This window comes from Streptomyces sp. SAS_270 (assembly GCF_052543295.1).
On the sequence record NZ_JBMNDS010000056.1, the window covers coordinates 11,994 to 63,849 of the forward strand.

General features: G+C 68.1%; 47 protein-coding genes and 4 tRNA genes. 40 read left to right on the forward strand and 11 right to left on the reverse strand.

Translation table 11 applies throughout. The annotated features are described in order from the left end of the window. The first annotated feature begins 125 nt into the window (after positions 1-125). From ACN6LB_RS30405 to ACN6LB_RS30425, 5 genes are all read left to right on the forward strand, one after another. A complete protein-coding gene (locus tag ACN6LB_RS30405; RefSeq protein ID WP_445028673.1) occupies positions 126-1,703 on the forward strand; it encodes an NADH-quinone oxidoreductase subunit M in 1,578 nt (525 codons plus the stop codon). Then, the gene (locus ACN6LB_RS30410; RefSeq protein ID WP_445028674.1) at positions 1,700-3,199 is read left to right on the forward strand and encodes an NADH-quinone oxidoreductase subunit N; all 1,500 of its coding nucleotides are present in this window, start codon (positions 1,700-1,702) and stop codon (positions 3,197-3,199) included. Before ACN6LB_RS30405 ends, ACN6LB_RS30410 begins: the two co-directional genes overlap by 4 nt. A 201-nt stretch (positions 3,200-3,400) precedes the next feature. Further along, positions 3,401-4,264 (forward strand): zinc metalloprotease HtpX, encoded by an 864-nt coding sequence (gene htpX / locus ACN6LB_RS30415; RefSeq protein ID WP_356145318.1) that lies wholly within the window; start codon positions 3,401-3,403, stop codon positions 4,262-4,264. Beyond that, positions 4,261-4,653, forward strand: a complete 393-nt coding sequence (locus ACN6LB_RS30420) for a YccF domain-containing protein (RefSeq protein ID WP_356145316.1) — start codon at positions 4,261-4,263, stop codon at positions 4,651-4,653. The genes htpX and ACN6LB_RS30420 overlap by 4 nt, the downstream gene beginning before the upstream one ends. A 96-nt stretch (positions 4,654-4,749) precedes the next feature. Then, on the forward strand, positions 4,750-5,316 hold the full coding sequence (locus tag ACN6LB_RS30425) for an SMI1/KNR4 family protein (RefSeq protein WP_445028675.1): 567 nt from the start codon (positions 4,750-4,752) through the stop codon (positions 5,314-5,316). A gap of 118 nt (positions 5,317-5,434) precedes the next feature. Here the strand turns inward: ACN6LB_RS30425 and ACN6LB_RS30430 are convergent, their stop codons facing one another. Beyond that, on the reverse strand, positions 5,435-6,679 hold the full coding sequence (locus tag ACN6LB_RS30430) for an APC family permease (protein ID WP_445028676.1): 1,245 nt from the start codon (positions 6,677-6,679) through the stop codon (positions 5,435-5,437). A 163-nt stretch (positions 6,680-6,842) separates the two neighbouring features. Between ACN6LB_RS30430 and ACN6LB_RS30435 the strand changes: the two genes are divergently transcribed. Further along, on the forward strand, positions 6,843-7,109 hold the full coding sequence (locus ACN6LB_RS30435; protein WP_356145310.1) for a GlsB/YeaQ/YmgE family stress response membrane protein: 267 nt from the start codon (positions 6,843-6,845) through the stop codon (positions 7,107-7,109). Positions 7,110-7,267: 158 nt separating this feature from the next. Here ACN6LB_RS30435 and ACN6LB_RS30440 read toward each other — a convergent pair whose 3' ends face one another. Further along, positions 7,268-7,756: a YajQ family cyclic di-GMP-binding protein gene (locus ACN6LB_RS30440; RefSeq protein WP_445028677.1), complete on the reverse strand. Its 489-nt coding sequence runs from the start codon at positions 7,754-7,756 to the stop codon at positions 7,268-7,270. 202 nt (positions 7,757-7,958) lie between these two features. Between ACN6LB_RS30440 and ACN6LB_RS30445 the strand changes: the two genes are divergently transcribed. Next, a tRNA-Tyr gene (locus tag ACN6LB_RS30445) sits at positions 7,959-8,040 on the forward strand. Between the two features lie 390 nt (positions 8,041-8,430). Here ACN6LB_RS30445 and ACN6LB_RS30450 read toward each other — a convergent pair. Then, complete coding sequence (locus ACN6LB_RS30450; RefSeq protein ID WP_445028678.1) at positions 8,431-8,655, reverse strand: hypothetical protein; 225 nt, start codon at positions 8,653-8,655, stop codon at positions 8,431-8,433. A 433-nt stretch (positions 8,656-9,088) separates the two neighbouring features. On the opposite strand from ACN6LB_RS30450, the gene ACN6LB_RS30455 reads away from it, so the two are divergent. Together ACN6LB_RS30455 and ACN6LB_RS30460 are read left to right on the forward strand one after the other, a co-directional pair. Beyond that, a complete protein-coding gene (locus ACN6LB_RS30455; RefSeq protein ID WP_445028679.1) occupies positions 9,089-10,363 on the forward strand; it encodes a hypothetical protein in 1,275 nt (424 codons plus the stop codon). 119 nt (positions 10,364-10,482) lie between these two features. Next, the gene (locus ACN6LB_RS30460) at positions 10,483-10,695 is read left to right on the forward strand and encodes a hypothetical protein (protein WP_445028680.1); all 213 of its coding nucleotides are present in this window, start codon (positions 10,483-10,485) and stop codon (positions 10,693-10,695) included. Between the two features lie 121 nt (positions 10,696-10,816). Here the strand turns inward: ACN6LB_RS30460 and ACN6LB_RS30465 are convergent, their stop codons facing one another. Beyond that, positions 10,817-11,146 (reverse strand): nuclear transport factor 2 family protein, encoded by a 330-nt coding sequence (locus ACN6LB_RS30465; protein WP_445028681.1) that lies wholly within the window; start codon positions 11,144-11,146, stop codon positions 10,817-10,819. A 53-nt stretch (positions 11,147-11,199) separates the two neighbouring features. Next, on the reverse strand, positions 11,200-11,856 hold the full coding sequence (locus ACN6LB_RS30470) for an SDR family oxidoreductase (RefSeq protein WP_445028682.1): 657 nt from the start codon (positions 11,854-11,856) through the stop codon (positions 11,200-11,202). Between the two features lie 69 nt (positions 11,857-11,925). Here ACN6LB_RS30470 and ACN6LB_RS30475 point away from each other — a divergent pair, with 69 nt between their 5' ends. After that, a complete protein-coding gene (locus ACN6LB_RS30475) occupies positions 11,926-13,125 on the forward strand; it encodes a hypothetical protein (RefSeq protein WP_445028683.1) in 1,200 nt (399 codons plus the stop codon). Positions 13,126-13,392: 267 nt separating this feature from the next. Here the strand turns inward: ACN6LB_RS30475 and ACN6LB_RS30480 are convergent, their stop codons facing one another. Continuing rightward, a complete protein-coding gene (locus ACN6LB_RS30480) occupies positions 13,393-14,649 on the reverse strand; it encodes an amidohydrolase family protein (RefSeq protein WP_445028684.1) in 1,257 nt (418 codons plus the stop codon). Positions 14,650-15,367: 718 nt separating this feature from the next. Between ACN6LB_RS30480 and ACN6LB_RS30485 the strand changes: the two genes are divergently transcribed. From ACN6LB_RS30485 to ACN6LB_RS30530, 10 genes are all read left to right on the forward strand, one after another. Then, positions 15,368-15,440 (forward strand) — tRNA-Thr (locus ACN6LB_RS30485). Between the two features lie 46 nt (positions 15,441-15,486). Next, positions 15,487-15,559 (forward strand) — tRNA-Met (locus tag ACN6LB_RS30490). Positions 15,560-15,649: 90 nt separating this feature from the next. Next, positions 15,650-15,814 carry a 50S ribosomal protein L33 gene (gene rpmG / locus ACN6LB_RS30495; protein WP_004571794.1) on the forward strand — a complete coding sequence of 55 codons (165 nt, stop codon included), beginning with the start codon at positions 15,650-15,652 and terminating at the stop codon, positions 15,812-15,814. A 157-nt stretch (positions 15,815-15,971) separates the two neighbouring features. Further along, positions 15,972-16,424: a MaoC family dehydratase N-terminal domain-containing protein gene (locus tag ACN6LB_RS30500; RefSeq protein ID WP_356141704.1), complete on the forward strand. Its 453-nt coding sequence runs from the start codon at positions 15,972-15,974 to the stop codon at positions 16,422-16,424. A 1-nt stretch (position 16,425) separates the two neighbouring features. Continuing rightward, positions 16,426-16,854, forward strand: coding sequence for a MaoC family dehydratase (locus tag ACN6LB_RS30505; protein WP_356141706.1), 429 nt, complete (start codon positions 16,426-16,428; stop codon positions 16,852-16,854). 244 nt (positions 16,855-17,098) lie between these two features. Beyond that, positions 17,099-17,668: a TetR/AcrR family transcriptional regulator gene (locus ACN6LB_RS30510; RefSeq protein ID WP_356149600.1), complete on the forward strand. Its 570-nt coding sequence runs from the start codon at positions 17,099-17,101 to the stop codon at positions 17,666-17,668. A gap of 101 nt (positions 17,669-17,769) precedes the next feature. Continuing rightward, a complete protein-coding gene (locus ACN6LB_RS30515; RefSeq protein WP_445028685.1) occupies positions 17,770-19,275 on the forward strand; it encodes a DHA2 family efflux MFS transporter permease subunit in 1,506 nt (501 codons plus the stop codon). A 94-nt stretch (positions 19,276-19,369) separates the two neighbouring features. Next, positions 19,370-19,750 (forward strand): DUF3291 domain-containing protein, encoded by a 381-nt coding sequence (locus tag ACN6LB_RS30520; RefSeq protein ID WP_445028686.1) that lies wholly within the window; start codon positions 19,370-19,372, stop codon positions 19,748-19,750. An 80-nt stretch (positions 19,751-19,830) separates the two neighbouring features. Further along, positions 19,831-20,943: a UDP-N-acetylmuramate dehydrogenase gene (locus ACN6LB_RS30525; protein WP_445028687.1), complete on the forward strand. Its 1,113-nt coding sequence runs from the start codon at positions 19,831-19,833 to the stop codon at positions 20,941-20,943. A gap of 159 nt (positions 20,944-21,102) precedes the next feature. Continuing rightward, the gene (locus ACN6LB_RS30530; protein ID WP_445028688.1) at positions 21,103-21,768 is read left to right on the forward strand and encodes a hypothetical protein; all 666 of its coding nucleotides are present in this window, start codon (positions 21,103-21,105) and stop codon (positions 21,766-21,768) included. Here ACN6LB_RS30530 and ACN6LB_RS30535 read toward each other — a convergent pair. Both ACN6LB_RS30535 and ACN6LB_RS30540 read right to left on the reverse strand, forming a co-directional pair. Then, positions 21,749-22,777, reverse strand: a complete 1,029-nt coding sequence (locus ACN6LB_RS30535; protein ID WP_356142823.1) for an adenosine deaminase — start codon at positions 22,775-22,777, stop codon at positions 21,749-21,751. The two genes, ACN6LB_RS30530 and ACN6LB_RS30535, sit on opposite strands and share 20 nt — an antisense overlap. A gap of 128 nt (positions 22,778-22,905) precedes the next feature. Further along, positions 22,906-24,132 carry a pyridoxal phosphate-dependent aminotransferase gene (locus ACN6LB_RS30540; RefSeq protein WP_356142821.1) on the reverse strand — a complete coding sequence of 409 codons (1,227 nt, stop codon included), beginning with the start codon at positions 24,130-24,132 and terminating at the stop codon, positions 22,906-22,908. Between the two features lie 246 nt (positions 24,133-24,378). On the opposite strand from ACN6LB_RS30540, the gene ACN6LB_RS30545 reads away from it, so the two are divergent. The 17 genes from ACN6LB_RS30545 to ACN6LB_RS30625 all read left to right on the forward strand — a co-directional run bounded on the left by ACN6LB_RS30545 (position 24,379) and on the right by ACN6LB_RS30625 (position 48,060). Beyond that, positions 24,379-24,451, forward strand: a tRNA-Trp gene (locus ACN6LB_RS30545). A 107-nt stretch (positions 24,452-24,558) separates the two neighbouring features. Next, on the forward strand, positions 24,559-24,840 hold the full coding sequence (gene secE, locus ACN6LB_RS30550; RefSeq protein WP_356142819.1) for a preprotein translocase subunit SecE: 282 nt from the start codon (positions 24,559-24,561) through the stop codon (positions 24,838-24,840). 77 nt (positions 24,841-24,917) lie between these two features. After that, the gene (gene nusG, locus ACN6LB_RS30555) at positions 24,918-25,814 is read left to right on the forward strand and encodes a transcription termination/antitermination protein NusG (protein ID WP_356142818.1); all 897 of its coding nucleotides are present in this window, start codon (positions 24,918-24,920) and stop codon (positions 25,812-25,814) included. A gap of 177 nt (positions 25,815-25,991) precedes the next feature. Next, complete coding sequence (gene rplK / locus ACN6LB_RS30560; protein ID WP_030359033.1) at positions 25,992-26,426, forward strand: 50S ribosomal protein L11; 435 nt, start codon at positions 25,992-25,994, stop codon at positions 26,424-26,426. Between the two features lie 79 nt (positions 26,427-26,505). After that, positions 26,506-27,231 (forward strand): 50S ribosomal protein L1, encoded by a 726-nt coding sequence (gene rplA, locus ACN6LB_RS30565; protein ID WP_356142816.1) that lies wholly within the window; start codon positions 26,506-26,508, stop codon positions 27,229-27,231. A gap of 206 nt (positions 27,232-27,437) precedes the next feature. After that, positions 27,438-28,367, forward strand: coding sequence for a hypothetical protein (locus ACN6LB_RS30570; protein ID WP_445028689.1), 930 nt, complete (start codon positions 27,438-27,440; stop codon positions 28,365-28,367). Positions 28,368-28,494: 127 nt separating this feature from the next. Further along, positions 28,495-29,391 carry a LolA-like protein gene (locus ACN6LB_RS30575; RefSeq protein WP_356142812.1) on the forward strand — a complete coding sequence of 299 codons (897 nt, stop codon included), beginning with the start codon at positions 28,495-28,497 and terminating at the stop codon, positions 29,389-29,391. 307 nt (positions 29,392-29,698) lie between these two features. Continuing rightward, complete coding sequence (gene rplJ / locus ACN6LB_RS30580) at positions 29,699-30,229, forward strand: 50S ribosomal protein L10 (protein WP_356142810.1); 531 nt, start codon at positions 29,699-29,701, stop codon at positions 30,227-30,229. Positions 30,230-30,339: 110 nt separating this feature from the next. Beyond that, positions 30,340-30,723 (forward strand): 50S ribosomal protein L7/L12, encoded by a 384-nt coding sequence (rplL, locus tag ACN6LB_RS30585; RefSeq protein ID WP_356142808.1) that lies wholly within the window; start codon positions 30,340-30,342, stop codon positions 30,721-30,723. A gap of 627 nt (positions 30,724-31,350) precedes the next feature. Further along, entirely contained in the window at positions 31,351-34,836 is a 3,486-nt protein-coding gene (rpoB, locus tag ACN6LB_RS30590) for a DNA-directed RNA polymerase subunit beta (RefSeq protein ID WP_445028690.1), read from the forward strand. A gap of 98 nt (positions 34,837-34,934) precedes the next feature. Next, positions 34,935-38,834 (forward strand): DNA-directed RNA polymerase subunit beta', encoded by a 3,900-nt coding sequence (locus ACN6LB_RS30595; RefSeq protein WP_445028691.1) that lies wholly within the window; start codon positions 34,935-34,937, stop codon positions 38,832-38,834. Between the two features lie 478 nt (positions 38,835-39,312). Next, a complete protein-coding gene (gene rpsL / locus ACN6LB_RS30600) occupies positions 39,313-39,684 on the forward strand; it encodes a 30S ribosomal protein S12 (RefSeq protein ID WP_003948652.1) in 372 nt (123 codons plus the stop codon). Between the two features lie 2 nt (positions 39,685-39,686). After that, on the forward strand, positions 39,687-40,157 hold the full coding sequence (gene rpsG / locus ACN6LB_RS30605; protein ID WP_081218873.1) for a 30S ribosomal protein S7: 471 nt from the start codon (positions 39,687-39,689) through the stop codon (positions 40,155-40,157). Between the two features lie 39 nt (positions 40,158-40,196). Further along, on the forward strand, positions 40,197-42,326 hold the full coding sequence (fusA, locus tag ACN6LB_RS30610; protein WP_356142801.1) for an elongation factor G: 2,130 nt from the start codon (positions 40,197-40,199) through the stop codon (positions 42,324-42,326). Positions 42,327-42,488: 162 nt separating this feature from the next. After that, on the forward strand, positions 42,489-43,682 hold the full coding sequence (gene tuf / locus ACN6LB_RS30615) for an elongation factor Tu (protein WP_356142799.1): 1,194 nt from the start codon (positions 42,489-42,491) through the stop codon (positions 43,680-43,682). 213 nt (positions 43,683-43,895) lie between these two features. Then, positions 43,896-46,952 carry a glycosyl hydrolase 115 family protein gene (locus ACN6LB_RS30620; protein WP_445028692.1) on the forward strand — a complete coding sequence of 1,019 codons (3,057 nt, stop codon included), beginning with the start codon at positions 43,896-43,898 and terminating at the stop codon, positions 46,950-46,952. 46 nt (positions 46,953-46,998) lie between these two features. Further along, positions 46,999-48,060, forward strand: coding sequence for an endo-1,4-beta-xylanase (locus tag ACN6LB_RS30625; RefSeq protein WP_445028693.1), 1,062 nt, complete (start codon positions 46,999-47,001; stop codon positions 48,058-48,060). A 10-nt stretch (positions 48,061-48,070) separates the two neighbouring features. Here the strand turns inward: ACN6LB_RS30625 and ACN6LB_RS30630 are convergent, their stop codons facing one another. The 3 genes from ACN6LB_RS30630 to ACN6LB_RS30640 form a co-directional block, all read right to left on the reverse strand. Next, positions 48,071-48,685 carry a Uma2 family endonuclease gene (locus ACN6LB_RS30630; RefSeq protein WP_445028694.1) on the reverse strand — a complete coding sequence of 205 codons (615 nt, stop codon included), beginning with the start codon at positions 48,683-48,685 and terminating at the stop codon, positions 48,071-48,073. 59 nt (positions 48,686-48,744) lie between these two features. Then, complete coding sequence (locus ACN6LB_RS30635) at positions 48,745-49,602, reverse strand: helix-turn-helix domain-containing protein (protein ID WP_445028695.1); 858 nt, start codon at positions 49,600-49,602, stop codon at positions 48,745-48,747. A gap of 238 nt (positions 49,603-49,840) precedes the next feature. After that, entirely contained in the window at positions 49,841-50,338 is a 498-nt protein-coding gene (locus tag ACN6LB_RS30640; RefSeq protein WP_445028696.1) for an ATP-binding protein, read from the reverse strand. 136 nt (positions 50,339-50,474) lie between these two features. Here ACN6LB_RS30640 and ACN6LB_RS30645 point away from each other — a divergent pair, with 136 nt between their 5' ends. The 3 genes from ACN6LB_RS30645 to ACN6LB_RS30655 form a co-directional block, all read left to right on the forward strand. Continuing rightward, positions 50,475-51,323 carry a helix-turn-helix domain-containing protein gene (locus ACN6LB_RS30645; RefSeq protein ID WP_445028697.1) on the forward strand — a complete coding sequence of 283 codons (849 nt, stop codon included), beginning with the start codon at positions 50,475-50,477 and terminating at the stop codon, positions 51,321-51,323. Continuing rightward, positions 51,320-51,571, forward strand: a complete 252-nt coding sequence (locus tag ACN6LB_RS30650) for a DUF397 domain-containing protein (protein ID WP_445028698.1) — start codon at positions 51,320-51,322, stop codon at positions 51,569-51,571. Before ACN6LB_RS30645 ends, ACN6LB_RS30650 begins: the two co-directional genes overlap by 4 nt. A gap of 84 nt (positions 51,572-51,655) precedes the next feature. Next, positions 51,656-51,856 (forward strand): WXG100 family type VII secretion target (locus ACN6LB_RS30655; protein ID WP_458576041.1); only part of this gene is annotated, 201 nt, incomplete at its 3' end.

The window sequence follows — 51,856 nt, forward strand, 5'->3', positions numbered from 1 at the left end:
GGCTGGGCGCGGCTGTACGCCGCGCCCAGACCGGCAACGTGCAGACCTATGTGAGCGCGCTGCTCGCCGGCACCGTCGTCCTGGTGGTCGCCGCCCTCCTCGTCGCCACGGGAGCGTGAGCAGGCGTGATCGATATCAACGAGTCCGTGATGCAGATTCTTCTGGCATTCATCGTCGTCGGCCCGCTCATCGGGGCCGCCGCCGCTCTTCTGCCGGCCCCGCCCGGGCTGAAGGGGAAGTCGCCCGAGCAGGCCGTGCTGCGGCACGGCGTGACCGTGACCGGCGCGGTGCTCATCGCCGCGATGGTCCTCGCGCTCGGCTTCGACCACGACCACCCGTCGAAGATGCAGGCCACGACGGACATCAGCTGGATCCCCGCACTCGACGTGCGGATCCACCTCGGCATCGACGGCATTTCCCTCCCCCTTCTGGTCCTGACCGCGCTGCTGACCTTCCTCTGCGCGCTCTACAGCTACTTCAAAATGCCCGCGGGTCCGACCCCGAAGGCCTTCGTCGCCCTGCTGCTCGTCCTTGAGTCCGGCACCCTCGCGACCTTCGCCGTCCTCGACCTGCTGCTGTTCTTCCTCGCGTTCGAGATGGTGCTCATCCCGATGTACTTCCTCATCGCCCGATGGGGCGGTGCGGAACGCCAGGCCGCTGCCTGGAAGTTCATCCTGTACACGCTGCTCGGTTCGGTCGTCATGCTGCTGGGCCTGCTCCTGATCGGAATCAAGTCCGGCACATTTGACATGGTGGCACTCGCCACTGACAACGGTCACGGGCTGACCACATCCGTGCAGGTCATCGCCGTTTTGGCGATCGGAATCGGGCTCGCGGTCAAGACGCCGATGTGGCCGTTGCACAGCTGGCTGCCGGACGCGCACACGGCCGCGCCGACCGTTGGCTCGGTCCTGCTGGCCGGAGTGCTGCTGAAGATGGGTACGTACGGTTTCGTCCGGATTCTGCTGCCGGTCGCGCCCGACGGTCTGCACACCTTCGCGCCCTACCTCGCCGCCTTCGCCGTCGTCGGGATCATCTACGGATCCCTGGCCTGCCTGGCCCTCGCCAAACAGGGTGCGAAGGGTGATCTCAAGCGCCTCATCGCGTACTCCTCCGTCGGCCACATGGGCTTCGTGCTGCTCGGCATCTCGACGATGACCCCGACCGGCGTGAACGGCGCGCTCTTCGCCAACATCGCGCACGGCCTCATCACCGGCCTCCTCTTCTTCCTGGTCGGCGCGCTGAAGGACCGGACCGGCACCACCGACCTCGACACCCTCGCCGAGGAGACCGGCGCCGCCCTCTACGGCAAGGCCCCGCGCCTCGGCGGCCTCATCGCCTTCGGCGCCGTCGCCTCGCTCGGCCTGCCGGGCCTCGCCGGATTCTGGGGCGAGATGCTGGCGCTGTTCGGCGCGTTCAAGCCCGCCGAAGACCTCAGCCGCCCCGCGTTCCTCACGTTCATGGCGATCGCCGCCTTCGGCACGCTGCTCACCGCCGCGTACATGCTCCTCGTCGTCCGCCGTGTCTGTATGGGCGCGACTCCGAAGCCGGACGGCCCGCAGCTCGCCGACGTCCAGAACTACGAGTTCGCCGCCTGGACTCCGCTCGTCGTCCTCACCGTCGTCGCCGGACTCTGGCCGAAGGCCCTCCTCGGCCTCTCCGACCCGGCCGTGCAGCAGCTCCTCGCAGGAGGCACCCGATGAGCTCCCTCGTCCAGTCCGTCGACTGGCTCGCGATCGCGCCGCCCACTCTCACCGCGCTCGTCGGACTCGTCGTGCTCGTCGTCGACCTCTTCCTCGGCGACGACAAGAAGGCGGTACTCGGCTGGGTGTCGGTCGTGGGCCTCGCCGCGTCCGCGCTCCTCCTGCTGCCCCTCCTGGACGGCGACCGCGCCACCTTCTGTCTGACGGGCGACGCAGGCGCGTGCAGTTACACGGCGGACCGCTTCACCCTCGTCATCCAGTTCCTGGTCCTCGGCGGCGCACTTCTTGCGGCCCTGTTGTCGGTGACCGCCCTCAAGGACGCCAACAAGGAACTCCCCGAAGGGGAGTTCTGGTTCCTGCTGCTCTCCTCGGCCGCGGGCGCCGCCCTGCTGCCGGCCTCACGCGACCTCGCGACCCTCATCGTCGCCCTGGAGGTCGCCTCCCTGCCCGCCTTCGCCCTTGTCGGCATCAAGCACGGCGACAAGAAGTCCTCCGAGGCGGCCCTGAAGTTCTTCCTGTCCTCCGTCACCGCGACCGCCGTGAGCCTCATGGGCGTCAGCTTCGTCTACGCGACGACCGGCACCCTCTACCTCACCGAGATCGCGGACAAGATCCAGCACGTCGACGGACAGTTCCACACCCTCGCCCAGGCCGGCGTCGTCCTCACGCTCGTCGGCTTCGCCTTCAAGACGGCCGCCGTGCCCTTCCACTTCTGGGTGCCCGACACCTACGTAGGGGCGCCTCTGCCGATCGCCGCCTACCTGTCGGTCGTCGGCAAGGCGGTCGGCTTCTCCGGGCTGATCCTCGTCACCGTCGTCGCCTTCCCGTCGTACGCGGACGTCTGGGGACCGGCGCTCGCGGCGCTGGCCGCCCTCACCATGACCGTCGGCAACGTCGGCGCCCTGCGGCAGCAGACCACGCGCGCGTACAGCGCGGTACGGCTGCTCGCCTGGTCCTCCGTCGGCCAGGCCGGCTACCTGCTGGTGCCGATCGCCTCCGCCGCCTACTCCAAGGACGGCGAGAAGGCCATCGGCTCCACCGTCGCGTACGCCCTGATGTACGCGGCCGTGAACCTCGGCGCCTTCGCGGTCGCCGCCCTCGTGGGCCGTACGAGGGCGCTGAACCGCATCAGCGACTACCGCGGCCTGTACGCGTCGAACCCCCTGGCCGCCCTGCTCCTCGGCTTCTTCCTGCTCTGTCTCGCCGGGCTGCCGCCGGGCATCATCGGTCTCTTCGCCAAGGTCACCGTCTTCGCGTCCGCTGTCGACGCGGGGCTCGGCTGGCTGGCCGTGGTCATGGCCGTCAACGTCGTGATCGCCCTCTTCTACTACCTCCAGTGGACGACCCTGCTGTTCCGCGCGCCCGAGGGCGAGCCCGAGAAGCACCGGGTGCCGGCCCCACTGACGGCCGCCATCGCGCTGACCGCGGTCCTGGGCGTCGCCCTGTCCGGGGCGCCCCAGCTGATCCTGCGATTCTCGGACACCGGCCTGTTCTGACCCGGCCCGCCCAAAACACCCTCCACGCGCGCGTGGCCCGTCCTGCCCCGTCACCCGGACGGCCCACGCGCGCAGGTGCCCGCACAAGGGAACTAGCGCTCCTCGCCTGGCGTTGACCAGTACGGGAGGGTCCACTGAAGAGTGGAAGCAGAGCATCACCAGGCAAAGGGTTCCCCTGCCGCACCACTTGGAGGGCGTACCGTGCACCGCCGGCACAACGGGCTCAGGACCGCCGTACTCCTCGGGGGACTGTCCGCACTCATCATCGTCATCGGCAGCTTCTTCGGGCGTACCGGACTCGTCGTCGCACTCTTCGTAGCGATCGGCACCAACGCGTACGCGTACTGGAACAGCGACAAAGTGGCTCTACGCGCGATGCGCGCGCGTCCTGTGAGCGAGTTCGAGGCCCCGGCCCTCTACCGGATGGTCCGTGAGCTCTCCACACAGGCCCGCCAACCGATGCCGCGCCTGTACATCTCACCGACGGAGGCGCCGAACGCGTTCGCGACCGGCCGCAACCCTCGCAACGCGGCGGTGTGCTGCACCGAAGGCATCCTGCGCATCCTGGACGAGCGCGAGCTGCGCGGCGTGATCGGCCACGAACTCAGCCACGTCTACAACCGCGACATCCTGATCTCGTCGGTCGCCGGCGCGCTCGCCTCCGTGATCATGTTCCTGGTCAACTTCGCCTGGCTGATCCCGATCGGCCGCTCGAACGACGACGACGGCCCCGGCATCCTGGGCATGCTCATGATCATGATTCTGGGACCGCTCGCCGCATCCCTGATCCAACTCGCCATCAGCCGTTCCAGGGAGTACGAGGCGGATGCGTCCGGCGCGCAACTCACCGGCGACCCCCTCGCCCTGGCGAGCGCGCTGCGCAAACTCGACGCGGGCACCAAGCAATTGCCGCTGCCCCCCGAGCCCCGCATCGAGACCGCGAGCCACATGATGATCGCGAACCCCTTCCGCCCGGGACAGGGAGTGTCGAAGATGTTCTCCACGCACCCGCCGATGGCGGAGCGCATCGCCCGGCTCGAGAAAATGGCAGGTCGCCCTCAGTGAAAACCATCCTGAACGTCATTTGGCTCGTCCTGAGCGGCTTCTGGCTGTTCCTCGGATACCTGGCCGCGGGTGTACTGCTGTGCATCACGATCATCGGCATCCCGTTCGGCATCGCCGCGTTCCGCATCGGGGTCTACGCCCTGTGGCCCTTCGGCTATACGACGGTCGAGCGCCGTGACGCCGGCGCCCCTTCCTGCATCGGCAACGTGCTGTGGCTGATCCTCGCGGGCTGGTGGCTGGCCATCGCCCACATCGTCACCGGATTCCTCCTGTGCATCACGATCATCGGCATCCCGTTCGGCATCGCCAACTTCAAGCTGATCCCGGTCTCGCTGCTGCCCCTCGGCCGCGAAATCGTCCGCACGGACCAGCCGTTCGCCGGCCGCTAGCGCGGCGACCGGGGCGCGGCACACGACGTACGCCATGGCGGCACAGGGTTATCCACAGGCTGCCCGATTGTCAGTGCCGCGCTGCATCATGAATCCATGACCGAGATCGAGCAGTTGCTGGACAGGGTGACAGTCGAGGCCCGCAACACCCGCCCGTGGGGCTGGCCTTCACTGCCCGAGCCCGTGGAGGCCACCGCGCTCGCCCGCGCCGAGGCCGTGCTCGGGTTCGCCCTGCCGCCGCTGCTCGCCTCGCTGTACCTGCGTATAGGGGACGGCGGATTCGGCCCGGAGTACGGCCTGCTGCCCTTGCTCGACAGCCACCCGTCGGGCGAGCCCGCCGCGGTCCCGCAGTACCTCGCCAACCGCAAGAGCGGCCGCAAGGACCCCGACTGGCCCTGGCCGGAGGGCGTCCTGCCGATATCCCACTGGGGCTGCGGCATGTACGCGTGCGTGGACTGCCGCAGCCCGGAGGCCACAGTCCTGCTCTTCGAGCCGAACGCCGCCGAGGCCGACAACGCCTGGTATGTGGACGCCCCGGCCCTCGCGGACTGGCTGCACACCTGGCTCGACGGCACGGGCTGGTACGAGGAGTCCAACGACGAGACGGACATGGCCCCTTGGCCCGACTTCCGGATACGCACGGCAGCGGCACCGACGCTCTAGCTGCCGCTGCCGCTGCCGCTGCCGCTGCCGCTGCCGCTGCCGCTGCCGCTGCCGCTGGCCGCTGGCCGCTGGCGGATGTCCGGGCCTCTGGCCCCGACATCCGTCCCGCCCCTGACGCCTACCGCCCGGACGCCCACTTCCGTACGCCGTACGCCGCCGCCCCCACCGTCAGCGCAGCCGCGCCCACGGCCACCGACACGCCGGGCAGCGCGAATGCCAGGACCACGCAACCGATGAGCCCCACGACCGGCACGACCCGCGACACCCACGTCGAACTTAGCGTCCATGCGGACGCGTTGGCCACTGCGTAGTACGCCAGCACACCGAAGGAGGAGAAGCCGATCGCACCCCGCACATCCACCGTCGCGGCCAGCACGGCGACCACCGCACCCACGGCCAGCTCTGCCCGGTGCGGCACTTTGAACCGCGGATGCACGGCGGCCAGGGCGCCCGGCAGATGACGGTCCCGGGCCATGGCCAGCGTCGTGCGCGAGACACCCAGGATCAGGGCGAGGAGCGAGCCGAGCGCGGCCACGGCAGCACCCACCCGAACCACCGGCACGAGCCCAGGCGCATCTGCTGCCCGCACCGCGTCGGCCAGCGGAGCGGCCGCGTGCCCGAGCCCACCCGACCCCAGCACGGAAAGGACGGCCACCGCCACACCCGCGTACACCACAAGCGCGATGCCCAAGGCCAAGGGGATCGCGCGGGGAATGGTGCGCGCCGGATCCCGTACCTCCTCACCGAGGGTCGCGATCCGCGCGTACCCGGCGAACGCGAAGAACAGCAGACCGGCTGCCTGAAGCACCCCGCTCGCGCCGCCTGAGAGCCCGACGTCCAACCTGCTCGCATCGGCGGCGCCGGAGCCGAGACACACGATCACCACGGAAGCGAGGACCGCGAAGACCGACGCCACGATCGCCCGCGTCAGCCAAGCCGACTTCTGGACGCCGCCGTAGTTCACCGCGGTCAGTGCCACCACGGCCCCGACCGCCACCGCGTGCGCCTGCCCCGGCCAGACGTACGCCCCCACGGTGAGCGCCATGGCCGCACAGGAAGCGGTCTTCCCGACGACGAACGACCAGCCTGCCAGGTAGCCCCAGAAGTCGCCGAGCCGCTCGCGCCCGTAGACGTAGGTGCCACCCGAGGCGGGGTACATCGCGGCCAGCCGCGCCGAGGACATGGCATTGCAGTAGGCGACCACGGCGGCGACGGCGAGGCTCAGGAACAGCCCCGACCCGGCTGCCCGCGCCGCGGGTCCCAGGGCTGCGAAGATTCCGGCACCCACCATCGACCCGAGACCGATGACAACCGCGTCCCTGACCCCGAGCGTCCGCCGCAACTCCGCACCGGCCTGTGTCATGAACCGCACCCTACTGATCAGTGCAACCGGACGCCGTCGCAGAGGCGTCCTCCCCGGCGACGAGACAACAACACCGGCACAACCAGCGGTAAGAGCGCATGAACACAGCCGGGCCGGAGCATGAGCACAGCACGGGCACAGCGCGGAGAGGCAGGTTCACGGCATGGGCATCATCAGCTGGATCATTCTGGGGCTGTTGGCCGGAGCCATCGCCAAGTTCCTGCTGCCGGGGCGCGACCCGGGTGGCTTCATAGGGACGACCCTCATCGGGGTCGCGGGCGCCTTCATCGGGGGCTGGATATCCGCCCGCTGGCTGGACCACCCGGTCAGCAAGCACTTCTACGACGGCGCCACCTGGGCATCCGCGATCGGCGGCTCGCTCGTGCTGCTGATCGCCTACCGCATCCTGTTCGGCGACTCGCGCCGTTGAGCGCATACCTCTGAGACCGCAGCCAGCAGGCGAGAAGGGTGGGCACCCAGGTGCCCACCCTTCTCGGTACGCGGTCCACTGTTGTGCGCCCCATGGCGGCGCGCACAACGAACGGAAGAACCGATGGCTGCCGGTACCGGTACCGGCAGCCATCGGTCCTACCGGTAGTTCACGTACTGCAGAGCGAAGTCGAAGTCCTTGCCCTTGAGGAGTGCCTGCACGGCCTGAAGGTCGTCGCGGCTCTTCGAGCTGACGCGCAGCTCTTCGCCCTGCACCTGAGCCTTCACGCCCTTCGGGCCCTCATCGCGGATGATCTTCGCCACCTTCTTCGCGTTGTCCTGGGAGATGCCCTCCTCGATCGTCGCGAAGATCTTGTACTCCTTGCCGGAGAGCTGCGGCTCCCCGGCGTCCAGCGCCTTCAGCGAGATACCGCGCTTGACGAGCTTGGTCTCGAACACATCGAGGATGGCCTTGACCCTTTCCTCGGAGTTCGCCTCCATGAGGATCTTCTCGCCGGACCAGGAGATGGAAGCGCCGACGTTCTTGAAGTCGTAGCGCTGGGAGATCTCCTTGGCGGCCTGGTTGAGGGCGTTGTCGACCTCCTGCCGCTCGACCTTCGAGACGATGTCGAAACTGGAGTCGGCCATGTCCTGTGGCTCCTTGTATCGGGGTGCGTAGGGGCGGCCCTCGGGCCGGACGTCGGTCCCGGGCCGCATCCGCATAAGCCTAGCCACCCCCTCCACTCCGAGCGCAGATCAATCGGGTGGCGAAGCACCCCCAGGCATCGGGTATCGTTTACGTCGTTGCCACAGAGCGCCGCCGCAAAGCGGTTCGAAGGGCAGCAACCCCGGCGGTGTGCCCGAGCGGCCAAAGGGAGCAGACTGTAAATCTGCCGGCTCAGCCTACCCAGGTTCGAACCCTGGCGCCGCCACATGTAGGTAGACCCTCTCCGAACTGCGGAAACGCGGAACGGAGGGGGTCTCTTTGTGTTCCGGGACGATCTTTCGGGTGGAATCGAAAGAGGATGACGTGCCTCATTTTGTTACGCGTGGGTCCCGGGGACGGTCAGGGTTTTCGGGCCATACGCGTGCCAACGCTGGACGCTGGCCGTCCGAGCAGACACCGTCTTCGGCCGCGAGCCTGTGACCTCCGTGCTCGTGTGGATGAGATGCGGACACCGTTGGGCGGGCGCACGCTGAGGGCATGAAGGCCGGTGATCCAGCAGGGCCTCCGGAAGGTCCCCTGCGGCGAGAGCAGCGGTGGGGCGGGCGTTCTCTTGGTCGCGCCGTTGGGGGCTGGGTAGAGGCGCCCTGGCTCTCCGTTACTTGTCCGCTCGGTAGAGCTTGATTTCCTTGTTGACGAAGAGGTGGACGTAGCCGCATCGCCAGCAGATCAAGCCGGTGGCGTTCTCGTCGGCCCATGCCAGCTTCATGAACTCCATGCCGGTGCTGTTGAGCAGGACGTTCCGCTCTCGGAACAGGTCTCCTCGGCAGACCTGGCAGTTGAGCCAGATTTCGCCCAGTGCTGCACGTACCGGCTTCGCCATCGAGTCAACGCCCCCGCCCTCGCCGTTCGTAGTCGAAGTGAACCTATGTCTCCGGCATGCGCATGGCTGATGGCTTTGAGCAAGATCAGAGGTTGGGTCTGATACGGGGTTGGGCGTCTCGAATTCGATGGGGGTCAGTCGGCCGAGGGATGCTTGTGTAAGCGTAGATCGGAGGAGTTTCTGCTTGTTTGGGGTGTTTTTGTGGGTGGGTCCCCAGCTTCGGGGAATCGCCTGCCGGGTGGGGCGGACGGTGGCGGGGCTGACCGCGGGGTGGGTGCTGTTGTGAACGCGGGGCGGGGTTTTTGTTGGGATGGCGTGGATCCTGTGGCCATTGGCGAACGCCGTGCAACCTTTCGCCGAACGCGGGGGTCTTGCCCCCGCAAGACCCGCAGGACTCCGTCCGTTTCCCCGGTGTTCACAGAGGATCTCCTCCATGTCTTTCTCACTGTCCGGCCTTCGCGCCTCCCGCACCGCTGTCGGCGCGCTGAGCGCCGCCGCCCTGCTCGCGCTCGGCGCGGCGCCCGCTGCGGTGGCCGACGACACCGTGCCCGATCTGTTTCTCGGGGACATCGCCCCGATCGACGGGGTGAAGCCGGGCAGCAGTTTCGACGTGCCGGTCACGGTCACGAACAAGGGACTGAAGGCCGTGGACAAGGCCTGGGTCTTCTATTCCGTCACTCGGGGGCTCGACTTCGCGGCCCTTCCGTCCAACTGCGCTGCTCACCATGTCGTTTCGTACGACGAGATGACCGAGAAGTCGAACGTCGTGTGCGAGTTCGACCAGACGCTTGAGCCCGAGGTCGGCTACGTCCTGGAGAAGCCGCTCGCGGTCAAGGCCCTGGACCGCGCGCTCAGCGACAACCTGCGCGTGAGCGTGTGGAGCTACGACCCTCCGCTGGACGACGCCGCCACGAAGCCCGTGCAGGGGACTGCGCCCGCGGTGAAGCTGGTCGAGCGGTCCGGCGAGAGCGACGTCGTCGACGGCCCCGTCGAGGTGCCGGTCACCTCCGACAACACGGCCGACTTCAAGGTCGCGGGCGCCCATCTGAAGGGGAGCGTCGGTGACACGGTCACCATGGACGTGAACTTCACCAACGCCGGGCCCGCCTGGGTGCTGCGTCCGGAGGCGAAGCCGCCCCTGCGTGTCGCCGTCAAGATTCCCGCCGGAATGTCGGTCGTGAAGACGGACGGTTTCTGCAGCGCCAAGGCCGGCTCCGGGCCCGGGGTCTACAGCTGTGGCACCGCTCAGCGCTGGGTGGACGAGGGCCTGGTCACCGGGTACACCTTCAAGTTGAAGATCAACAAGAAGGTCGCGGGCGCCAAGGGCTCGATCGCGCTCCCCGACGAGTCACGGCCGTTCGACGTGAACAAGGCGAACGACAAGGCCGACATCACCCTCGACGTGACAGGCAGCGGCTCGACCGGCGGGTCCACCACGGGCGGTTCCGGTACCGGAGGCTCCTCGTCCAGCGGCGGTTCCACCGGCGGTTCCACGGGCGGCTCGTCGTCCACCGGCGGCTCGGGTTCCGCCTCGACCGGTGGCTCCGCGTCGACCGGCGGTACGGGCTCGACGACCACCGGGGGCGACCTGGCCTCAACCGGCTCCGGCCCGGCCCTCCCGCTCGCGGGCGCGGCAGCCGCCGCCGTCGCGGCAGGCGCGGCCACCGTCCTCGTCGTACGCCGTCGCCGTGCCCAGAGCCGCGTCTGACCCACAGGTGCTCCGCGCACGCCCGTCCAGAGGGGCTCTGCACGCGACCGTCCACACCTGCTCCACGCCCGCCCGAGTGTGCCCGGTACGGCTCCCGCCTTACCGGGCACACTGATCCCATGTCATCCCGCCGCCGCAACTGCCCCGAGTGCCGCCGTGAGATCGCCGTCGTCGCGGGACGGTTCGCCCGGCACGACCCACCGGGTCTGCGGGGGAGCGGCGAGCTGGTCTCCTGCCCAGGGTCGCGCCGACAGGCACAGCTCGGCGCGGCCCAGTCGGCCCTGGACGGGTACGTCGTGCCCGAATGCCCCGGGCAGCTCCCGCTGTTCTGACCCTGGCAAGCAGAAGCAGAAGCAGAAGCAGAAGCAGAAGCAGAAGCAGAAGCAGAAGCAGAAGCAGAAGCAGAAGCAGAAGGCTTGGGGGCAACCGCAATCGCACCCCCAACCGGGCCCGTCAGAGCTGCCGTACGTCCATACGGCTCACCAGGCCGTCCCCGCCGAACGAGTACACGTGCTCCACCGTCCCGTCCGCCCACTCCTCGCCCGTCGCGGTCCGCTGCCCCGGCCGGACGGTGGCGACGACTCGCGTGCCGTCCGTGTCGAGGCTCAGCCCCTCCAGCCGTACCAGCGGATGTCCGGCCGCGAACTGCCGGGCCCAGTAGGCGCGGACCTCCTCGTGGCCGTGCAGACGGATGCTGTCGAGGACGTTCGGCCAGTCCACTTCCGGGGACAGGCAGTGCGGGACGAAGGTGTCACGTCGGTCGGTGGAGAAGACCTCGTACATCCTCCGCAGCAGAGCTTCCTGGGCGGCCGGAACCTCGTCGGCCGCGGCCCCGCTCAGTTCCCCGCCACCGATTTGACCGCCACCGAGACCGGCGCCGATCCGCTGACCAGCTCCAGCGTCAGCCCGGCCGTCGCCGGAGTGTCCAGCAGTTCCGCCAGGACCGCCGCGACATCGTCCCGGGGGATCGTGCCGCGCCCGGTGGACGCCTCCAGGCGTACGAGACCGGTGCCGGCGTCGTCGAGCAGGCCGCCGGGGCGCAGGATCGTCCAGTCCAGTGCCGTACGACCGCGTACGTACGCGTCGGCCTCGCCCTTGGCGCGCAGATAGATGTCGAAGACGCCGTCGCCCGGGTGCGCAGGGTCCGCACCCATCGAGGACACCACCACATACCGTCGTACGCCCGCACGCTCGGCCGCCTCCGTGAAGAGGACGGCCGCGCCGCGGTCCACGGTGTCCTTGCGGGCCGTGCCGCTGCCCGGGCCCGCGCCCGCCGCGAAGACGGCCGCGTCCGCGCCCTGCAGATGGGCGGCGACCTCCTCCACCGACGCCGACTCCAGATCGCACAGGACCGGCTCGGCGCCGGCCGCCCGCAGATCGTCGCCCTGCTCGGAACGGCGGATGATCCCCGCGACCTCGTCACCGCGCGCGGAGAGCAGCCGCTCCAGCCGCAGCGCGATCTGACCATGACCTCCAGCGATGACAATGCGCATGTTTCCGACCGTACGCCCGACCGGACCCAATCGCCGCACAACCCTGTGGACAACTCATGGGTCACATGAATGATCACACGATCGCATGAGTGCGGGGAGCGCTGCAGTGCGCCGACATGCACCATCTGCACGGCGCCCCCTGGCGTCCTGAGCGGCGTCCTGAGAGACACCCTTGAGGAGACCGTCATCACTGCCATACGCAAGACCGTCATCGCGACCGGCTGTGCCGTCGTCCTGCTCACCACGGCGGCCGCCTGCGGCACGGTCGAGAACCTCACGGCGGGACAGAAGGTGGACCACGCCGTGGATCGGCTCGGTGAACAGAAGTCGCTCGCCTTCGCCCTGAGCCTGGACGCCGACCCTGATGCCCTCACGTCGCTCATGGGCGAGGCGGGCTCCGACGAGGAACTGCCCCCGGAGTTCGCGAAGGTGCTCACCGGGCTGAGCATCGATGTGTCCGTCAAGTCGAAGAAGGCGTTGGCGGATTCCGGCGAGAAGGACCTCGTCGGGACGAGCGTCAGGATCGCGGGATCCGAGGGCCTCATGGCCGAGTACCGGGTCGTCGGCGGCTCCACGTACTACCGCGCCGACATGAAGGCCTTCGGCAAGGTGATGGGCGTCCCCATGCCGTCGGCCGACGAACTTCCGGAGAGTGAGAAGGAGTTCAGGGCTGTCCTCGAAGGGGACTGGGTCAAGGTCGACAACGGCGACCTGAAGAAGGCCGCGGAAAAGTCCGCCGCGGGAGCGGCGGACTCCGACAACGCCCAGGCGTCCGGAGGTTCCGGCGGGTCCAGCGGCTCCGGGGAGGACGCGATCGACGCCAAGACCCAGCAGAAGATCCTCAAGGCCGTGCGCGGTGTCGTCGCCCACAAGGTCACCTTTAGCAACAAGGGAGGCAAGGACGGCACCGAACGGATCGTCGCCAAGGCCAACTTCCGCGACCTGCTCACCGGCCTCTTCGACAAGCTCAGGCCGCTGGAGAGCGACCTGCCGCCGGGCGCCGAACTCCCCACGGCCAAGGACCTGAAGGACGCCCCGAACAAGAAGGTCGCGGTCGACTTCACGCTGAAGAACGGCGACCTGACCCGGGTCAAGGTGGACCTCGCCGTCCTCGCGGACGACCCGAAGGCGGCCGAGCTGCCCCTGGTCCTGAGGTTCGACAAGGCGGGCGATGTCAGCGCCCCGTCCGGCGCCACCGAGATTCCCGCGGACAAGGTCACGGGGCCGAACAGCCCGCTCGGCAGCGTTCTTGGAGGCGGCGTCCTCTGAGCTGCCCAGGTGCCGTGAACGGCGGGTACGCGCGAGCGGCCTGGAGCCTTCCCGCTGCACTCGCCGCTCGGTGCGTAGGACGGTGGCTACGCGCGCGTGGACCGCAAAAGCGCTCCACGCGCGCGTAGCCACCCACAGTTGCGCCACCACCCACGGTTACGCCCGCCACTCGCGGTTGCGCCTCGCCACCCACCACCCCGGGCGCTCGCTGATCGGTACGCCCCAGGCACCACGCCCCAGGCACGCCGCAGATACGCCGCGTGCCGCCTACGACGACTCCACCCGCCCCTGCCGCGGCAGATCCAGCGCCGACCCCGCGGCCGAGCTGCAGTACTCGCGCACCGCACTCGTGCGTGCCACAACCCGCCCCCGGTGGACGACGATCCGGCTGTACGCGAGCGACAGCGCACCCGCGAGCCGGTCCCCGCGCACGGCGAGCAACTCGGCGGGAAACCCGGCTTCCACCCGCACCTCGGGCAGCCCGAGAGCGGCCCGCGCGGCGGAACTCACCATGTCGTACGCGTCGTCGGGGCGCAGCCCGTAGCGCGAGGCCAGCAGGTACGCCGCCTCCAGCGGATCCCCGCGTCCCACTGGGTTCGCCACGTCGCGCACGGCACCGCTGCCCGCGGCGACCAGGACCCCGGCCGCTCGCAGCAGCCGTACCGGAGCCGTTCCGCGCCCGTCGACGCCCCCGCACCCGCCCTGGGGCAGGCAGACGACGCTCACCCCGGCCGCGGCGAGCCGGTCCGCGACCCGCGACGCCGCCTCGGCGGGCAGGCGGCCGAGCCCACCGCACGGGCCGAGCGTCACTCCGGGGCGCAGCCCGCCCGCCATCGCCGCGAGCCGCCCGAGACGGGCGGGGTCGTGACCGTCCGTGTGCAGGTCGACGGCGCAACCGTGTTCGGAGGCCAGTTCGAGGACGGCCTCCGTGTAGCCCGTCGGGTCGGGGTCTACGTCCGGACAGCCGCCCACCACGGAGGCACCCATTTTCACCGCGTCCCGGAGCATCGCGAGTCCGTCCGCCCCTGCGACTCCCGTCAGGACCCGGGGCATGGCCACCGTCGTCAGCTCGGCGAGACCGCGCAGCGATCGCCGGACCTGGAGCACCGCCGCGAGCGCGTCGAGTCCCTGTACGTCACCGACGTGCACGTGCGAGCGCAACGCGGTTGCCCCGTGGCCGAGTTGCAGCAGTGCGGCCTCGGTGGCCCGGCGCTGGACCTCCTGGGCGTCGTACGAGAGGGGACCGTCGCCGTCGGCCGAGAGGGCCGTGTCGCTGTGGGCGTGCGGCTCGACAGGGGCCGGCAGGAGCAGATAGCCGCTGAGGTCCACACGCGTGCCGGGTTCTTCCGGGACGCCGGCCCCGGAGGACGCCAGGCTTCCGGCGGTGCCGACCGCCTCGATGCGTCCGCCGCCCAGCCGCACATCCACGGTCCGGCCGTCGGTGAGCCGCGCTCCACAGAGCAGAAGGGCGGCCGTGTCGGTCTGTCCCGAGGAGGGGGACGGCTGCGGCTGACTGTCGGGCATCGCGCTCCTGGGGCTCGGGGGCGGCTGCTGGCAGGGCGTCTGCGGGGCGTGCGGAGAGCGGGACGGAGGGATGGCGGCACGGCAGGACCTGAGAGGAACGTGGCACAAGATCACGCAGCGTGGGTCGAGCCTAGGACGGCGATCCGTCTGCGGCGGGGAGGAGCGAAATAGTCGTACCGGCGAGGTCAGGCGGCGTCAGACTGCTGTACGGAGGCGTGAGACGCGCGGCCGTACGGGGGCGTGAAACACGCGCTGTACGGAGGCACGAAACGCGCGGCTGTGCGGAGGCACGAAACGCGCGGCTGTGCGGAGGCACGAAACGCGCGGCTGTGCGGAGGACCGACCGCCCGCCCGTACGCAGTCACGGAACGCGAGGCCCGCACAGGCAACACCCCAGCGCAGCCACGGACACAGGCACCCCACCGCGGCCGTCCCCAAGGCACCCCGCCTCGGCCGGACACAAGCACCCCACCGCGGCCCTGCCCAGGCGCCCAACCTCGACCGGACACAGGCACCCCACCTCGACCATGCCCAGACACCCGCGCGCACAGCGCGGCGACCCCCGCCACCCGGTCGCGCACGGCCATGATTCCTGTGTGATTCCTGGTGCGTGAGGGGCTGTTGGAGCGCCCGGAGAACGGCGGGGAACAGGTCGGGGCGGGTGGCACGAAACGGATTTGGGCGATCGGCGGCCGAGCGTGTAATGTCTTCATCGCTCGCCCCAATAGCTCAGTCGGTAGAGCGTCTCCATGGTAAGGAGAAGGTCTACGGTTCGATTCCGTATTGGGGCTCTGGTGTGGGAGGTTCCCGTCGCAAGGCGGGGGCCGATCGCATCAAAGCGGTGTAGCTCAGTCGGTAGAGCAAGCGGCTCATAATCGCTGTGTCACCGGTTCAAGTCCGGTCACCGCTACTGACAGTAGCCGATTGTGGGGTCGGTCCTTCGATCGGCTACTCTTTTATGCGTTAAACCTGTCCCATCCGTTCGTCAAGGAGCACTCCTGTGGCTGCCACCGACGTCCGCCCGAAGATCACGCTGGCCTGCGTGGAGTGCAAGGAGCGGAACTACATCACCAAGAAGAACCGGCGTAACGACCCGGACCGACTGGAGATGAAGAAGCACTGCCCGCGTTGCAACGCGCACACCGCGCACCGCGAAACGCGATAAATCAGGCTCGTACGCGAGGCCGTCCCCTTAGCGGGGGGCGGCCTCGCGTCGTTGGAGCCCCTGCTCTGTTCTGTGTCACGTTCTGTGCTGTCCGGCGTCCGTTGGGCCGGCTGCGCGAGTCGGGACATCAGCGAAGACAACCAGGAGGTGCCGAGCCATGGCGCTCGACCAGTCCTTCGTCGGGCGGTCCTACCCGCCCACCGACCCCTACGAGGTCGGCCGGGAGAAGATCCGCGAGTTCGCCGAGGCCGTGGGGGACACCAACCCCGCGTACACCGACCCGGAGGCCGCCAAGGCGCTCGGGTACGCCGATGTGATCGCCCCGCCCACCTTTGTGTTCGCGATCACGTTCAAGGCGGCCGGCCAGGTCGTCCAGGATCCTCAGCTGGGCCTGGACTACAACCGGGTGGTGCACGGCGACCAGAAGTTCGCCTACTCCCGGCCGGTGCGCGCGGGCGACCGCCTCACGGTCACCTCGACCATCGAGGCGATCAAGTCCATGGCGGGCAACGACATCCTGGACGTCCGCGGCGAGGTCCACGACGAGGCCGGCGAGCATGTCGTGACTGCCGTCACCAAGCTCGTGGCGCGCGGGGCGGAGGAGGCCTGACATGGCGGCGAAGATCTCTTACACGGACGTCGAGGTCGGCACCGAACTGCCCGCCCAGACCTTCCCCGTGACCCGGGCCACGCTCGTCCAGTACGCGGGCGCCTCCGGGGACTTCAACCCGATCCACTGGAACGAGAAGTTCGCGGTCGAGGTCGGCCTTCCCGACGTCATCGCGCACGGCATGTTCACCATGGCCGAGGCGATCCGGGTCGTCACCGACTGGGTCGGCGACCCCGGCGCGGTCATCGAGTACGGCGTCCGCTTCACCAAGCCCGTCGTGGTCCCGAACGACGACCAGGGCGCGACCGTCGAGGTCAGCGCCAAGGTCGCCGCCAAGCTCGACGACAACACCGTGCGCGTCGACCTCGTCGCGATGAGCGCGGGCCAGAAGGTCCTGGGCATGTCACGAGCGGTCGTACGACTCGCCTGAGAACCGTGACCTGCAGTCTGCGAACAGCCTGCGACCTTCAGTCGGCCAGCAGTCCCTGCTCTCCGATCTCTGAATCTGTGCAGGTAAGGGGCGCTCGCCATAGCGAGCGCCCCTTACCCATACCGCCTTCGTACCGCCGCCGTACGTCCTCGTACCGCCTTCGCGCCGCCGTCGTACGCCCTCGTACCGCCGCTCCGAGACGCCCCCCTTGACGTAGTTAGTGATTGAGTACTAACTTACTCGCATGGTCAGGATGAGCGCAGAAGAGAGGCGTGAAAGCGTCATTCGTGCGGCGATGAGCGAGTTCGCCCTCGGTGGCTTCTACGGGACGTCCACCGAGGCGATCGCCAAGCGCGTCGGTGTCTCGCAGCCGTACCTCTTCAGGCTCTTCCCTGGCAAGAAGGCGATCTTCCTCGCGGCGTCCGAGCGCTGCGTGGAGGAGACCATCCGCACGTTCGTGGATGCCGCCGAGGGGCTGGAGGGCGAAGAGGCCCTGCATGCCATGGCGAACGCGTACACCAAGGTCATCGCGGAACGGCCCGAGCAGCTGATGATGCAGATGCAGATGTACGTGGCGGTGGGCGCCGCCGAGCAGATGGGCGAACACGAGTTCGGCGAGGCGGTGCGGGCGGGCTGGATGCGGCTGTGGGACGCCGTTCATCTGCCGCTCGGTGCCGACATCGACGGAACGACGACCTTCATGGCGTACGGGATGCTCATCAACTGCCTGGTGGCCATGGGTTTCCCGCCCGAGCACCGGGTGTGGGAAGGCCTCTACCCGTCGGCGCGGATCAAGGGCCGGCTGGAGAAGTAGGGGAAGCGGAAGAGGTAAGGGCGTTTTCAGCGCCTTTTCATGATCATCAAAGTTAGTCAGCAATAACTAACCAATCCTGATGGCCACTCTCTGGGGGAGCGATGTCACAGCAGTCCGAACAGGGCATATCGAGCGATCGGACCGAAAGGCCCGACGGGACCGAACAGACCGCACGCCGCGGAGGCGTCGTCTGGGCCCTCGTCATCACCAGCGTCGCCGGCTTCATGGCGGCCCTCGACAACCTCGTCGTCACCACCGCGCTGCCCTCCATCCGCAAGGACCTCGGGGGAGCGCTGGACGACCTGGAGTGGACGGTGAGTGCCTACACGCTCACCTTCGCCGTACTGCTGATGTTCGGCGCTGCGCTCGGCGACCGGTTCGGCCGCCGTCGGCTGTTCCTCGCCGGACTCACTGTCTTCACCGGCGCTTCCGCCGCCGCGGCCATGGCGCCCGGCATCGACTCGCTGATCGCCGCCCGCGCGGTGCAGGGTGTCGGTGCGGCGATCATGATGCCGTTGACGCTCACCCTGCTGACGGCCGCGGTTCCCGCCGCCAAGCGCGGGATGGCGTACGGGATATGGGGAGCCGTGAACGGCCTCGCGGTCGCCTCCGGGCCCCTGATCGGCGGCAGTCTCACCGAACACGTGTCCTGGCACTGGATCTTCTGGCTGAACGTTCCGCTCGGCCTGGCCCTGCTGCCCCTGGCCCGCCTGCGCCTCGCCGAGTCGCACGGCACCGGCGCCCCGCTCGACATCCCCGGCACCCTGCTCGCCAGCGGCGGCCTCTTCGGGATCGTCTACGGCCTGGTCCGCGGGCCCGCCGACGGCTGGACCAGCTCCCTCGTCCTGACCGGCCTCGTCGCGGGCGCCGCGCTGCTCGCAGGCTTCGTCATCCACGGCATCCGCGCCAAGAACCCCATGCTCCCGATGCGGCTGTTCCGCTCCCGCGCCTTCGCCGGCATCAACGCGGCGAGCCTGCTGATGTTCCTCGGGATGTTCGGGTCGATCTTCCTGCTCAGCCAGTACATGCAGGGCGTCCTCGGCTACTCGCCCACCGAGGCGGGGCTGCGGATGCTGCCCTGGACCGGTATGCCGATGCTCGTCGCGCCGATCGCCGGCATCCTCTCCGACCGGATCGGGGGCCGTCCGGTCGTCGCCGCCGGTCTGTTCTTCCAGGCGGCAGGTCTCGGTTACATGGCCTCCGTGGTCACGGTCGACGCCTCGTACGCCGTGCAGCTGCCCGGCCTGATCCTCAGCGGCATCGGCATGGCGCTGTTCTTCGCCCCCGCAGCCAACCTGGTCATGTCCAGCGTCCTGCCGCAGGAGCAGGGCATCGCCTCCGGCGCGAACAACGCTCTCCGCGAGGTCGGCGGCGCGCTCGGCATCGCGGTGATGTCCTCGATCTTCTCCGCGCAGGGCGGCTACGACTCCGCGCAGAACTTCGTGGACGGCCTGCAGCCGGCGCTCGTGGTGGGCGCCGCGGTGGTGGCCCTGGCAGGGATCGCGGCCCTGGTCATCCCGGCGAGGCGGCGCGCGGCAGAGACAGCTGCGGACGCGGAGCCCGGCGCCTCCACCCCGGCGCCCGCCCTCGAAACCGTCTCGCACTGAACGCCGCGATTACGGTCTCGCGCCGAACGTCGCCGCGAAGCCGTCTCGCACCGAACGCCCTCGAAGTCGCCCAGGCCCCGGAAGGAGCCAGATCATGCCCACCCTCCCTTGGACCGTGCCGAACACGCCGCCGCAGGGTGCCGAGATCCACGTCTTCGCCTCCCGTTTCGAGACCCGCACCCTCTGGGGAGCGCTGAAGTTCTTCGCCAGGACGCCCGGCGTGTGGCGGCAGGTGAGCCGAGCGCCCGGCGCGTACGGGGCCTCCCTGAAAGCGCAGCCGCTTCGGCGCACCTTCTGGACGCTGTCCGCCTGGGAGTCGCCCGCGGCGCTCAAGGACTTCGCCCGCTCCGGCACCCACGCACCGACGTCCCGGGGCCTGGCCGCCGAGATGAGCGACGCGAAGTTCGCCACCTGGACGGCGAACAGCGACGATCTTCCGCTCGACTGGACCGAGGCGTTCCGGCGCCTGACGTGAGGTGACGTGACGGATCGGACCTGATGTGAACGGCACGCGCGTGTACGGCCCCGCTCCCACCGGCGGGGCCGTACGCGCGCGTGCCGGGCCGTGACCGACGGCGAGGGCTGTCTCAGGCGTCTCGTAGTCTTGAGCCCGTGCAGGAACTTCACGATGCCCCGCTCGCCCCGCTGACCACCTTCCGGCTCGGCGGGCCCGCCGCCCGTCTGATCACCGCGACGACCGACGCCGAGGTGATCGCGGCCGTCCGCGAGGCCGACGACGCCGGTACGCCGCTGCTGCTCATCGGCGGCGGCTCCAACCTGGTCATCGCCGACAAGGGCTTCGCCGGAACCGCCCTGCGCATCGCCACGCGCGGGTTCGCACTCGACGGCACGAAGCTGGAGCTGGCCGCCGGTGAGGTGTGGACCGACGCGGTCGCGCGCACCGTCGAGGCCGGGCTCGCGGGCGTCGAGTGCCTCGCCGGGATCCCCGGCTCCGCGGGTGCGACTCCGATCCAGAACGTGGGCGCGTACGGTCAGGAAGTGTCGTCGACGATCACAGAAGTGATCGCTTACGACCGGAAGGTGCGTGAGACGGTCACGCTGGCGAACGCCGACTGCGCCTTCTCGTACCGCCACAGCCGCTTCAAGGAAGACCCCGAACGCTACGTCGTTCTGCGCGTCCGCTTCGAGCTGGAGGACGCCGCCGGGCTGAGCGCGCCGGTCAAGTACGCCGAGACCGCCCGCGTCCTGGGTGTGGGACCCGGCGACCGTGTGCCCCTGGCCGCCGCCCGCGAGACCGTGCTGAAGCTGCGCTCCGGCAAGGGCATGGTGCTCGACCCGGAGGACCACGACACCTGGTCCGCGGGGTCGTTCTTCACCAACCCGATCCTCACGGACGAGGAGTTCGCGGCGTTCCACGCGCGCGTGCGGGAGCGGCTCGGCGCCGAGACCGTGCCACCGGCGTACCCGGCGGGCGACAGCCACACCAAGACCTCCGCGGCCTGGCTGATCGACAAGTCCGGCTTCACCAAGGGCTACGGCACCGGGCCCGCGCGCATCTCCACCAAGCACACCCTGGCCCTCACCAACCGGGGCGAGGCCACCACCGAGGACCTGCTCGCGCTGGCCCGCGAGGTCGTCGCCGGGGTGCGCGAGGCCTTCGGGGTCACGCTGGTCAACGAGCCGGTGACGGTGGGCGTCAGCCTGTAGAGAGCTCCGCTCCGGGGTGTGTGCGGAGGCTCATTAGGCCGCGCCCACTCCCTGCTTCACGGTCGTCGGCCATCGCCGGCATCGCGCACGCTGCTGTGCGGTATTTCCGTTGCCGAAGGTCCCTGCTGACCCTCACGCTGGGCGCATGAGAGACCCCGTATGCGGCTGAGGCTGCGCCAGTTCAGACCCCGCACCGGTCCCCACGAGCACCGTGTCGTCCAGCCCTGGTCCCCGCTGCGCCACACCTCGCTGCGTGATCCCGAGGAGTACGGCCTGCTGATGGGCGACCACGACGGCCTCAACCGGCTGGCGGGTCTGTTCTCGTTCGCCGCGTACTCCCGGCACACGATCGTGCATGTGCCGCTGCGGGACGGCGTGCCGCCCGACGAGGGACGCGGCGAGCTCGTCGACCTGGTCCTCGCCCACCCGGAGGCGGGCCTGCGTCCCACCAAGTGGCCCGAACTGCGCCGCAGACTGGTCCACGGCACCCCGCTGACCGTCCGTACCGACGAGCGGCGCACCGACAGGGACGCCCGCGCCTGGCTCGACCGCCCAGGCTCCCGTGACGTGCTGCGCCACACCACACACGCCCGGACGTACTTCCTCATCGGCGGCCGCGACGCCTTCGCCTCCGCCGCCACGGCCTTCGCCTACGCGGCCGGCTGGGGCCCGCGGCACAAACGCGTCGTCAAGGGCCACTCCGCCTGCATGACCTGTCTGCACGGCGAACTGGCGGCCGACCACGACATCCTGCGCCATCCCGAGATCGTCATCTGCTTCAAGCCGTATCCGCCGTACGCGCATTTCAGGCGGCCGGGGCGCTGAGCCAGTCCTCGATCCCGGACAGCAGCTTCGCCCGTACGTCCTCCGGCGCCGCCGACCCCCGTACCGACTGCCGTGCAAGCTCGGCCAGTTCGGTGTCCGTGAAGCCGTGATGGCGGCGGGCGAAGTCGTACTGGGCGGCCAGACGGGAGCCGAAGAGGAGCGGGTCGTCGGCGCCGAGAGCCATCGGGACGCCGGCCTCGAACAGCGTGCGCAGCGGGACGTCCTGCGGCTTCTCGTAGACGCCCAGGGCGACGTTCGAGGCGGGACAGACCTCGCACGTGATGCCCCGCTCGGCGAGCCGCCTCAGCAGCCGCGGGTCCTCCGCGGCGCGCACCCCGTGCCCGATGCGTGAGGCGTGCAGGTCGTCCAGGCAGTCGCGGACGGAGGCGGGACCGGTCAGCTCGCCGCCGTGCGGCGCGGCCAGCAGCCCGCCCTCCCGCGCGATCGCGAAGGCCCGGTCGAAGTCCCGCGCCATGCCCCGCCGCTCGTCGTTGGAGAGCCCGAAGCCGACGATGCCCCGGTCCGCGTACCGCACGGCGAGACGGGCCAGCGTGCGTGCGTCCAGCGGGTGCTTCATCCGGTTCGCGGCCACGAGGACCCGCATCCCGAGCCCGGTCTCGCGCGAGGCCGTCTCCACCGCGTCCAGAATGATCTCCAGGGCCGGGATCAGCCCGCCCAGACGGGGCGCGTACGACGTCGGGTCGACCTGGATCTCCAGCCAGCCGGAGCCGTCCTTCAGATCCTCCTCGGCGGCCTCGCGCACCAGGCGCCGGATGTCCTCGGGTTCGCGCAGGCACGAGCGCGCCGCGTCGTACAGCCGCTGAAAGCGGAACCAGCCGCGCTCGTCGGTCGCCCGCAGCTTCGGCGGCTCCCCGCTGGTCAGCGCGTCGGGCAGCCGGACGCCGTACTTGTCGGCGAGTTCCAGCAGGGTGGTGGGCCGCATCGACCCGGTGAAGTGCAGGTGCAGATGAGCCTTGGGCAGCTCAGAGACATCACGTACGTGCTCCATCCCCGGATCCTGCCGTACGTCCCCGCCGCCCCGGTAGCGCTTTCCCTGAACGTGGTCTTGCTCGCACGAAGAAACGGGCCGTTTCCCGGAGGGAAGCGGCCCGCACACGTCCTCACGTGAAAGGACCCCTAGTCGCGGGCCTCCGCCAGCAGCTTCTGGATCCGGGCCACGCCCTCGACGAGGTCCTCGTCCCCCAGGGCGTACGACAGACGCAGGTATCCCGGCGTGCCGAAGGCCTCGCCCGGGACCACCGCGACCTCGGCCTCCTCCAGGATGAGAGCGGCCAGCTCGACCGTGTCCTGCGGGCGGCGGCCGCGGATCTCCTTGCCGACGAGGGCCTTCACCGAGGGGTAGGCGTAGAAGGCTCCCTCGGGCTCGGGGCACAGCACGCCGTCGATCTCGTTGAGCATCCGCACGATCGTCTTCCGGCGGCGGTCGAAGGCCTCGCGCATCTCGGCGACGGCCGTCAGATCGCCGGAGACGGCGGCGAGCGCGGCGACCTGGGCGACGTTCGACACGTTGGACGTGGCGTGCGACTGGAGGTTCGTCGCGGCCTTGACGACGTCCTTGGGACCGATGACCCAGCCCACGCGCCAGCCGGTCATCGCGTACGTCTTCGCGACCCCGTTGACGACGATGCACTTGTCGGCCAGCTCGGGAACGACCACCGGCAGCGAGTGGAACTCGGCGTCCCCGTAGACAAGGTGCTCGTAGATCTCGTCGGTCAGGACCCACAGGCCCTTCTCGACGGCCCAGCGGCCGATCTCCTCGACCTGCTCGCGGGTGTAGACCGCGCCCGTCGGGTTGGACGGGGAGACGAAGAGCAGCACCTTCGTGTGCTCGGTGCGCGCCGCCTCCAGCTGCTCGACGGAGACGCGGTAGCCGGTGGTCTCGTCCGCGACGACCTCGACCGGGACACCGCCGGCGAGACGGATCGACTCCGGGTACGTCGTCCAGTACGGCGCCGGGACGATGACCTCGTCGCCCGGGTCGAGGATCGCGGCGAAGGCTTCGTAGATGGCCTGCTTGCCGCCGTTGGTGACGAGGACCTGGGCGGGGTCGACCGCGTAGCCGGAGTCCCGCAGCGTCTTCTCGGCGATGGCCTTCTTCAGCTCGGGCAGGCCGCCGGCGGGCGTGTAGCGGTGGTACTTCGGGTTCTTGCAGGCCTCGACGGCCGCCTCGACGATGTAGCCGGGGGTCGGGAAGTCGGGCTCACCGGCGCCGAAGCCGATCACCGGACGCCCGGCGGCCTTCAGGGCCTTGGCCTTGGCGTCCACGGCGAGGGTGGCGGACTCGGAGATCGCGCCGACTCGGGCGGAGACCCGGCGCTCGGTGGGAGGGGTTGCAGCGCTCATGGGCCCATCGTTTCAGACCGGAAACACCCCCGGCACACGGGTTTCACGGACTGAACAGGGGCTGAACAAGCGTCCGGATCCGGGCTCCCGGCTGGGCGATCTTCCGCCGCCAAAGCCCGTACGGACACTTTCTGTTCGACGACCGGCTCGTGAGCACGTACACTCTCACCTCGTTGGCCTTCACCGGCCGCACTCACCCGGTGCACACATAGCACCCGGGCGGATGCGGTACGTTGGGGGAAACAAAGGGTCGTAGCTCAATTGGTAGAGCACTGGTCTCCAAAACCAGCGGTTGGGGGTTCAAGTCCCTCCGGCCCTGCTACACACTCCTCCGCCAGGATGTGTGCGCATGTACGTACTGCTATGCACCGCCGTGCGGCTCAACCGGGCGCGGCGCGGCCACGACCCGGAATCAGGTGAGGACGAGTGACGGACGCCGTGGGCTCCATCGACATGCCTGATGCCGAGGCGCCCGAGTCCAAGAAGAAGGCCCGCAAGGGCGGCAAGCGTGCCAAGAAGGGCCCGCTGAAGCGCCTCGCCACCTTCTACCGCCAGATCGTCGCGGAACTCCGCAAGGTCGTCTGGCCGACTCGCAATCAGTTGACGACGTACACCACTGTGGTGATTGTGTTCGTCATCATCATGATCGGCCTCGTGACCGTGATTGACTATGGGCTCAACCACGCCGCCAAGTACGTCTTCGGCTGAGCCGAGTGCGAAAGGCGCCGACATCGGCGCCTTTTTTCGCATGTTCCACCCCCATGATCCAGGAAGAAGCAGCCACCGTGTCTGACCCGAACCTGAACGACGCCATCGAGTCGGTCGAGTCCGTTGAGGACGAGCTCGACATCGTCGAGGGCGCGGACACCGAGGACCCGGACGAGGTCGAGGCTGCCGACGCCGCCGCGGGCGAGCCCGCCGAAGAGGCGGCCGTGCACGTCGAGGACGAGTCCGAGGAGGACGTCGAAGACGTCGCGTCCGACGAGGAGACCGAGTCCGACGAGGACGAGGCCGTCTCCGAGGAGGACGAGGAAGAGGCCGAGCCCGAAGAAGAGGCCGAGCCCGTCGATCCCGTCACCGCCCTGCGCGAGGAACTGCGCACCCTCCCCGGCGAGTGGTACGTCATCCACACGTACGCCGGTTACGAGAACCGCGTGAAGACCAACCTCGAGCAGCGCGCCGTCTCGCTGAACGTCGAGGACTTCATCTTCCAGGCCGAGGTGCCGCAGGAAGAAGTCGCGCAGATCAAGAACGGCGAGCGCAAGACGATCAAGCAGAACAAGCTTCCGGGCTACGTCCTGGTCCGCATGGACCTGACGAACGAGTCCTGGGGTGTCGTCCGCAACACTCCCGGCGTCACCGGCTTCGTGGGCAACGCCTACGACCCGTACCCGCTGACCCTGGACGAGATCGTCAAGATGCTCGCCCCGGAGGCCGAGGAGAAGGCTGCTCGCGAGGCCGCCGAGGCCGAGGGCAAGCCCGTTCCGCAGCGCAAGGTCGAGGTCCAGGTGCTGGACTTCGAGGTCGGCGACTCGGTCACCGTCACCGACGGCCCGTTCGCGACGCTGCAGGCGACGATCAACGAGATCAACGCCGACTCGAAGAAGGTCAAGGGTCTCGTCGAGATCTTCGGCCGCGAGACCCCGGTCGAGCTGTCGTTCGACCAGATCCAGAAGAACTAGCCCTTCAGGGCGTCTGGAACATAAGCCTCCGAACAGGTCAGACAGGCTCTCACAGCCCGTCTGACCTGCTCGGTTTTTGGCCGCGCGGGGATACCCGTTATCGTTGTGCGGTATGCCTCCATCCGGATGATCCGGATCGGTCGGCTGAAAACTCTCACTAGGACCCGGAGAGAGCACATGCCTCCCAAGAAGAAGAAGGTCACGGGGCTCATCAAGCTCCAGATCCAGGCCGGCGCGGCCAACCCGGCTCCGCCGGTCGGCCCCGCGCTGGGTCAGCACGGCGTCAACATCATGGAGTTCTGCAAGGCCTACAACGCCGCGACCGAGTCGCAGCGCGGTTGGGTCATCCCGGTGGAGATCACGGTCTACGAAGACCGCTCCTTCACCTTCATCACCAAGACTCCGCCGGCCGCGAAGATGATCCTCAAGGCCGCGGGTGTGGAGAAGGGCTCCGGCGAGCCGCACAAGACCAAGGTCGCCAAGATCACCCAGGCGCAGGTCCGCGAGATCGCCACGACCAAGATGCCCGACCTCAACGCCAACGACCTGGACGCCGCGTCGAAGATCATCGCCGGCACCGCCCGTTCCATGGGCATCACGGTCGAGGGCTGACCTCCACCCCCGTACGCATGAACCGTGGAAGGGCCTGCTCGGTCCGAACCACGACTCCTCAGAACACACAGGAGCAGCAGTGAGCAAGCGCAGCAAGTCTCTCCGCGCTGCGGACGCCAAGGTCGACCGGGACAAGCTCTACGCCCCGCTCGAGGCCGTCCGTCTCGCCAAGGAGACCTCCACCTCCAAGTTCGACGGCACCGTCGAGGTCGCCTTCCGCCTGGGTGTCGACCCGCGCAAGGCCGACCAGATGGTCCGTGGCACCGTGAACCTCCCGCACGGCACCGGTAAGACCGCCCGGGTCCTGGTCTTCGCGACCGGTGACCGTGCCGAGGCCGCGACCGCCGCGGGCGCCGACATCGTCGGCTCCGACGAGCTGATCGACGAGGTGGCGAAGGGCCGTCTGGACTTCGACGCCGTCGTCGCCACCCCGGACCTCATGGGCAAGGTCGGCCGCCTCGGCCGTGTCCTCGGCCCGCGTGGTCTGATGCCGAACCCGAAGACGGGCACCGTGACCCCGGACGTGGCCAAGGCCGTGACCGAGATCAAGGGCGGCAAGATCGAGTTCCGCGTCGACAAGCACTCGAACCTGCACTTCATCATCGGCAAGGTGTCCTTCGACGACACCCAGCTGGTGGAGAACTACGGCGCCGCGCTCGACGAGATCCTTCGTCTGAAGCCGTCGGCCGCCAAGGGTCGCTACATCAAGAAGGCCGCGATCAGCACCACGATCGGCCCCGGCATTCCGATCGACTCGAACCGCACCCGCAACCTCCTCGTCGAGGAGGACCCGGCCGCCGTCTGAGCCTCCCGCTCACGGTGACCGCGTTGCATACGCGTTCTTGGCACGGGCCCCGCAACCTTTCGAGGTGCGGGGCCCGTCCCCTTTCCTGGAACTTCGTTCCTGAACTGCCCGGAGCTGCCCGGAACTTCCCGGAACAGATTTCGGGTGCCAGTGTCAGTGGCCTGAGTTAGCGTGCAGATCACAGGATTCGCATAGGGGTGGGACGTATGAAGAGCACAACCGTGCGCCGCGTGGGCCTTGCTGTAGCGGCGGTGACCGCGCTGAGCGGGGTGGCCGCCTGCAACTCCTCGGACTCCGCCGGGAGTTCAAGCAGCTCCGGCAGCTCCGGCAGTTCCGGTAAGGACGACAAGGCGGGGCACAAGGGCACGACGCACCTCAGCCCCATAGCGGCCCTGCGCTCGGCGGAGAAGTCCACCGACAAGGCCGACTCCGCCAAGGTCGAGTCCACCACGACCATGGGCACGCTGATGTCCATGAAGGCGGACGGCGCCCTCGGCTGGGCCGACGGCCTCACCGGCAACCTGACGATCACGTACACCGGCGGCCAGATGGCCGAGACGATGCGTCAGACGGGCAGCACCAGCATGCAGGCCCGCTACCTGCCCGACGCGTACTACGCGAAGATGGGCGAGAAGTTCGCCCAGCAGGCCGGCGGCAAGCACTGGATCAGGTACGGATACGACGACCTCGCCAAGCTCGCCGGCGGCTCGGGCGCGTACCTCAAGGACCAGATGCAGAACACCACGCCGAACCAGTCGGTGAAGCTCCTGCTCGCCTCCGGTGACGTGAAGAAGGTCGGTGACGAGCAGGTGCGCGGCGAGAGCACCACGCACTACTCGGGCAAGGTGAACGTGGCGGACCTCGCCACCAAGAACTCCAACCTCACCGAGAGCCAGCTGGCCGACCTGAAGAAGCAGCTCACCCAGGCCGGTGTCACCACGGAGACGGTCGATATCTGGGTCAACGGTGACGACCTGCTGGTCAAGAAGGTCGAGAAGGGCGAGCTCGCGAGCGGGACGATGTCCTCGACCGCGTACTACAGCGACTACGGAGTGAAGGTCTCCGCCGAGGAGCCCCCGGCCGGCGACACCGCCGACTTCAAGGAACTGATGAAGTCGCAGGGCGCCACCTCCTGAGGTTCTTGAGGGCCGCCGAGGTCTCCGGGGCTCCTGAGGCGCCGGGAACTCGGAAGACCACGTGAATCCCCCTGAGTTACGCTCACGGCAAGTCTGTGAATCGCTCATCAGTTCCTTGGGGGGAATCATGATGTTCTCTGTACGCGACACCGCCCTGCGCAGGGCCACGGGCGCGGCGCTCGCCGCGCTGCTCCTCGCCGGAGGCACCGCCGCCTGTACGTCGTCCTCGGACGGCGACACGAAGGCGAAGGGCGGCGCGAAGGACGAGTCCCCGCGCATGGAGCCAGCCGCGGCCGTGGCGAAGGCCGCGAAGAACACAAAGGACATCACCTCCCTGCACTACCGGCTGGTCGGCACGGTCCCGGAGCAAGGCCGCGTCAAGGCCGAGGCGTCGATGCGGATGAAGCCCACGGTCGCCATGAGCATGAAGATGTCGGCGCTCGACCAGGGCGCGGACGGCACGGCGGAGATCCGGCTCGTCAACAAGGCCATGTACATCGGCGGGGGCGCGGCGGCCGCCAAGCAGATGCAGGGCAAGCACTGGATCAAGCTCGACATGTCCGCGCTGGGCAAGGACGCCATGGGTGGTGAGTCCCTGGGCGCCGGTGCCGGACAAGCCGACCAGAACCCGGCCCAGGAGTCCACCTTCCTCACCGGTGCCAAGGACGTGAAGAAGGTCGGCACCGAGACCGTCGACGGCGTGAAGACCACCCGCTACACGGGGACGGTCACCCTCGCCGACCTCCGCGCCTCCCTCAAGGACGAGGACAAGGCCACTCGGGAGAAGCGCGAGAAGAGCCTCGACCAGTACACGAAGATGGGCGTCGAGAAGCTCACGATGGACATGTGGGTCGACGGTGACGACCACACCAAGCAGTTCAGCATGAAGGGCGCCGCCGACAAGGGCACGCTCGACATGACCTTCACCTTCCTCGACTACAACAAGCCGGTGACGGTGAAGGCCCCGGCCGCGAGCGACACCATGGACCTGGCGCAGATGATGAAGGACGCCCAGAACAGCTGAGCGATCCGGCTGCGCAGCGGCCGCGCGTCGAGCAGCCTCCGGGCGGATTTGCTTGACGCGCGACCGTTCACGTACTCTTCCGAGGAAGCCAAAGACCGCTGGTCGTTGCCGTGCGCTCGCAAGAGGGTGTGGTGACCGAAGGATCCGCTGGATTGCGGACGACCCGCGCAGGTGACTGTGGATGAACTCCCGGAATTCGTATGCGAATGCCCGGTCGAGTCACGCCCCGTGCGCCTGCGCCGGGGCGTTTCGTTTTCCCCAGCCCCTTCTGAGCGGTCCTCATCACCCGGAAGGAGGCCGACGCTCTATGGCAAGGCCCGACAAGGCTGCCGCGGTAGCCGAGCTGACGGAGCAGTTCCGCAGCTCGAACGCCGCCGTGCTGACCGAGTACCGGGGTCTCACCGTGTCGCAGCTCAAGACGCTGCGTCGTTCGCTCGGTGAGAACGCCCAGTACGCCGTGGTGAAGAACACGCTGACCAAGATTGCGGCCAACGAGGCCGGGATCTCGACGCTCGACGACCTGTTCAACGGTCCGACGGCGGTCGCCTTCATCACCGGTGACCCGGTGGTGTCGGCGAAGGGTCTTCGTGACTTCGCCAAGGACAACCCGAACCTCGTCATCAAGGGCGGTGTCCTTGACGGCAAGGCGCTGTCCGCCGACGAGATCAAGAAGCTTGCGGACCTCGAGTCCCGCGAGGTTCTGCTCAGCAAGCTGGCCGGTGCGTTCAAGGGCAAGCAGTCCCAGGCTGCCTCGCTCTTCCAGGCGCTCCCGTCGAAGTTCGTCCGCACCGCGGAGGCGCTTCGGGTCAAGCTCGCCGAGCAGGGCGGTGCCGAGTAATTCGGCTCGCGCATTGACCGCCGCCTGAGGCGACGGTCGCAGCGGGCCGAACGTACGCCCGCCTCACATGTACATCGGCACCAGCCGAATTAGCGGAAGGACCCGCCATCATGGCGAAGCTCAGCCAGGAAGACCTGCTCGCCCAGTTCGAGGAGATGACCCTCATCGAGCTCTCCGAGTTCGTGAAGGCCTTCGAGGAGAAGTTCGACGTCACCGCCGCCGCGGCCGTCGCCGTTGCCGGCCCCGCCGGCCCGGGCGCCGTTGCCGAGGCCGTCGAGGAGCAGGACGAGTTCGACGTCATCCTCACGGGTGCCGGCGAGAAGAAGATCCAGGTCATCAAGGTCGTGCGTGAGCTGACCTCGCTGGGCCTGAAGGAGGCCAAGGACCTCGTCGACGGCGCTCCGAAGCCCGTCCTCGAGAAGGTCGCCAAGGAGGCCGCTGAGAAGGCCGCCGAGTCCCTCAAGGGCGCCGGCGCCTCCGTCGAGGTCAAGTAACACCTCGCGGTCCGCGACGGACCGCTCGCGAGCCGCACAGCCACTTCCGCAGAGGCTGTAACGCTGACGCACCGAGGAGCGATCACCCAACTGGGTGGTCGCTCTTCGGCGTTCCAGGGGGTACCCGAAGCGGCTGCCTTGCACAGTCGGTCGCGACGAGTATGGTGATCTTCGTTGTGCCTCCGGCCGCCCTGGTGACGGGCTGCAAGACAAGCTGCACGTGACGTTCGCGGCACTCGGTTTGGGTAGGGGGGCCTTGACGAACCGCACGCAGCGCGCAATTCTCAGGACGCGTCGTCACAACGATCCGGATCCGAGGCATGGATCGGCGACGAAGAGGGCAGTATCGATGTGCATTGAGGGCGTGGCTTGCCGCAGGTGTTGAGTACGACGAGGGTCTCAAAAAATGGGGACTGGACATCAGTGGGCCTAGTGGCTACACTGACCCTTTGCGCTGCCTGTTAGCTGCCTCCTGCCCGTCACCAGGGGCAAGCCCTCGCTTGAGCACTGACGATTGGACCATCCCTGACCTGGCCGTTCTCGGCTGATTCAGGAAAGGCCTGTGTCTGTGTTCCGGCTGGGACCGGTACGCGCGTAGTGAGTCCGAGCCCTCGGAAGGACCCCCTCTTGGCCGCCTCGCGCACTGCCTCGACCGCGAATACGAACAACGGCGCCAGCACCGCCCCGCTGCGCATCTCCTTTGCAAAGATCAAGGAGCCCCTCGAGGTTCCGAACCTTCTTGCGCTGCAAACCGAGAGCTTCGACTGGCTGCTCGGAAACGAAGCGTGGAAGGCTCGTGTCGAGGCGGCTCTGGACAGTGGACAGGACGTCCCCACCAAGTCCGGTCTGGAGGAGATCTTCGAGGAGATCTCTCCGATCGAGGACTTCTCCGGGTCGATGTCCCTCACGTTCCGGGATCACCGCTTCGAGCCCCCCAAGAACTCCATCGACGAGTGCAAGGACCGCGACTTCACGTACGCGGCCCCGCTCTTCGTCACCGCTGAGTTCACCAACAACGAGACCGGCGAGATCAAGTCCCAGACGGTCTTCATGGGCGACTTCCCGCTCATGACCAACAAGGGCACCTTCGTCATCAACGGCACCGAGCGTGTCGTCGTGTCGCAGCTGGTCCGCTCGCCGGGTGTCTACTTCGACTCCTCCATCGACAAGACGTCCGACAAGGACATCTTCTCCTCCAAGGTCATCCCCTCGCGTGGTGCCTGGCTGGAGATGGAGATCGACAAGCGCGACATGGTCGGTGTCCGCATCGACCGCAAGCGCAAGCAGTCCGTCACCGTTCTCCTGAAGGCTCTCGGTTGGACGACCGAGCAGATCCTGGAGGAGTTCGGCGAGTACGAGTCCATGCGCGCCACCCTGGAGAAGGACCACACCCAGGGCCAGGACGACGCGCTGCTCGACATCTACCGCAAGCTGCGTCCGGGCGAGCCGCCGACCCGTGAGGCCGCGCAGACGCTTCTTGAGAACCTCTACTTCAACCCCAAGCGCTACGACCTCGCGAAGGTCGGCCGCTACAAGGTGAACAAGAAGCTGGCCGGGGAAGCCCCCCTGGACGCCGGGATCCTGACCGTCGAGGACATCATCGCGACGATCAAGTACCTGGTGAAGCTGCACGCCGGTGAGACCGAGACCGTTGGCGACAACGGCACGTCGATCGTCGTCGAGACCGACGACATCGACCACTTCGGCAACCGTCGTCTGCGCAACGTCGGCGAGCTCATCCAGAACCAGGTCCGCACGGGTCTGGCTCGTATGGAGCGCGTCGTGCGTGAGCGTATGACGACCCAGGACGTCGAGGCGATCACGCCGCAGACCCTGATCAACATCCGGCCGGTCGTCGCCTCCATCAAGGAGTTCTTCGGCACCAGCCAGCTGTCGCAGTTCATGGACCAGAACAACCCGCTGTCGGGTCTCACCCACAAGCGCCGCCTGTCGGCGCTCGGCCCGGGTGGTCTCTCCCGTGAGCGGGCCGGCTTCGAGGTCCGTGACGTGCACCCGTCCCACTACGGACGCATGTGCCCGATCGAGACCCCTGAAGGCCCGAACATCGGTCTGATCGGTTCGCTCGCCTCCTACGGCCGCGTCAACGCGTTCGGCTTCGTCGAGACGCCGTACCGCAAGGTCACCGGCGGCGTCGTCACCGACGAGGTCGACTACCTGACGGCCGACGAAGAGGACCGATTCGTCATCGCGCAGGCCAACGCGCCGCTCAGTGACGAGTTCCGCTTCGAGGAGTCCCGCGTCCTGGTCCGCCGTCGTGGCGGAGAGGTCGACTACGTCCCCGGTGACGACGTCGACTACATGGACGTCTCGCCGCGCCAGATGGTGTCGGTCGCGACCGCCATGATTCCGTTCCTGGAGCACGACGACGCCAACCGTGCCCTCATGGGCGCGAACATGATGCGTCAGGCCGTGCCGCTGATCAAGTCCGAGGCGCCGCTCGTCGGTACCGGCATGGAGTACCGCTGCGCGGTCGACGCCGGTGACGTCCTGAAGTCGGAGAAGGACGGTGTGGTCCAGGAGGTCTCCGCGGACTACATCACCACCGCCAACGACGACGGCACGTACACCACGTACCGCCTGCACAAGTTCTCCCGCTCGAACCAGGGCACCTCCGTCAACCAGAAGGTTGTCGTGGACGAGGGCGCCCGCGTGATCGAGGGCCAGGTCCTGGCCGACGGTCCCGCGACCGAGAACGGCGAGATGGCGCTCGGCAAGAACCTGCTCGTGGCGTTCATGCCGTGGGAGGGTCACAACTACGAGGACGCGATCATCCTGTCGCAGCGCCTCGTACAGGACGACGTCCTCTCCTCGATCCACATCGAGGAGCACGAGGTCGACGCCCGTGACACCAAGCTCGGCCCCGAGGAGATCACCCGGGACATCCCGAACGTCTCCGAGGAGGTCCTCGCCGACCTCGACGAGCGCGGCATCATCCGCATCGGTGCCGAGGTCGTCGCCGGTGACATCCTCGTCGGCAAGGTCACGCCCAAGGGTGAGACCGAGCTGACGCCGGAGGAGCGCCTGCTGCGCGCGATCTTCGGTGAGAAGGCCCGCGAGGTCCGCGACACCTCCCTGAAGGTCCCGCACGGCGAGATCGGCAAGGTCATCGGTGTCCGCGTCTTCGACCGCGAGGAGGGCGACGAGCTTCCCCCCGGTGTGAACCAGCTGGTGCGCGTGTACGTGGCGCAGAAGCGCAAGATCACCGATGGTGACAAGCTCGCCGGCCGTCACGGCAACAAGGGCGTCATCTCGAAGATCCTGCCGATCGAGGACATGCCGTTCCTGGAGGACGGCACCCCGGTCGACATCATCCTCAACCCGCTGGGCGTCCCGTCCCGAATGAACCCGGGACAGGTCCTGGAGATCCACCTCGGCTGGCTCGCCAGCCGCGGCTGGGACGTCTCCGGGCTCGGCGAGGAGTGGGCGCAGCGCCTGCAGGCCATCGGTGCCGACCAGGTCGTCCCGGGCACCAACGTCGCCACCCCCGTCTTCGACGGTGCGCGTGAGGACGAGCTCGCCGGCCTCTTCGAGCACACCCTGCCCAACCGCGACGGCGAGCGCATGGTGCTCCCGTCCGGCAAGGCGAGGCTGTTCGACGGCCGCTCCGGCGAGCCGTTCCCGGACCCGATCTCGGTCGGGTACATGTACATCCTCAAGCTCCACCACCTGGTCGACGACAAGCTGCACGCCCGCTCGACCGGTCCGTACTCGATGATCACCCAGCAGCCGCTGGGTGGTAAGGCCCAGTTCGGTGGCCAGCGATTCGGTGAGATGGAGGTGTGGGCGCTGGAGGCTTATGGCGCCGCGTACGCCCTCCAGGAGCTGCTGACCATCAAGTCCGACGACGTGACCGGCCGCGTGAAGGTCTACGAGGCCATCGTCAAGGGCGAGAACATCCCCGAGCCCGGCATCCCCGAGTCCTTCAAGGTGCTCATCAAGGAGATGCAGTCTCTCTGCCTCAACGTGGAGGTGCTGTCCAGCGACGGTATGTCCATCGAAATGCGTGACACCGACGAGGACGTCTTCCGCGCGGCGGAGGAGCTCGGCATCGACCTGTCCCGGCGCGAGCCGAGCAGCGTCGAAGAGGTCTGACGGGAGTTCGGCCGGGGCTCAGCAATGAGCCCCGACCGGCCCCAGGACCCCCGTATCAGACCCCTAAGACTTACAACCCTGAGAGGGATTGACGCATAGTGCTCGACGTCAACTTCTTCGATGAGCTCCGGATCGGTCTGGCCACCGCTGACGACATCCGTCAGTGGAGCCACGGCGAGGTCAAGAAGCCTGAGACCATCAACTACCGCACCCTCAAGCCCGAAAAGGACGGACTCTTCTGCGAGAAGATCTTCGGTCCGACCCGGGACTGGGAGTGCTACTGCGGCAAGTACAAGCGTGTCCGGTTCAAGGGCATCATCTGTGAGCGCTGCGGCGTCGAGGTCACTCGCGCCAAGGTGCGTCGTGAGCGGATGGGCCACATCGAACTGGCCGCCCCCGTCACGCACATCTGGTACTTCAAGGGCGTTCCGTCGCGCCTCGGTTACCTGCTCGACCTCGCCCCGAAGGACCTCGAGAAGGTCATCTACTTCGCGGCGTACATGATCACGTACGTCGACGACGAGCGCCGTACGCGTGACCTGCCCTCGCTGGAGGCGCACGTCTCCGTCGAGCGTCAGCAGATCGAGAACCGTCGCGACTCCGACCTGGAGGCGCGCGCCAAGAAGCTCGAGACCGACCTGGCCGAGCTCGAGGCCGAGGGCGCCAAGGCCGACGTACGCCGCAAGGTGCGCGAAGGTGCCGAGCGTGAGATGAAGCAGCTGCGTGACCGTGCGCAGCGCGAGATCGACCGTCTCGACGAGGTGTGGACGCGCTTCAAGAACCTCAAGGTCCAGGACCTCGAGGGTGACGAGCTGCTCTACCGCGAGCTGCGCGACCGCTTCGGCACGTACTTCGACGGTTCGATGGGTGCCGCGGCGCTGCAGAAGCGCCTGGAGTCCTTCGACCTCGAGGAGGAGGCCGAGCGTCTCCGCGAGATCATCCGTACCGGCAAGGGCCAGAAGAAGACCCGTGCGCTCAAGCGCCTCAAGGTCGTCTCCGCGTTCCTGCAGACCAGCAACAGCCCCAAGGGCATGGTGCTCGACTGCGTGCCGGTCATCCCGCCGGACCTTCGCCCGATGGTGCAGCTGGACGGTGGCCGCTTCGCGACCTCCGACCTGAACGACCTGTACCGCCGTGTGATCAACCGCAACAACCGCCTGAAGCGGCTTCTCGACCTCGGTGCGCCCGAGATCATCGTGAACAACGAGAAGCGCATGCTCCAGGAGGCGGTCGACGCCCTCTTCGACAACGGCCGTCGTGGTCGCCCGGTCACGGGCCCCGGCAACCGTCCGCTGAAGTCCCTCAGCGACATGCTGAAGGGCAAGCAGGGTCGTTTCCGTCAGAACCTGCTCGGCAAGCGTGTGGACTACTCCGCGCGTTCCGTCATCGTCGTCGGCCCGCAGCTGAAGCTGCACCAGTGCGGTCTGCCCAAGGCCATGGCGCTGGAGCTCTTCAAGCCGTTCGTGATGAAGCGCCTGGTCGACCTGAACCACGCGCAGAACATCAAGAGCGCCAAGCGGATGGTCGAGCGCGGCCGCACGGTCGTGTACGACGTCCTCGAAGAGGTCATCGCCGAGCACCCGGTTCTGCTGAACCGTGCGCCCACGCTGCACCGCCTCGGCATCCAGGCCTTCGAGCCCCAGCTGGTCGAGGGCAAGGCCATCCAGATCCACCCGCTCGTCTGCACCGCGTTCAACGCGGACTTCGACGGTGACCAGATGGCCGTGCACCTGCCGCTCTCCGCGGAGGCGCAGGCCGAGGCCCGCATCCTGATGCTGTCCTCGAACAACATCCTCAAGCCCGCCGACGGCCGTCCGGTCACGATGCCGACCCAGGACATGGTCCTCGGTCTGTTCTTCCTGACCACCGACGGTGACCTGCGGGGCGTCAAGGGCGAGGAGCGTTCCTTCTCGTCCGTGGCCGAGGCGATCATGGCGTTCGACGCCGGCGAGCTCTCGCTGCAGTCGCGCGTGGACATCCGCTTCCCGGTGGGCACCATCCCGCCGCGCGGCTGGACCCCGCCGGCGCAGGAGGAGGGCGAGCCGGAGTGGCAGCAGGGTGACACCTTCCGCCTGCGGACGACCCTGGGCCGCGCGCTCTTCAACGAGCTGCTGCCCGAGGACTACCCGTTCGTCGACTACGAGGTCGGCAAGAAGCAGCTCTCCGAGATCGTCAACGACCTCGCCGAGCGCTACCCCAAGGTCATCGTGGCGGCGACGCTCGACAACCTGAAGGCGGCCGGCTTCTTCTGGGCGACCCGTTCCGGCGTGACCGTGGCCATCTCCGACATCGTCGTCCCCGACGCGAAGAAGGCGATCGTCAAGGGTTACGAGGACCAGGACGAGAAGGTCCAGAAGCAGTACGAGCGCGGTCTGATCACCAAGGAAGAGCGCACGCAGGAGCTCATCGCGATCTGGACCAAGGCGACCAACGAGGTTGCCGAGGCGATGAACGCGAACTTCCCGAAGACCAACCCGGTCTCGATGATGGTCAACTCGGGCGCCCGCGGAAACATGATGCAGATGCGTCAGATCGCCGGTATGCGTGGTCTGGTGTCGAACGCCAAGAACGAGACGATCCCGCGTCCCATCAAGGCGTCCTTCCGTGAGGGCCTGTCCGTCCTCGAGTACTTCATCTCGACGCACGGTGCCCGTAAGGGTCTGGCCGACACCGCCCTGCGTACCGCCGACTCGGGTTACCTGACCCGTCGTCTGGTGGACGTCTCGCAGGACGTCATCATCCGCGAGGAGGACTGCGGCACCGAGCGCGGTCTGAAGCTGCGGATCGCCGAGCGCGGCGCCGACGGCGTGCTGCGCAAGGCGGACGACGTCGAGACCAGCGTCTACGCCCGCATGCTCGCCGAGGACGTCGTCATCGACGGCAAGGTGATCGCGCCGGCCAACGTGGACCTCGGCGACGTGCTCATCGACCAGCTGGTGCACCACGGTGTCGAGGAGGTCAAGACCCGTTCGATCCTGACCTGCGAGTCCCAGGTCGGCACCTGTGCCATGTGCTACGGCCGCTCGCTGGCCACCGGCAAGCTGGTCGACATCGGTGAGGCGGTCGGCATCATCGCCGCCCAGTCCATCGGTGAGCCCGGTACCCAGCTGACGATGCGTACCTTCCACACCGGTGGTGTGGCCGGTGACGACATCACCCAGGGTCTGCCCCGTGTCGTCGAGCTCTTCGAGGCTCGTACGCCGAAGGGTGTCGCCCCGATCTCCGAGGCCTCCGGCCGCGTGCGGATCGAGGAGACCGAGAAGACCAAGAAGCTCGTGGTCACCCCGGACGACGGCAGCGACGAGACGGCGTTCCCGATCTCGAAGCGTGCCCGGGTCCTGGTGTCCGAGGGCGAGCACGTCGAGGTGGGCCAGAAGCTCACCGTGGGTGCCACCAACCCGCACGACGTGCTGCGCATCCTGGGTCAGCGTGCCGTCCAGGTCCACCTGGTCGGCGAGGTCCAGAAGGTCTACAACTCGCAGGGTGTGTCGATCCACGACAAGCACATCGAGATCATCATCCGGCAGATGCTGCGCCGTGTGACGATCATCGAGTCGGGTGACGCGGAGCTGCTGCCCGGCGAGCTGGTCGAGCGTTCGAAGTTCGAGGTCGAGAACCGTCGCGTGGTGCAGGAAGGCGGCCACCCGGCCTCCGGCCGCCCGCAGCTGATGGGTATCACCAAGGCTTCGCTCGCCACCGAGTCGTGGCTGTCGGCGGCGTCCTTCCAGGAGACGACCAGGGTTCTGACGGACGCGGCGATCAACGCCAAGTCCGACTCCCTGATCGGCCTCAAGGAGAACGTCATCATCGGTAAGCTCATCCCGGCCGGTACGGGCCTGTCCCGCTACCGCAACATCCGGGTCGAGCCGACCGAGGAGGCCAAGGCCGCGATGTACTCGGCCGTCGGCTACGACGACATCGACTACTCGCCGTTCGGCACCGGCTCCGGCCAGGCCGTTCCGCTGGAGGACTACGACTACGGTCCGTACAACCAGTAAGGCGTACGTCTGTGGGCGGGCGGCCATCCCTTCGGGGGTGGCCGCCCGTCGGCGTTGTGGGCAAGGGCGGATGTGCAGGCGTCTGAGGGCCGGTCGGGCGCCCTCCGGTCCCGGCGGGGGCGGGGCAGGCGTCCGAGGGCGCCTGAGGCCGTTCAGGGGCAGCTCAGCGCCGTGGGCCGGACCGTTCGGGAGGGCGTTGCGGCGGTGTGGCGATCGTGTGGCGCACCCGGCGTGTCCTGCGCGAACGCATTTGTTTTGACCGGAGTGGATGCGATAGGTACGCTCAGACCTTGTGCCTGGGGTGTGCCCTGGCTCCCGTGCGTGCCTTCAACCGCACAGGGGGAGTCGTAAGCGGCCACCGTAATCTGCGCCCCTCTCGCCTTGCGGCGGGAGTCCGCGGCTTCGACACACCCGACCGCGTGGGTCGGCGACGTTCCAGGTTAGCTTCACCATTCGGCACACAGAAACCGGAGAAGTAGTGCCTACGATCCAGCAGCTGGTCCGGAAGGGCCGGCAGGACAAGGTCGAGAAGAACAAGACGCCCGCACTCGAGGGTTCGCCCCAGCGTCGCGGCGTCTGCACGCGTGTGTTCACGACCACCCCGAAGAAGCCGAACTCGGCCCTGCGTAAGGTCGCGCGTGTGCGTCTGACCAGTGGGATCGAGGTCACCGCTTACATTCCGGGTGAGGGACACAACCTGCAGGAGCACTCGATCGTGCTCGTGCGCGGCGGCCGTGTGAAGGACCTGCCCGGTGTTCGCTACAAGATCATCCGCGGTTCGCTCGACACCCAGGGTGTCAAGAACCGCAAGCAGGCCCGCAGCCGCTACGGCGCCAAGAAGGAGAAGTAGAAATGCCTCGTAAGGGCCCCGCCCCGAAGCGCCCGGTCATCATCGACCCGGTCTACGGTTCCCCTCTGGTGACCTCCCTCATCAACAAGGTGCTGCTCAACGGCAAGCGCTCCACCGCCGAGCGCATCGTGTACGGCGCCATGGAGGGCCTGCGCGAGAAGACCGGCAACGACCCGGTCATCACGCTGAAGCGCGCTCTGGAGAACATCAAGCCGACCCTCGAGGTCAAGTCCCGCCGCGTCGGCGGTGCGACGTACCAGGTGCCGATCGAGGTCAAGCCCGGTCGCGCCAGCACGCTCGCGCTGCGTTGGCTCGTCGGTTACTCCCGCGCCCGTCGCGAGAAGACCATGACCGAGCGTCTGCTCAACGAACTTCTCGACGCCTCCAACGGCCTTGGTGCCGCTGTGAAGAAGCGCGAGGACACCCACAAGATGGCCGAGTCCAACAAGGCCTTCGCGCACTACCGCTGGTAGTCGTAACCCACATCGAGACCGAGAGAAGACCGAAGCCTTATGGCTACCACTTCACTTGACCTGGCCAAGGTCCGCAACATCGGGATCATGGCTCACATCGACGCGGGCAAGACGACCACCACCGAGCGGATCCTCTTCTACACCGGCGTCAGCTACAAGATCGGTGAAGTCCACGACGGCGCCGCCACGATGGACTGGATGGAGCAGGAGCAGGAGCGTGGCATCACGATCACCTCTGCTGCCACCACCTGTCACTGGCCGCTTGAGGACGACGACTACACGATCAACATCATCGACACCCCCGGGCACGTCGACTTCACGGTCGAGGTGGAGCGTTCGCTCCGCGTCCTCGACGGTGCCGTCACGGTGTTCGACGGTGTCGCGGGTGTCGAGCCGCAGTCCGAGACGGTGTGGCGTCAGGCCAACCGTTACGGCGTGCCGCGCATCTGCTTCGTGAACAAGCTTGACCGCACCGGCGCCGAGTTCCACCGCTGCGTGGACATGATCAAGGACCGGCTTGGCGCCGTTCCGATCATCATGCAGCTTCCGATCGGTGCCGAGATGGACTTCAAGGGCGTTGTGGACCTGGTCCGCATGAAGGCGCTCGTGTGGTCCGCCGAGGCGGAGAAGGGCGAGATGTACGACGTAGTCGACATCCCGTCCACGCACGCCGAGGCTGCCGAGGAGTACCGCGGCATGCTGGTCGAGACCGTCGCGGAGCACGACGACGAGATCATGGAGCTGTTCCTGGAGGGCCAGGAGCCCACCGAGGAGCAGCTTTACGCCGCGATCCGTCGCGTCACCATCGCGTCCGGCAAGTCCGACGGCGTCACGGTGACCCCGGTGTTCTGTGGCACCGCGTTCAAGAACAAGGGCGTCCAGCCCCTGCTCGACGCGGTCGTGCGCTACCTGCCGACCCCCCTGGACGTCGAGGCCATCGAGGGCCACGACGTCAAGGACCCCGAGGTCGTCGTCAAGCGCAAGCCGTCCGTGGACGAGCCGCTGTCCGCGCTCGCGTTCAAGATCATGCGCGACCCGCACCTCGGCAAGCTCACCTTCGTCCGGGTTTACTCGGGCCGCCTGGAGGCCGGCACTGCGGTGCTGAACTCCGTCAAGGGCAAGAAGGAGCGCATCGGCAAGATCTACCGCATGCACGCGAACAAGCGTGAGGAGATCGAGTCGGTGGGCGCCGGCGACATCGTCGCCGTGATGGGCCTGAAGCAGACCACCACAGGTGAGACGCTGTCCGACGACAAGAACCCGGTCATCCTGGAGTCCATGGACTTCCCGGCGCCGGTCATTCAGGTCGCCATCGAGCCCAAGTCCAAGGGTGACCAGGAGAAGCTGGGTGTCGCCATCCAGAGTCTCGCGGAGGAGGACCCCTCCTTCCACGTTCACTCGGACGAGGAGACCGGCCAGACCATTCTCGGTGGTATGGGCGAGCTGCACCTCGAGGTGCTGGTCGACCGTATGAAGCGCGAGTTCAAGGTCGAGGCCAACGTCGGCAAGCCGCAGGTCGCTTACCGTGAGACGATCCGAAAGGCCGTCGAGCGTCACGACTACACCCACAAGAAGCAGACCGGTGGTACCGGTCAGTTCGCCAAGGTGCAGATCGCGATCGAGCCGATCCTCGAGGCCGACGGTCCGGCGTACGAGTTCGTGAACAAGGTCACCGGTGGCCGCATCCCGAGGGAGTACATCCCCTCGGTCGACGCGGGTGCGCAGGAAGCCATGCAGTTCGGCATCCTCGCGGGCTACGAGATGACTGGCGTCCGCGTCATTCTTCTCGACGGTGGCTACCACGAGGTCGACTCCTCGGAGCTCGCCTTCAAGATCGCCGGATCGCAGGCCTTCAAGGAGGCCGCGCGCAAGGCGTCGCCCGTTCTGCTCGAGCCGATGATGGCCGTTGAGGTCACCACGCCTGAGGAGTCCATGGGTGATGTCATTGGTGACATCAACTCCCGCCGTGGCCAGATCCAGGCCATGGAGGAGCGTCACGGCGCTCGCCTCGTGAAGGGCCTCGTGCCCCTCTCGGAGATGTTCGGCTACGTCGGCGACCTCCGCAGCAAGACCTCGGGTCGCGCAAGCTACTCGATGCAGTTCGACTCCTACGCCGAGGTTCCCCGGAACGTCGCCGAGGAGATCATCGCGAAGGCCAAGGGCGAATAGCTCGAGTCAAGAGACTCGGCAACACGCTTTAGGCTTGACTCCGGAGCTTGCTGGGGCATTCCGCCATCACTGTGGCGGGGTGCCCCGGGCCCCGGCTTTCCGACAAAGATCACCTGGCGCCGATGATCAAGGCGTACCAGAACCACTCTCAGGAGGACCCCAGTGGCGAAGGCGAAGTTCGAGCGGACTAAGCCGCACGTCAACATCGGCACCATCGGTCACATCGACCACGGTAAGACGACCCTCACGGCCGCCATTACCAAGGTGCTGCACGACGCGTACCCGGACCTGAACGAGGCCTCGGCCTTCGACCAGATCGACAAGGCTCCTGAGGAGCGCCAGCGCGGTATCACGATCTCGATCGCGCACGTCGAGTACCAGACGGAGACGCGTCACTACGCCCACGTCGACTGCCCCGGTCACGCGGACTACATCAAGAACATGATCACGGGTGCCGCGCAGATGGACGGCGCGATCCTCGTGGTTGCCGCCACCGACGGCCCGATGCCGCAGACCAAGGAGCACGTGCTCCTGGCCCGCCAGGTCGGCGTTCCCTACATCGTTGTCGCCCTGAACAAGGCCGACATGGTGGACGACGAGGAGATCCTGGAGCTCGTCGAGCTCGAGGTTCGTGAGCTCCTCTCCGAGTACGAGTTCCCGGGCGACGACCTGCCGGTCGTCAAGGTCTCGGCGCTCAAGGCGCTCGAGGGCGACAAGGAGTGGGGCCAGTCGGTCCTGAACCTGATGGCCGCCGTCGACGAGGCGATCCCGCAGCCCGAGCGTGACGTCGACAAGCCGTTCCTGATGCCGATCGAGGACGTCTTCACGATCACCGGTCGTGGCACGGTCGTCACCGGCCGCATCGAGCGTGGTGTCCTCAAGGTCAACGAGACCGTTGACATCGTGGGCATCAAGCAGGAGAAGACCACCACCACGGTCACCGGCATCGAGATGTTCCGCAAGCTGCTCGACGAGGGCCAGGCCGGTGAGAACGTCGGTCTGCTCCTCCGTGGCATCAAGCGCGAGGACGTCGAGCGCGGCCAGGTCATCATCAAGCCCGGTTCGGTCACGCCGCACACCGAGTTCGAGGCCCAGGCCTACATCCTGTCCAAGGACGAGGGTGGCCGCCACACGCCGTTCTTCAACAACTACCGTCCGCAGTTCTACTTCCGTACGACGGACGTGACGGGCGTTGTGACCCTCCCCGAGGGCACCGAGATGGTCATGCCGGGTGACAACACCTCCATGACCGTCAACCTCATCCAGCCTGTCGCGATGGAAGAGGGCCTGAAGTTCGCCATCCGTGAGGGTGGCCGGACCGTGGGCGCCGGCCAGGTCGTCAGCATCGTCAAGTAATTTGACGCTCGCATGACCTGGTAGCTCCTTCAAGAGCACCTGGAAGGGCCCGTACGACTTCGGTCGTACGGGCCCTTTCGCTGTTTTCCCGGCCCCCGGGCGGGCTGCCGGGTGCCTCCGAAACTATTCGACGCTGCCGACCCATTCCCCCCAGGGAACCCTCCCTCCACTATTTGTCATGCCGCTGAGCAAATTCATGTGGAGGGGTGCGTCATGTCTGGGTACGTCAGCCGTAGGGCCGTTCTCGGGGCGGGTGCGGGGGTGGGGCTTGCCGCGCTGCCGATGCTGTCCGGGACCGCGTCGGCCGCCGCTCGCTCCACGGATCCGGGCGCGTACATCTCGTTCACCGGCGGCGCCTTCTCGCTCGTGGGAGCGCCGGTCGTGGTCAGCCCCGAGGATCACCCGGGAGTCGTACGGGTGGCGGGCGACCTCCGCGACGACATCGAGCGCGTCACGGGCGTACGCCCCGGGGACACCGTGGCACGCGAGGTCGTCCTCGTCGGCACCATCGGCCGCAGCCCGCTGATCGACGGCCTGATCGCCGCGAAGAAGCTGGACGTCAGCGGTGTGCGCGGCCGGTGGGAGACCTCGCTGCAGACCGTCGTGGAGCGCCCGATGCCGGGCGTGGAGCGCGCGTTCGTCGTCGCGGGCAGCGATCCGCGCGGGACGATCTTCGGGGCGTACGACGTCTCGTACGGCATCGGGGTCTCGCCCTGGTACTGGTGGGACGACGTGGCGCCGGTGCGGAGGGACGCGGTGTACGTGCGGGCCGGGCGCTTCAGCCAGGGCACGCCGGCCGTGAAGTACCGGGGCGTCTTCGTCAACGACGAGAACCCGGCGCTGGGGACCTGGGCGCCCGCGTTCTTCGGGCCCGGAAAGGCCCCGGGCTTCGCCGGCGGCTTCAACGCCGACTTCTACGGACGTGTCTTCGAGGTCCTGCTGCGGCTCAAGGCGAACTACCTGTGGCCGGCCGTGTGGGGCCGGGCCTTCGCGGAGGACGACCCGGAGAACCACGCGCGCGCCAAGGAGTACGGGATTGTCATGGGCACGTCCCATGAGGCGCCCATGATGCGGGGCATCGAGGAGTGGAACCGGCACGCGGTTCCGGCCGTGCGGGACAGCAGCGGGGCGATCGTGACCCCCGGCCATGACCCGTACGGCGGAACGGGGGAGTGGTCGTTCCGCCGCAACGCCGACGCGATCAAGGCGTACTGGCGCGACGGCATCCGGCGCATGGTCGACCAGGACTTCGAGGGCGTCGTCACGCTCGGGATGCGCGGGAACGGCGACACCAGCCTGCCGGACGGCGACGGCGTCGAGCTGATGCGGGAGATCATCGACACGCAGCGGGGGATCCTCAAGGAGGTCACCGGGCGCGATCCGGCCGAGATCCCGCAGGTGTGGACGCTCTACAAGGAGGTCCAGCGGTACTGGGACCGGGGGCTGCGCGCGCCGGACGACGTGACCGTCGTACTGACGGACGACAACTGGGGCAACATCCGCAAGCACCCGGACCCCGCCGAGCCGCCGCGCGCGGGCGGTCACGGGCTGTACTACCACTTCGACTACGTGGGCGTCGGCCGCAACTACAAGTGGGTCGACACCACCTCCCTGCCGAACCTCTGGGACCAGCTCCACCAGGCCCACGCGTACGGCAACCACGGGCTGTGGGTGGTGAACGTCGGCGACCTCAAGGGGAACGAACTGCCGACGCAGTTCTTCATGGACTACGCCTGGAATCCCGGGCGCTGGGACCTCAAGGACATCCCTTCATGGGAGCAGCAGTACGCCCGGCAGAACTTCGGCGCGGCACAGGCGAAGGCGATCGCCGACGTACTGGCGACGTACGGGCAGCTCCAGTCGCGCCGCAAGCCCGAGCTGCTCAACCGCCGTATCACGCTCGCCGGTTCGGAGGTCGTGTACGACGACCAGGCGACGCCCTTCTACGGGCGGGAGCTGGAGCGGGTCACGGACGACTGGCGGCGGCTGGCGAAGGCCGCGGAGCGGATCGGGAAGCGGCTGCCGGCCGCGGCCCAGGACGCCTGGTACGAGCTGGTCGGCTACGAGGTCCAGGCGACCGCCAACGTGTACGTGCTGCGGGAGGCCGAGTTCACCAACCTGCGGTACGCGGCGCAGGGCCGGGCGGCGACGAACGACCTGGCGGCTGCCGCGGAAGCCGGTCTGGAGCGGGACCTCGCGTTCGCCGACCGCTTCAACTCCCAGGTGGCGGGCGGCAAATGGCGCGGTTTCCAGACGCAGCCGCACATCGACTACGGGGACGTGGAGCGCTACGGCCCGAACGCGCCGTGGCAGCAGCCGGAGCGCAACAACGTCGCTCTGCCGGACGTCCTCTTCCCCGCGGTCAAGCGGATCGACGTGCCGTCGGGGGCCGAGCTGGGGGTGGCGGTCGACGGCTCGCAGGGGTGGTGGCCGCATGCGCAGGGCGCCGCCGCGCTGCCGGTGCTCAGCCCTTACCGGACGGGCCCCGCGCCGTACATCGAGGTCTTCAACCGGGGCGGGACCCCCTTCGACTACCGGATCACGACCTCCGTGCCGTGGCTCGCCGTGGACCGCGCCAGAGGCCGGGTCGACCGGGAGGCGCGCGCGACAGTGACCGTGGACTGGTCGCGGGCGCCGAGCGGTCGTACCGAGGCGGAGGTCACGGTGACGGGCGCGGGCAGGTCCGTCACGGTCACCGCGGTCGTCGACAACCCGTCGGCCCGGGGCCTGCGCGGCTTCGTCGAAGCGGGTGGACACGTCGCCGTGGACGCGGAGCACTACGCGAGTTCGGTGGGCGAGTGGCGGCGTCTGGACCGCATCGGCCGTACGGGGGCGGGGGTGACCCCGTGGCCGGTCACCGCGCCCCGCCGGACACCTGGCGCCGCGGCCTCCCCTCGCCTGGAGTACGAGGTCAGCGTGCTGACGCCGGGCGCGGCCACCGTCTGGGCGTACCTGTCCCCCCGTAACCCGGCGCTCCCGACGGGCGGCCTGCGCTACGCGGTCTCCTTCGACGACGCCGCCCCGCAGACCGTCGACATCCACGCGGCCACGGGCGCCGACGACGGCCTGATGAACACGAAGTGGGCACGCAACACGTCGGACAACGTCAACGTGACGTCGACGCGGCACGAGATCGACCGCGCGGGCGTGCACCGACTGAAGTTCTGGATGGTCGACCCGACCGTCGTGCTGCAGCGCCTGGTGATCGACACGGGTGGGCTGACGCCGACATATCTGGGGCCGCCGGAGAGCGGCCGAGCCGGCCACTGACCCCCTCGCACTCCCTTCCGTACCCATAGAGAGAAAAGGACCGCACATGAAGCACTTCCGCATGCCCGCGACCGTGTTGCTGAGCGCGGCGATGCTGGTGGCCGGCGCCCAGTCGGCCTCCGCGCGCCCCGTCCACGACGCCTCGCTGCGGGCGCTCGCCGACCGGGCGGATGTCCGCATCGGCGCCGCGGTGGACATGACGGCGCTCGTGGACGAGACGGATTACCGGCGTACGACGGCGAGCGAGTTCAACTCGGTGACGGCGGAGAACGTCATGAAGTGGGAGTCGGTGGAGCCGGAGCGGGGGACGTACGACTGGTCGAAGGCGGACGAGCTCGTGGCCTTCGCCCGGGCCCACGGCCAGGCCGTACGCGGCCACACGCTGCTCTGGCACAACCAGCTCCCCGCCTGGCTGACGGCGGGTGTGGCGGACGGCTCCATCGACGCGAAGGAACTGCGCGGCATCCTGCACAAGCACGTCACGGCGGAGGTCAGCCACTTCAAGGGCAGGATCTACCAGTGGGACGTGGTCAACGAGGTCTTCAACGACGACGGTTCGCTGCGGGACTCGCTCTGGCTGCAGAAGCTGGGCCCCTCCTACATAGCCGACACGTTCCGCTGGGCCCACGCCGCCGACCCGAAGGCGAAGCTCTTCCTCAACGACTACAACGTGGAGGGCGTCAACGCGAAGTCCACGGCGTACTACGAGCTGGCCCGCGATCTCCGCAAGCAGGGCGTTCCCGTCCAGGGGTTCGGAATCCAGGGCCACTTGAGCATTCAGTACGGCTTCCCGGGCGACGTCTCCGACAATGTCGCCCGCTTCGCCAAGCTGGGCATGCAGACGGCCTTCACGGAGGTCGACGTCCGCATGGCCCTGCCGGTCGACTCCGAGAAGCTCGCGAAGCAGGCGACTTACTTCCGCGGCCTCCTCGACGCCTGCCTCGGCTCGCGCAGCTGCAAGTCGTTCACGGTGTGGGGCTTCACGGACAAGCACTCGTGGGTGCCGGGCGTCTTCACGGGTGAGGGGGCGGCGACGCTGCTGGACGAGGAGTACGCGCAGAAGCCGGCGTACACGGCGGTGGCGGAGGGGCTGCGGGAAGGGCGCTGACGGCGGGCCGTCAGCCGACGGCCCCGGAGGCCTGCTCCGCGTAGCGGGGCAGGTTCTCGGTCGAGATGGTCCACTCGGCGATCGTGACGTCCTCGCCGTACACGAAGTCCTTGCGGGTCGCGTAACGAGGGCCGTTCGGGGTGGAGTGGATGTCGGTGAGGACCGCGCCGGTGCCGGTACGGGGGTCGAAGATCGCGTAGACGGGGATGCCGATCAGCGGATAGTCGCGTGTCTTGTTGACCCAGTCGTTGTCCGGGTTGGAGCGGGAGACGACTTCGATGGCGGCGATGAGCGTACGGGGATCAAAAGAACCCGGGACCTCCATGTCCGTCATGGCGATCACCATCACGTCGGGCCGCCGCATGATGCCCTCGGACTCGTCCTCGACATCGGGTTCGCCCGTGTGGGCCACAACCTCGTCCGGCATCACCTTTTCGAGGCGTTTGCGGAGGTGCAGGGTGGTCAGCTCGTGCGGACCGACGGGCGCCACCATGTCGTGGACGATTCCTTCCTTGGTGACCTCGAACTTGCCGGGGAGGGAGTCGTCCATGGACTGAACGAAGTCCCGCATGGCCCGGTATCGGTGGGAGGCACCCTGCTGCGCGTTCTCCGGGGCGATGGTCATGGCACTCGCTCCTCGTGGTCCGTCGTCTGTGCCCGGGGGCAAGGATCGTCACGTTCATGCTAGGCGGCCTCCATGAGATCGGATCGGCAGTCGCGGCAGCGGCCGGGGTCGGGCGCACGGAACGCGCGGTCGCAGTCCTCGCAGGTCTGGAAGGGGTGCGGGCGGGGCGGGGGTGGTGGTGTCGGGGCGGGGAGGAGTTCGGTGAGGCGGTGGGCGAGGAGGCCTGCCGGGCGGCGCAGGGGTTCGTGGGGGAGGTCCGACGCCAGGGTGCGGCGTACGGCTTCGGCGGTGGCGCCGCGCTCCAGCCAAGCTTCGACGGCCGGGGCCAGACGGCGTACGTCGCGGTCCGCGAGGAGCAGGCGGGGGTCGTCGCGGTGCAGGGTCGCGAGGAGGGCGGTGGCTGTGCGGTGGCGGGGGAGGTTGGGGGTGGGGGGTTCGGGGAGCGGGGGTCGTGGGTCGCGATCGGGGGGTGTTTCCGCAGGTGGGGGTGAGGGTGGGGGCTGTCGTGCAGCGGGTGCGGTTGCCGGTGCGGGCTCGCACATGGGCACGGGCTCCTGGACCTCGCGGCCTCTCGGCTGGTTGTACGACACCGTGTGCGTGACCACCCGGCCGCTCGGCAGGCGCTCCCTGGTGCGGGACAGGTAACCGTGCGCCTCCAGTTCCCGCAGGGCCGCCGCGATACGGGTCTCGCCCTCGGGGAAGCGGGCGGCGAGCGTCTTGATGCCGACGTGGGCCCGGGCGGGCAGCGACTGGATGTGGAGGGCGAGGCCGATCGCGGTGAGGGACAGCTCGCGGTGCTGGGCGAGGTCGTTGCCCACGACCGTGTAGCGGGTGGTGAAGCGGACGTTCACGTGGGTGATGCCCCGCGGATTCAGGGGCTGGGCGCACGGGGGCGCGCTAGGGTTCTGCTTATCCATCGGGAAGCTCCTACTTCCTCGGTGGTCAGGCCCTCGATCGGGATGCCAGTCCCGGCCGGGGGCCGTCGCATGTCTGCGGTGTGGGTGTGGTGTGCAGACCGGTGTATGTGGTTGTCGCGGCGAGCATATGCCCACGAACTGACCGGAAAGCCAGCCGAGTTGGCGAACGTCACCCGTGCGGGTGACGGGCGGCGGCGGGGAGGTTGGTGGGGTTGGGTGGGGGATTCCTCCGGGGGATTTAGAGCTTTGATGTCGTGCCCGGCCGCGTCACGGCGCACCGGGACGGGACGGGCCGCGATCCGGTGGATACGACGGCGACGGCCAGCTCCGCCCAGACCGTCTTGCGCGGCGCCGGTCCCGACGAGACGCCCCAGCGGTCGGCCAACGCGTCCACGAGGACCAGGCCCCGACCCGATTCGCCCTCGGCCGACGCCGGTTGGACCCGGGGCAGCAGGTCACTCCGCGTGTCCGTCACCTCGATGCGGAGGGTGCCGCCGACGACGTACAGCGTGAGCCGGAAGTCACGACCCGGGATACGGCCATGGGTCGCCGCGTTGGCCGCCAGCTCGGCCACGATCTGCGACGCCTTCTCCAACGGGAGTTCCCAGGTACGGAGTTGCTCCGTCGCGAGCAGCCGGGCGAGGCGGGCGCCGCGTGGCGTGGGGGACAGCAGCACGCTGAAGTTGCGGATGGTGTCGCCCAGTTGGGACGGGAGTCCGACGGCCTCTTGATTCATGTCACTCAGCGTGGCGGACCGTGCTTGTGTTGACCTGCGATGACGTCGGTGCGTACCGGGACTGTCTCGGTGTTGTCCCGCCTTGTCTCGGCTGTCTCGGGTGTCGCGGGGGTACGGGTGCGCGTTGGAGGTGGGCATGAGTGGTGAGGGCGTGGACGAGGCGGGCTGGGATGTCGAACCGGGGGACGAGGGTGCGCCACTGGTGGAGGCTGTCGGCCGCCTGGTCAGGTTCTGCCGGGAGGCAGCCGGGATGCGCGTGGCCGACTTCAGCGAGGCCATGGGGTACGGCGAGGACATGATCCGCAAGATCGAGCGCGGGGCGCGGATTCCCAGGCCGGAGTTCCTGGACCGGGCGGACCAGGTCCTGGACTCGGGCGGGCATCTGCGGGCGTTCAGAGAGGACGTGGAGAGGGCGCGGTATCCCAAGAAGGTGCGGGAGCTGAAGGAGTTGGAGGACCGGGCGGTCGAGCTTGTGGCCTACGGGGACCACAACCTCCACGGCTTGCTGCAAACCACCGACTATGCGCGCGCCCTCTTTGAGATGCGACAGCCCGCGTATTCGCAGGACGAGGTGGAGCGCGCGGTGGCTGCGCGGATGGCTCGACAGTCGATCTTTGAACGGGAGCCTGCTCCTGCGCTCATTTTCGTTCAGGAAGAGGTGACTCTGCGGCGCCCGCTCGGAGGGAGAATGGTGATGCGTCGCCAGCTCCAACATCTGCTGGAGGTAGGAAGGTTGCGGAATGTCGCGATTCAGGTGATGCCGACAGACCGCGAGGAGCATGCAGGGATGCAGGGTGAGACTCAGGTGCTGAAGTTCCAGGACGGTACGGCTGTGGGGCGCTCCGAGGGCGCCTTCAATGGCCGCCCCGTCACTGACCTGAGGCAACTCCGAATCCTGGAGCTGCGGCATGGCATGATCCGGGCTCAGGCTCTCACCCCTCGGGAGTCAGCGGCCCTCATCGAGCAAGTGCTGGGAGAACTATGACCGCCCCGGAACTCCGCTGGTTCAAGAGCAGCTACAGCGACAGCAGCAACAGCAGTGAGTGCGTCGAAGTGGCGTTGGAGTGGTTCAAGAGCAGCTACAGCGACAGCAGCGAGCCCGGCGACTGCGTCGAGATAGCCACCACCCCCGCCACCATCCACATCCGCGACTCCAAGAACACCCACGGCCCCCGCCTCACCTTCGCCCCCACCGCATGGGCCGACTTCGTGACGTACGCCTCCGGGAACTGACCGCCCGGCCGGCCGCGTCCTCCGCCCTGTAAATTCGCTGGTGCGTACGGGCACTGGTGATGAGGGCGTGACGGGGGTTGCGGCGTGGCGGGGAATCGGCCGGGGGACTGGCACGTTCTGGACCTGGACAAGGATCCGACGCCGGGTGATCCGGACCGGGTGCGTCATCTGGCGAAGACGTTGCATGACTTCGCGGATGACGTGTCGGATGCGCTGCGGTCGGTGAAGTCGATGGCGGGTGAGGACGCGGTCCTGAAGTGGGCGGGGAAGTCGGCCGAGGCGTTC

Coding starts and splice junctions, on each gene's coding strand:
- ACN6LB_RS30430 (WP_445028676.1), bottom strand. CDS start 6,679: ATGACACAGGCCGGTGCGGAGTTGCGGCGGACGCTCGGGGTCAGGGAC.
- ACN6LB_RS30460 (WP_445028680.1), top strand. CDS start 10,483: ATGTCATCCCGCCGCCGCAACTGCCCCGAGTGCCGCCGTGAGATCGCC.
- ACN6LB_RS30500 (WP_356141704.1), top strand. CDS start 15,972: ATGGCGCTCGACCAGTCCTTCGTCGGGCGGTCCTACCCGCCCACCGAC.
- ACN6LB_RS30650 (WP_445028698.1), top strand. CDS start 51,320: ATGACCGCCCCGGAACTCCGCTGGTTCAAGAGCAGCTACAGCGACAGC.
- ACN6LB_RS30470 (WP_445028682.1), bottom strand. CDS start 11,856: ATGCGCATTGTCATCGCTGGAGGTCATGGTCAGATCGCGCTGCGGCTG.
- ACN6LB_RS30620 (WP_445028692.1), top strand. CDS start 43,896: ATGTCTGGGTACGTCAGCCGTAGGGCCGTTCTCGGGGCGGGTGCGGGG.
- ACN6LB_RS30630 (WP_445028694.1), bottom strand. CDS start 48,685: ATGACCATCGCCCCGGAGAACGCGCAGCAGGGTGCCTCCCACCGATAC.
- rplJ (WP_356142810.1), top strand. CDS start 29,699: ATGGCAAGGCCCGACAAGGCTGCCGCGGTAGCCGAGCTGACGGAGCAG.
- ACN6LB_RS30640 (WP_445028696.1), bottom strand. CDS start 50,338: ATGAATCAAGAGGCCGTCGGACTCCCGTCCCAACTGGGCGACACCATC.
- ACN6LB_RS30480 (WP_445028684.1), bottom strand. CDS start 14,649: ATGCCCGACAGTCAGCCGCAGCCGTCCCCCTCCTCGGGACAGACCGAC.
- ACN6LB_RS30530 (WP_445028688.1), top strand. CDS start 21,103: ATGCGGCTGAGGCTGCGCCAGTTCAGACCCCGCACCGGTCCCCACGAG.
- ACN6LB_RS30510 (WP_356149600.1), top strand. CDS start 17,099: ATGGTCAGGATGAGCGCAGAAGAGAGGCGTGAAAGCGTCATTCGTGCG.
- ACN6LB_RS30575 (WP_356142812.1), top strand. CDS start 28,495: ATGATGTTCTCTGTACGCGACACCGCCCTGCGCAGGGCCACGGGCGCG.
- ACN6LB_RS30515 (WP_445028685.1), top strand. CDS start 17,770: ATGTCACAGCAGTCCGAACAGGGCATATCGAGCGATCGGACCGAAAGG.
- ACN6LB_RS30425 (WP_445028675.1), top strand. CDS start 4,750: ATGACCGAGATCGAGCAGTTGCTGGACAGGGTGACAGTCGAGGCCCGC.
- ACN6LB_RS30465 (WP_445028681.1), bottom strand. CDS start 11,146: ATGTACGAGGTCTTCTCCACCGACCGACGTGACACCTTCGTCCCGCAC.
- ACN6LB_RS30455 (WP_445028679.1), top strand. CDS start 9,089: ATGTCTTTCTCACTGTCCGGCCTTCGCGCCTCCCGCACCGCTGTCGGC.
- rplL (WP_356142808.1), top strand. CDS start 30,340: ATGGCGAAGCTCAGCCAGGAAGACCTGCTCGCCCAGTTCGAGGAGATG.
- ACN6LB_RS30410 (WP_445028674.1), top strand. CDS start 1,700: ATGAGCTCCCTCGTCCAGTCCGTCGACTGGCTCGCGATCGCGCCGCCC.
- ACN6LB_RS30570 (WP_445028689.1), top strand. CDS start 27,438: ATGAAGAGCACAACCGTGCGCCGCGTGGGCCTTGCTGTAGCGGCGGTG.
- ACN6LB_RS30625 (WP_445028693.1), top strand. CDS start 46,999: ATGAAGCACTTCCGCATGCCCGCGACCGTGTTGCTGAGCGCGGCGATG.
- ACN6LB_RS30635 (WP_445028695.1), bottom strand. CDS start 49,602: ATGGATAAGCAGAACCCTAGCGCGCCCCCGTGCGCCCAGCCCCTGAAT.
- ACN6LB_RS30520 (WP_445028686.1), top strand. CDS start 19,370: ATGCCCACCCTCCCTTGGACCGTGCCGAACACGCCGCCGCAGGGTGCC.
- ACN6LB_RS30450 (WP_445028678.1), bottom strand. CDS start 8,655: ATGGCGAAGCCGGTACGTGCAGCACTGGGCGAAATCTGGCTCAACTGC.
- fusA (WP_356142801.1), top strand. CDS start 40,197: ATGGCTACCACTTCACTTGACCTGGCCAAGGTCCGCAACATCGGGATC.
- ACN6LB_RS30440 (WP_445028677.1), bottom strand. CDS start 7,756: ATGGCCGACTCCAGTTTCGACATCGTCTCGAAGGTCGAGCGGCAGGAG.
- ACN6LB_RS30505 (WP_356141706.1), top strand. CDS start 16,426: ATGGCGGCGAAGATCTCTTACACGGACGTCGAGGTCGGCACCGAACTG.
- ACN6LB_RS30535 (WP_356142823.1), bottom strand. CDS start 22,777: ATGGAGCACGTACGTGATGTCTCTGAGCTGCCCAAGGCTCATCTGCAC.
- rplK (WP_030359033.1), top strand. CDS start 25,992: ATGCCTCCCAAGAAGAAGAAGGTCACGGGGCTCATCAAGCTCCAGATC.
- ACN6LB_RS30645 (WP_445028697.1), top strand. CDS start 50,475: ATGAGTGGTGAGGGCGTGGACGAGGCGGGCTGGGATGTCGAACCGGGG.
- ACN6LB_RS30435 (WP_356145310.1), top strand. CDS start 6,843: ATGGGCATCATCAGCTGGATCATTCTGGGGCTGTTGGCCGGAGCCATC.
- ACN6LB_RS30475 (WP_445028683.1), top strand. CDS start 11,926: ATGATCACACGATCGCATGAGTGCGGGGAGCGCTGCAGTGCGCCGACA.
- rpsG (WP_081218873.1), top strand. CDS start 39,687: ATGCCTCGTAAGGGCCCCGCCCCGAAGCGCCCGGTCATCATCGACCCG.
- ACN6LB_RS30540 (WP_356142821.1), bottom strand. CDS start 24,132: ATGAGCGCTGCAACCCCTCCCACCGAGCGCCGGGTCTCCGCCCGAGTC.